Annotated in this window: 67 protein-coding genes, 2 tRNA genes and 2 pseudogenes; 19 read left to right on the forward strand and 52 right to left on the reverse strand. The window is 61.8% G+C overall.

Annotation, left to right across the window (positions count from 1 at the left end; translation table 11 throughout):
* Nucleotides 1-525: 525 nt before the first annotated feature.
* The gene (locus PHE40_RS00575) at nt 526-1,989 is read left to right on the forward strand and encodes a hypothetical protein (protein WP_299956505.1); all 1,464 of its coding nucleotides are present in this window, start codon (nt 526-528) and stop codon (nt 1,987-1,989) included.
* Between the two features lie 84 nt (nt 1,990-2,073).
* Here PHE40_RS00575 and PHE40_RS00580 read toward each other — a convergent pair.
* From PHE40_RS00580 to PHE40_RS00780, 41 genes are all read right to left on the reverse strand, one after another.
* Nucleotides 2,074-2,210 (reverse strand) — tRNA-Leu (locus tag PHE40_RS00580).
* Entirely contained in the window at nt 2,204-2,629 is a 426-nt protein-coding gene (locus PHE40_RS00585; protein WP_299956507.1) for a glycoside hydrolase family protein, read from the reverse strand. Before PHE40_RS00585 ends, PHE40_RS00580 begins: the two co-directional genes overlap by 7 nt.
* 31 nt (nt 2,630-2,660) lie before the next feature.
* Nucleotides 2,661-3,035 (reverse strand): hypothetical protein, encoded by a 375-nt coding sequence (locus PHE40_RS00590; RefSeq protein WP_299956510.1) that lies wholly within the window; start codon nt 3,033-3,035, stop codon nt 2,661-2,663.
* Complete coding sequence (locus PHE40_RS00595) at nt 3,032-3,328, reverse strand: hypothetical protein (protein ID WP_299956513.1); 297 nt, start codon at nt 3,326-3,328, stop codon at nt 3,032-3,034. Before PHE40_RS00595 ends, PHE40_RS00590 begins: the two co-directional genes overlap by 4 nt.
* Before the next feature lie 15 nt (nt 3,329-3,343).
* Nucleotides 3,344-4,003, reverse strand: coding sequence for a hypothetical protein (locus PHE40_RS00600; RefSeq protein ID WP_299956516.1), 660 nt, complete (start codon nt 4,001-4,003; stop codon nt 3,344-3,346).
* 91 nt (nt 4,004-4,094) lie between these two features.
* A complete protein-coding gene (locus PHE40_RS00605) occupies nt 4,095-4,565 on the reverse strand; it encodes a hypothetical protein (protein WP_299956519.1) in 471 nt (156 codons plus the stop codon).
* Nucleotides 4,566-4,576: 11 nt separating this feature from the next.
* The gene (locus PHE40_RS00610) at nt 4,577-4,825 is read right to left on the reverse strand and encodes a hypothetical protein (protein ID WP_299956522.1); all 249 of its coding nucleotides are present in this window, start codon (nt 4,823-4,825) and stop codon (nt 4,577-4,579) included.
* Nucleotides 4,826-4,837: 12 nt separating this feature from the next.
* Nucleotides 4,838-5,446, reverse strand: a complete 609-nt coding sequence (locus PHE40_RS00615) for a lipase family protein (RefSeq protein ID WP_299956525.1) — start codon at nt 5,444-5,446, stop codon at nt 4,838-4,840.
* A complete protein-coding gene (locus tag PHE40_RS00620; protein ID WP_299956528.1) occupies nt 5,443-5,991 on the reverse strand; it encodes a hypothetical protein in 549 nt (182 codons plus the stop codon). The genes PHE40_RS00615 and PHE40_RS00620 overlap by 4 nt, the downstream gene beginning before the upstream one ends.
* A 1-nt stretch (nt 5,992) precedes the next feature.
* On the reverse strand, nt 5,993-7,240 hold the full coding sequence (locus tag PHE40_RS00625; RefSeq protein ID WP_299956531.1) for a hypothetical protein: 1,248 nt from the start codon (nt 7,238-7,240) through the stop codon (nt 5,993-5,995).
* Nucleotides 7,241-7,250: 10 nt separating this feature from the next.
* Nucleotides 7,251-7,859 carry a YmfQ family protein gene (locus tag PHE40_RS00630; RefSeq protein WP_299956534.1) on the reverse strand — a complete coding sequence of 203 codons (609 nt, stop codon included), beginning with the start codon at nt 7,857-7,859 and terminating at the stop codon, nt 7,251-7,253.
* A complete protein-coding gene (locus PHE40_RS00635; RefSeq protein WP_299956537.1) occupies nt 7,856-8,980 on the reverse strand; it encodes a baseplate J/gp47 family protein in 1,125 nt (374 codons plus the stop codon). The genes PHE40_RS00630 and PHE40_RS00635 overlap by 4 nt, the downstream gene beginning before the upstream one ends.
* Nucleotides 8,977-9,420, reverse strand: coding sequence for a phage GP46 family protein (locus PHE40_RS00640; RefSeq protein WP_299956540.1), 444 nt, complete (start codon nt 9,418-9,420; stop codon nt 8,977-8,979). Before PHE40_RS00640 ends, PHE40_RS00635 begins: the two co-directional genes overlap by 4 nt.
* Nucleotides 9,420-10,532: a hypothetical protein gene (locus tag PHE40_RS00645; protein ID WP_299956543.1), complete on the reverse strand. Its 1,113-nt coding sequence runs from the start codon at nt 10,530-10,532 to the stop codon at nt 9,420-9,422. The genes PHE40_RS00640 and PHE40_RS00645 overlap by 1 nt, the downstream gene beginning before the upstream one ends.
* Nucleotides 10,533-10,542: 10 nt before the next feature.
* Nucleotides 10,543-10,965, reverse strand: coding sequence for a phage baseplate assembly protein (locus PHE40_RS00650; RefSeq protein WP_299956546.1), 423 nt, complete (start codon nt 10,963-10,965; stop codon nt 10,543-10,545).
* Nucleotides 10,962-12,137, reverse strand: coding sequence for a phage baseplate assembly protein (locus PHE40_RS00655; RefSeq protein WP_299956549.1), 1,176 nt, complete (start codon nt 12,135-12,137; stop codon nt 10,962-10,964). Before PHE40_RS00655 ends, PHE40_RS00650 begins: the two co-directional genes overlap by 4 nt.
* Complete coding sequence (locus PHE40_RS00660; protein WP_299956552.1) at nt 12,134-13,348, reverse strand: DNA circularization N-terminal domain-containing protein; 1,215 nt, start codon at nt 13,346-13,348, stop codon at nt 12,134-12,136. The genes PHE40_RS00655 and PHE40_RS00660 overlap by 4 nt, the downstream gene beginning before the upstream one ends.
* Complete coding sequence (locus tag PHE40_RS00665; RefSeq protein WP_299956555.1) at nt 13,345-15,036, reverse strand: hypothetical protein; 1,692 nt, start codon at nt 15,034-15,036, stop codon at nt 13,345-13,347. Before PHE40_RS00665 ends, PHE40_RS00660 begins: the two co-directional genes overlap by 4 nt.
* 121 nt (nt 15,037-15,157) lie before the next feature.
* Nucleotides 15,158-15,436 (reverse strand): phage tail assembly protein, encoded by a 279-nt coding sequence (locus PHE40_RS00670; protein WP_299956558.1) that lies wholly within the window; start codon nt 15,434-15,436, stop codon nt 15,158-15,160.
* 3 nt (nt 15,437-15,439) lie between these two features.
* Nucleotides 15,440-15,817, reverse strand: coding sequence for a phage tail tube protein (locus PHE40_RS00675; protein ID WP_299956561.1), 378 nt, complete (start codon nt 15,815-15,817; stop codon nt 15,440-15,442).
* Nucleotides 15,818-15,832: 15 nt separating this feature from the next.
* Entirely contained in the window at nt 15,833-17,344 is a 1,512-nt protein-coding gene (locus PHE40_RS00680; protein WP_299956564.1) for a phage tail sheath subtilisin-like domain-containing protein, read from the reverse strand.
* Nucleotides 17,345-17,355: 11 nt separating this feature from the next.
* Entirely contained in the window at nt 17,356-17,937 is a 582-nt protein-coding gene (locus PHE40_RS00685) for a hypothetical protein (protein ID WP_299956567.1), read from the reverse strand.
* Nucleotides 17,934-18,260, reverse strand: coding sequence for a hypothetical protein (locus PHE40_RS00690; RefSeq protein ID WP_299956570.1), 327 nt, complete (start codon nt 18,258-18,260; stop codon nt 17,934-17,936). Before PHE40_RS00690 ends, PHE40_RS00685 begins: the two co-directional genes overlap by 4 nt.
* A 4-nt stretch (nt 18,261-18,264) precedes the next feature.
* Entirely contained in the window at nt 18,265-18,477 is a 213-nt protein-coding gene (locus PHE40_RS00695; protein WP_299956573.1) for a hypothetical protein, read from the reverse strand.
* A gap of 65 nt (nt 18,478-18,542) precedes the next feature.
* Nucleotides 18,543-18,752: a hypothetical protein gene (locus PHE40_RS00700; RefSeq protein ID WP_299956576.1), complete on the reverse strand. Its 210-nt coding sequence runs from the start codon at nt 18,750-18,752 to the stop codon at nt 18,543-18,545.
* A gap of 21 nt (nt 18,753-18,773) precedes the next feature.
* Nucleotides 18,774-19,844, reverse strand: a complete 1,071-nt coding sequence (locus PHE40_RS00705) for a major capsid protein (RefSeq protein ID WP_299956578.1) — start codon at nt 19,842-19,844, stop codon at nt 18,774-18,776.
* Between the two features lie 12 nt (nt 19,845-19,856).
* Nucleotides 19,857-20,270 carry a head decoration protein gene (locus PHE40_RS00710; RefSeq protein WP_299956580.1) on the reverse strand — a complete coding sequence of 138 codons (414 nt, stop codon included), beginning with the start codon at nt 20,268-20,270 and terminating at the stop codon, nt 19,857-19,859.
* A gap of 15 nt (nt 20,271-20,285) precedes the next feature.
* Nucleotides 20,286-20,942: a hypothetical protein gene (locus PHE40_RS00715; RefSeq protein WP_299956583.1), complete on the reverse strand. Its 657-nt coding sequence runs from the start codon at nt 20,940-20,942 to the stop codon at nt 20,286-20,288.
* Between the two features lie 15 nt (nt 20,943-20,957).
* Entirely contained in the window at nt 20,958-21,833 is an 876-nt protein-coding gene (locus PHE40_RS00720; protein WP_299956585.1) for a S49 family peptidase, read from the reverse strand.
* Entirely contained in the window at nt 21,830-23,443 is a 1,614-nt protein-coding gene (locus tag PHE40_RS00725; RefSeq protein WP_299956588.1) for a phage portal protein, read from the reverse strand. The genes PHE40_RS00720 and PHE40_RS00725 overlap by 4 nt, the downstream gene beginning before the upstream one ends.
* Entirely contained in the window at nt 23,443-23,727 is a 285-nt protein-coding gene (gene gpW / locus PHE40_RS00730) for a gpW family head-tail joining protein (protein ID WP_299956591.1), read from the reverse strand. Before gpW ends, PHE40_RS00725 begins: the two co-directional genes overlap by 1 nt.
* Nucleotides 23,724-25,799 (reverse strand): terminase gpA endonuclease subunit, encoded by a 2,076-nt coding sequence (locus PHE40_RS00735; RefSeq protein WP_299956594.1) that lies wholly within the window; start codon nt 25,797-25,799, stop codon nt 23,724-23,726. The genes gpW and PHE40_RS00735 overlap by 4 nt, the downstream gene beginning before the upstream one ends.
* Nucleotides 25,774-26,346, reverse strand: a complete 573-nt coding sequence (locus PHE40_RS00740) for a hypothetical protein (protein ID WP_408838239.1) — start codon at nt 26,344-26,346, stop codon at nt 25,774-25,776. The genes PHE40_RS00735 and PHE40_RS00740 overlap by 26 nt, the downstream gene beginning before the upstream one ends.
* Before the next feature lie 103 nt (nt 26,347-26,449).
* On the reverse strand, nt 26,450-27,127 hold the full coding sequence (locus tag PHE40_RS00745) for a hypothetical protein (protein WP_299956597.1): 678 nt from the start codon (nt 27,125-27,127) through the stop codon (nt 26,450-26,452).
* Between the two features lie 96 nt (nt 27,128-27,223).
* Nucleotides 27,224-27,685, reverse strand: a complete 462-nt coding sequence (locus tag PHE40_RS00750) for a hypothetical protein (protein WP_299956600.1) — start codon at nt 27,683-27,685, stop codon at nt 27,224-27,226.
* Between the two features lie 260 nt (nt 27,686-27,945).
* On the reverse strand, nt 27,946-29,697 hold the full coding sequence (locus PHE40_RS00755; RefSeq protein WP_299956603.1) for an ATP-binding protein: 1,752 nt from the start codon (nt 29,695-29,697) through the stop codon (nt 27,946-27,948).
* Nucleotides 29,694-30,362, reverse strand: coding sequence for a hypothetical protein (locus PHE40_RS00760; protein ID WP_299956606.1), 669 nt, complete (start codon nt 30,360-30,362; stop codon nt 29,694-29,696). The genes PHE40_RS00755 and PHE40_RS00760 overlap by 4 nt, the downstream gene beginning before the upstream one ends.
* A complete protein-coding gene (locus PHE40_RS00765; RefSeq protein ID WP_299956609.1) occupies nt 30,362-31,129 on the reverse strand; it encodes a hypothetical protein in 768 nt (255 codons plus the stop codon). The genes PHE40_RS00760 and PHE40_RS00765 overlap by 1 nt, the downstream gene beginning before the upstream one ends.
* Entirely contained in the window at nt 31,126-31,557 is a 432-nt protein-coding gene (locus tag PHE40_RS00770; protein WP_299956612.1) for a GcrA family cell cycle regulator, read from the reverse strand. Before PHE40_RS00770 ends, PHE40_RS00765 begins: the two co-directional genes overlap by 4 nt.
* A complete protein-coding gene (locus tag PHE40_RS00775; protein WP_299956614.1) occupies nt 31,554-31,997 on the reverse strand; it encodes a phage regulatory CII family protein in 444 nt (147 codons plus the stop codon). Before PHE40_RS00775 ends, PHE40_RS00770 begins: the two co-directional genes overlap by 4 nt.
* A 20-nt stretch (nt 31,998-32,017) precedes the next feature.
* Nucleotides 32,018-32,287, reverse strand: coding sequence for a hypothetical protein (locus PHE40_RS00780; RefSeq protein ID WP_299956617.1), 270 nt, complete (start codon nt 32,285-32,287; stop codon nt 32,018-32,020).
* A gap of 116 nt (nt 32,288-32,403) precedes the next feature.
* Here PHE40_RS00780 and PHE40_RS00785 point away from each other — a divergent pair, with 116 nt between their 5' ends.
* From PHE40_RS00785 to PHE40_RS00855, 15 genes are all read left to right on the forward strand, one after another.
* Nucleotides 32,404-33,066, forward strand: coding sequence for a hypothetical protein (locus PHE40_RS00785; RefSeq protein WP_299956620.1), 663 nt, complete (start codon nt 32,404-32,406; stop codon nt 33,064-33,066).
* A 398-nt stretch (nt 33,067-33,464) separates the two neighbouring features.
* Nucleotides 33,465-33,884, forward strand: coding sequence for a helix-turn-helix domain-containing protein (locus PHE40_RS00790; protein WP_299956623.1), 420 nt, complete (start codon nt 33,465-33,467; stop codon nt 33,882-33,884).
* A gap of 93 nt (nt 33,885-33,977) precedes the next feature.
* Nucleotides 33,978-34,295 (forward strand): hypothetical protein, encoded by a 318-nt coding sequence (locus PHE40_RS00795; protein WP_299956626.1) that lies wholly within the window; start codon nt 33,978-33,980, stop codon nt 34,293-34,295.
* Nucleotides 34,292-34,504: a hypothetical protein gene (locus PHE40_RS00800; protein WP_299956629.1), complete on the forward strand. Its 213-nt coding sequence runs from the start codon at nt 34,292-34,294 to the stop codon at nt 34,502-34,504. The genes PHE40_RS00795 and PHE40_RS00800 overlap by 4 nt, the downstream gene beginning before the upstream one ends.
* Complete coding sequence (locus PHE40_RS00805; protein WP_299956632.1) at nt 34,504-34,761, forward strand: hypothetical protein; 258 nt, start codon at nt 34,504-34,506, stop codon at nt 34,759-34,761. The genes PHE40_RS00800 and PHE40_RS00805 overlap by 1 nt, the downstream gene beginning before the upstream one ends.
* A complete protein-coding gene (locus PHE40_RS00810; RefSeq protein WP_299956635.1) occupies nt 34,745-34,867 on the forward strand; it encodes a hypothetical protein in 123 nt (40 codons plus the stop codon). The genes PHE40_RS00805 and PHE40_RS00810 overlap by 17 nt, the downstream gene beginning before the upstream one ends.
* Before the next feature lie 135 nt (nt 34,868-35,002).
* Nucleotides 35,003-35,206, forward strand: a complete 204-nt coding sequence (locus tag PHE40_RS00815) for a hypothetical protein (RefSeq protein ID WP_299956638.1) — start codon at nt 35,003-35,005, stop codon at nt 35,204-35,206.
* Between the two features lie 11 nt (nt 35,207-35,217).
* Nucleotides 35,218-36,894, forward strand: a complete 1,677-nt coding sequence (locus tag PHE40_RS00820; RefSeq protein ID WP_299956639.1) for a ParB/RepB/Spo0J family partition protein — start codon at nt 35,218-35,220, stop codon at nt 36,892-36,894.
* Entirely contained in the window at nt 36,894-37,436 is a 543-nt protein-coding gene (locus PHE40_RS00825; RefSeq protein ID WP_299956641.1) for a hypothetical protein, read from the forward strand. Before PHE40_RS00820 ends, PHE40_RS00825 begins: the two co-directional genes overlap by 1 nt.
* Nucleotides 37,433-37,810 carry an ASCH domain-containing protein gene (locus tag PHE40_RS00830; protein WP_299956643.1) on the forward strand — a complete coding sequence of 126 codons (378 nt, stop codon included), beginning with the start codon at nt 37,433-37,435 and terminating at the stop codon, nt 37,808-37,810. Before PHE40_RS00825 ends, PHE40_RS00830 begins: the two co-directional genes overlap by 4 nt.
* Entirely contained in the window at nt 37,807-38,073 is a 267-nt protein-coding gene (locus PHE40_RS00835; RefSeq protein ID WP_299956645.1) for a hypothetical protein, read from the forward strand. Before PHE40_RS00830 ends, PHE40_RS00835 begins: the two co-directional genes overlap by 4 nt.
* Complete coding sequence (locus tag PHE40_RS00840) at nt 38,066-38,398, forward strand: DUF4326 domain-containing protein (protein ID WP_299956648.1); 333 nt, start codon at nt 38,066-38,068, stop codon at nt 38,396-38,398. Before PHE40_RS00835 ends, PHE40_RS00840 begins: the two co-directional genes overlap by 8 nt.
* 156 nt (nt 38,399-38,554) lie before the next feature.
* Complete coding sequence (locus PHE40_RS00845; protein WP_299956651.1) at nt 38,555-39,637, forward strand: site-specific integrase; 1,083 nt, start codon at nt 38,555-38,557, stop codon at nt 39,635-39,637.
* Between the two features lie 105 nt (nt 39,638-39,742).
* Nucleotides 39,743-40,045 (forward strand): hypothetical protein, encoded by a 303-nt coding sequence (locus PHE40_RS00850; protein WP_299956654.1) that lies wholly within the window; start codon nt 39,743-39,745, stop codon nt 40,043-40,045.
* Nucleotides 40,046-40,269: 224 nt separating this feature from the next.
* The gene (locus PHE40_RS00855; protein ID WP_299956656.1) at nt 40,270-40,467 is read left to right on the forward strand and encodes a DNA-binding transcriptional regulator; all 198 of its coding nucleotides are present in this window, start codon (nt 40,270-40,272) and stop codon (nt 40,465-40,467) included.
* 143 nt (nt 40,468-40,610) lie between these two features.
* Here PHE40_RS00855 and PHE40_RS00860 read toward each other — a convergent pair.
* The 5 genes from PHE40_RS00860 to def form a co-directional block, all read right to left on the reverse strand.
* Nucleotides 40,611-40,685 (reverse strand) — tRNA-Val (locus PHE40_RS00860).
* A 206-nt stretch (nt 40,686-40,891) separates the two neighbouring features.
* Nucleotides 40,892-44,305: a DNA polymerase III subunit alpha gene (gene dnaE, locus PHE40_RS00865; protein ID WP_299956658.1), complete on the reverse strand. Its 3,414-nt coding sequence runs from the start codon at nt 44,303-44,305 to the stop codon at nt 40,892-40,894.
* Nucleotides 44,306-44,352: 47 nt separating this feature from the next.
* Entirely contained in the window at nt 44,353-45,111 is a 759-nt protein-coding gene (gene truA, locus PHE40_RS00870) for a tRNA pseudouridine(38-40) synthase TruA (RefSeq protein ID WP_299956660.1), read from the reverse strand.
* Nucleotides 45,108-46,046 (reverse strand): methionyl-tRNA formyltransferase, encoded by a 939-nt coding sequence (fmt, locus tag PHE40_RS00875; protein WP_299956663.1) that lies wholly within the window; start codon nt 46,044-46,046, stop codon nt 45,108-45,110. The genes truA and fmt overlap by 4 nt, the downstream gene beginning before the upstream one ends.
* Entirely contained in the window at nt 46,046-46,618 is a 573-nt protein-coding gene (def, locus tag PHE40_RS00880) for a peptide deformylase (RefSeq protein ID WP_299956666.1), read from the reverse strand. The genes fmt and def overlap by 1 nt, the downstream gene beginning before the upstream one ends.
* A gap of 158 nt (nt 46,619-46,776) precedes the next feature.
* Here def and PHE40_RS00885 point away from each other — a divergent pair, with 158 nt between their 5' ends.
* Both PHE40_RS00885 and PHE40_RS00890 read left to right on the forward strand, forming a co-directional pair.
* On the forward strand, nt 46,777-47,253 hold the full coding sequence (locus PHE40_RS00885; protein WP_299956669.1) for an Hsp20 family protein: 477 nt from the start codon (nt 46,777-46,779) through the stop codon (nt 47,251-47,253).
* 102 nt (nt 47,254-47,355) lie between these two features.
* Complete coding sequence (locus PHE40_RS00890) at nt 47,356-47,610, forward strand: DUF1150 family protein (protein WP_299956672.1); 255 nt, start codon at nt 47,356-47,358, stop codon at nt 47,608-47,610.
* 94 nt (nt 47,611-47,704) lie between these two features.
* Here PHE40_RS00890 and PHE40_RS00895 read toward each other — a convergent pair whose 3' ends face one another.
* Nucleotides 47,705-48,400: an OmpA family protein gene (locus tag PHE40_RS00895; protein WP_299956675.1), complete on the reverse strand. Its 696-nt coding sequence runs from the start codon at nt 48,398-48,400 to the stop codon at nt 47,705-47,707.
* Between the two features lie 380 nt (nt 48,401-48,780).
* Between PHE40_RS00895 and PHE40_RS00900 the strand changes: the two are divergent.
* Nucleotides 48,781-49,028: pseudogene (locus PHE40_RS00900) on the forward strand (transposase); the annotation flags it as partial.
* A 69-nt stretch (nt 49,029-49,097) separates the two neighbouring features.
* Here the strand turns inward: PHE40_RS00900 and PHE40_RS00905 are convergent.
* From PHE40_RS00905 to PHE40_RS00925, 5 genes and pseudogenes are all read right to left on the reverse strand, one after another.
* On the reverse strand, nt 49,098-49,955 hold the full coding sequence (locus tag PHE40_RS00905; RefSeq protein ID WP_299956677.1) for a hypothetical protein: 858 nt from the start codon (nt 49,953-49,955) through the stop codon (nt 49,098-49,100).
* Nucleotides 49,956-49,986: 31 nt separating this feature from the next.
* Nucleotides 49,987-51,267, reverse strand: coding sequence for a glycosyltransferase family 4 protein (locus PHE40_RS00910; RefSeq protein WP_299956680.1), 1,281 nt, complete (start codon nt 51,265-51,267; stop codon nt 49,987-49,989).
* Nucleotides 51,264-52,895 (reverse strand): glycosyltransferase family 2 protein, encoded by a 1,632-nt coding sequence (locus PHE40_RS00915; RefSeq protein ID WP_299956683.1) that lies wholly within the window; start codon nt 52,893-52,895, stop codon nt 51,264-51,266. Before PHE40_RS00915 ends, PHE40_RS00910 begins: the two co-directional genes overlap by 4 nt.
* 167 nt (nt 52,896-53,062) lie before the next feature.
* Nucleotides 53,063-53,444, reverse strand: a pseudogene (locus PHE40_RS00920) (hypothetical protein); the annotation flags it as partial.
* A gap of 92 nt (nt 53,445-53,536) precedes the next feature.
* The coding region (locus tag PHE40_RS00925) for a VOC family protein (RefSeq protein WP_299956687.1) at nt 53,537-54,146 on the reverse strand (610 nt) is incomplete at its 5' end.

The raw sequence follows: 54,146 nt of genomic DNA on the forward strand, positions 1-54,146 counted from the left end.
GAGGTTGCAGCCTGGCCATTGCCGCCGACCAGAGCATTTTTGACGATCGGCACGTCCACTGAGGTGTAAGAGCCCCCGGAGTGCGCAAGCGCCATGCCGGCAGACAGAAGAAATACAGCCGACCCCGAGAGAAGAATGTTACGCATGATAGTCCTCCGTTTTTAATTTGTGAAAGAATAAGTATCTGAACTCTTATGACGGTTGACTGCGCAACTTCGCCATACCCAACAGAGAGCAAATGCCATGCCAAGACATCAGCGGTGTGAGGCGTGTGCTATTTTTTCAAGTGATTCAGTCTATTACAGCAGATGCCTGAAGCGATCTGCGCGGTTTTTTCATGTATCATGCTTTGTAAACACTGTTGCAGGATACTGTATCAGTTACACCGTTCATGAAACGCCCGGCGGCTATGGCGGATGTTGTTTGGACCCCGCATAGAAATGAACGCATGCATTAAAGAAACTATAGTTTACAAACCGTATTCAACAGGCTAATCTTGGATTATAAAATAGAGAGGAGGCTGCAATGGCCGTTAAAGCCTATTACTCTTCTAATAAAATAAAAATTCATCCCTTTGAAACGGGGTTCATCAAGAGGTTGAGGTTTGTCCGCCGTCTTAATTCTATTCTGGCCTATATGGCGGGAGGCGCGCTCACCCCGCTCGCCGCGGTTTGCCTGCCGGCGTCTCTTGTTTTTACGGTTTCGGGCAGCGGCACCGCCGAGGCCGCGCCAAGCCAAGCGGATAGTTTGTCCGCGCTGCAAGCGGCCATTGCCGCGCAAGAAGCCAAGTTGCAGCAGGAAGAGTTGCAACTCGAGCAGCAATCACTTGAATTGGATCAGCAGCAGCGCCTGCTCGATAGCCAAATGGCCAAATTACGCGGGACAGGAACAAGCGCGGCCAGCCCCGCGCCGGTGGCGGCCGATACGACGGCCAACAGCGCCGCCACTGCTGCCGCCCCAGCTACGCAAACAGGGCCTGCCAACGGCACCGTGGGCGAGGAACAGCAGCAGCAACAACAAACAAATCAGCAGGAACAAACAAAAATTATACTTCAGTCATCAACCGTGCTTGCCAACACAGGAGGGGTTTTAACCCCCAAGGGCCAGTTTGTTATCGACCCTTCAATTGAATATGACTACTGGGCACAAAACCAGCTGGCGTTGAATGGATTTACCATTATTCCCGGCATAACCTTCGGCAATATTTTCATTGCGCGTGTCGATCAAAACTTTCTGACCGCATCTGTCACGGCCCGTTATGGTCTTACAGACCGGCTGGAGATAAATGCAAAAATTCCGATGGTCGTAGGTTATGGCACTTTCACCGCCCAGGCAGCCGGACCGAATGCCCAACCGATCAACGCTAGTGCTAACAATATCAATATTGGCGATATCCAATTTGGCGGGTCATACCAATTCAATAGCGGAGACAATGGATGGCCTGTTTTCGTTGGAAACCTGACCTTTAAAACCGCCACCGGCGTTAGCCCCTATTCGGTTCCCATTTACACTGTATATGATAACGGCGGCACTTTTCTTGGGGGCATCCAGAAAAAGCTCCCGACAGGAACAGGGTTTTATTCACTTCAACCCAGTATGACGATATTCTACCCGACGGCACCCGGCGTGTTATTTGGCAATCTCGAATACATTTATAATTTCAGCCGGACATTCAATCTTCTGAGCAGTTCCGGCGGAACGGCACGGGAAAATCTGGAGCCGGGCAGCGCGGTCGCGGCTACATTTGGCATGGGGTTTGCGCTGAATGACAAGGCGTCGATGACCTTAAGCTACCAGCAGGAGCATGTGTTTGGCTCCTCGGTGAACAACCGCTCGATTCCCGGTTCCGCCTATGATTTTGGCACCTTCAATTTTGGCCTGGGTTACGCGATTAACGCGCGGACCAACTTTAACATCGGCGTTGGGATCGGCGCCGGGCCGAATGCGCCGGTCGCTAAAATTCTGTTTGAGATACCTGTGCGGTTTTAGAGCCGCGCTGACATGAGATGGAGGGCATGAGCAAGACGAGCGACGCCCAGGCTGGCATAACTCGTTGATTTATCTTCTGGATAGTGGTGGGCGCGACAGGGATTGAACCTGTGACCCCCACCATGTCAAGGTTGATAAATCGGGGTATAATCTATTGAAATCATTCAAACATTGTTTTTATCTGCCCAGATTTTGCCCATTTGCAAATCCTACCCTACCCCGCGAGGATTCGCTCGGCAATCTCCGGGCCGCGTTTGCCCACCTGTCCCCACCACACCGAATTTTTCAACTCGGCAGCGGCCGAGGTCCAATCTCCGCGCTGCATCGCGCCGAGGAAATTGTGGAACCCGACCAAGCGACCCCAACCCATGTTGAAATCGAGGTTGATCATCTGCGCCTGGCGCACCGGGCTCAGGTTGCGCCACCAGGGGATCTGTAAATCCAGCCGTGCCGCGCAGGCCGCCACATCGTCCTGGCACAGATAAGCAGATTCCGCAGTGCTCAACCCGTTGACCGCCAGGTTGCGGCCGATGCCCACCGTGGGGTTGCCTATGACATGGCTGCCTGCACGAATCGGCAAGCCAGTGGCGTCGTCATACACAAAAAAGCGCTCACCTTCATCACCGATGAGCTGGCGCACCGTGTAATCAAGGTCATATTTTTGGAACATATCAGGGCACCAATGCGGGGTTGACGTAGAATAGCACCTGCGCGGACGGGGCTTTGCCCGAGGCCAGCGTGGCCGAGACCGTGACCACGTAGCCGGTGGCTGCCAGGCCACCCGAGAGCGCGAAACTGGCGGCGAGGCCCGAAATAACCGGCGCGCTTGCCACCAGCGAGCCGCTGGGCGAGATCGCCACCGTTGCAGTAGCCAGCACAATATCCGTGCCGCCCGCCAGCTCGCGGCTGAAATCCACTGTATAATCCAGTGCCTCGCCCACGTTGGCGTTGGGCCACGCCAGCGGGAGCACGCTTGCCGCACGGCCGCGCGGGGCGAGACCAACCGGCGTGCCGGCATAAACAGTGCGCCCTAGCGTGCCGCTCATTTCCGCATTTCCTTAATCGCCGTCATAATGCGCGTCTCCATATTAAGGTGATCGGCCTTGGTAGGCAGGCTGGCGACGGTGCGGATCATATCCTCGCGAAAATCCCGGCTGTTATCGCGCTCGCCATTCAGCGCGGTCCACAAATCCCGGTCACCGGAGGCAGCGGTGGACCTGGCCGATTCGATTTTGGAATAGACATGCAAAAACAAGGCGCCGATTCCGGTCATCATCGTGCCCATCACGCCAATGAACCACTGAATCAGCGATTGGTCCCCGTTGCTCAAATCCTGCATCTGCCCCTCTTTCGTTTAGGCGCGCACGAGATCGAGCGCATAAACGCCCACCACGAACCCGGCCTCGAAATAGCTTCGGTCAATGTAAAAATCCTGGCCCCAGCTGGTCACGTTCGTAATCGCGCCGTCATAGCCGTCCGCCCACACCGCATGGCCGCCCCAGCTACCAGCCGCGCCATCGGGCAGCCATACGCGCTGGTTTTGGTTGGCGGTGGAAAGCTCAACACAGAGCAGCACACCACCCCGCGCGCCAATGGCGGCGCGGATCTCGCCCTCGGCCGTGGGGGCGATCTGGGTAAGTTCGCGCAACCGATACCCGGCCAGCGCGTTTTCTTGCCACCAGGCGAAGCCGGTGTCCGGGTTGGTGCCGTGGTCACTCGCGGGGTGCAGCGGGGTATAGCCCGTCATCCCGGCATAGGCGTTCACGGCCACTGCATCAGAAAGCGCAATAGTGATGCCGGCGCGATAAATCAGCGTCTGCACCGCGTTGGCGCAGGCGGTGGGGAAACAATCAGCAAGCTGGTCATTCCGCCCCGCGACACGCGGCGTGGAAACGATGCGGCTATATGCGGGCGCATAGGCCGGGGCGCTGCCCATGGCGGGCGCGAAAGGCTGGGGGCGCCAGTCACGGCGCACCCCCAGCTTCATGGCGGCAAGTTGCGAGGGAATGAGCATCAAACCTGCGCCATGATGTGCACCAAAAACCAAAGGGCCGCGGCGCCCAAAACCAGCAACGCGGCCACAATGATCAACAGGATTTTGAGCATCAGCTCAGCGGGATCGGGATAGGGCCGGGCACCACGCCAACCGAGGCGCCAACCGTGGCCGGAGCCGTCGCGGGCAGAGGCAATGCCGCCACGAATGCGTCCACAAGCCCAAGCCCGGCCTGGATCGCCATGGAGGTCGCCGCTGGCAGCGGCAGCACGGCCGTTACCTGCTGCGCCGCGATAAGCACCGCCTGCGCGTCCGCCTTGGCGCTGGTGGCCGAAAGCTTGCCGGAGGCCAGCGAGGTAACCGCTGTGTCCAAAGCCTTCACCGCCGTGGCGGCGTTGGCCTGGTAGGCGGCGGGGATGACCTTGATAAGCGCCGGGGCGAGCTGCTGCACGGCGGTGTTGATCGCCTGCGCCTCCGCCTGCACCGTCGCCAGGGCGTTGGAGCCGCCCAGGCCGCTACAGGCCACCAAACCAGACATTAAAATGGCGGCACAAGCCGCCATCGATATACTACGAAACTTCATCGAAAAATCCTTCAGCTTTGAGAAACCGGAACCGCCGGTACGGGTTTGGCAACTTCAGGTGCGGCCGCCGCCGGTGCGGGCAGCACCTTGCGCGCGACCAGAAAATGCACGCCCGCCGCCAGCACGGTGGCCAGAGCGGTCGCGACATCAGCGGGGAGCGAGATGTTTTTGAGCGAGAGCACCCACTGCAAAATAACAATCGCGGCGAGCGAAACAGTGCCGCTCGCCGTGGCGGCGGAGACGGTGGTGGTGTTTGGCATTATAACCTCCAGTTATGAGATCGGAACAGGCACGGGCGCCGCGAGCGATTCGGCATACGCGGCGATGAGATGATCGCTGATCGGGTCCAGCGCCGGGCGGCCGATCTGGCGCAGGGGGCGGTCCTGCTTGCCGCCAGGCGGCAGAAGGGGCACCGGATCATCGCCATTGCGCCAGCGGTTGCCCGGCACACCGGCGAGGACTTTGCCCAGCGTGTTATCAACGCACACGCGGGGCGCGCCGAACGTCTCACAGCGGGCGGCGATAAGGCCGTGATGCACCAGCAACCCGGCCGCCGCGACAGCGAGCGCCCCGCCGAGCGAATGGCCGGTGAGCACGAACGGCGCATCCGCGCGCAACACACCTGCAAGGCGCGTCACCGCCGCCAGCGCGCCGGTTAAAAACCCGCGATAGCAGGGGCCGATATGCGGATTGTTGACGGTCTCAATATCAAAATCCCGTAGCCAATCCTCGATGCAATCCCATTCCGTGCCGCGGAACGTCACCAGAGTGATGCCGCCGGTCATTTCGAGATGCACATGCACATCCCCGGCCACCACAAAGGTGGCCGGAGCGCTGTAAGCCTCGGCCGCCGCCGCGCAGAGCGCAACGGTGGAGATCACCACACCACCGCCAGCACGGCGGCATTGGTGGTGGCTGCGTTTATCGCGGCGGTGAGCGCCTGGCGCTTGCCGATAGCCGCCCCAGAAGCCGCCAGATAGGCGCTGGCCTTGGCGAGCACCCCGGCCGCGAGGCTGGCGACGGTAGCACCCGACGCCGCCGCGATGGCAGAAAGGATCGGCGTGGGCGCGCTGGCCGACGCAGTGACGGCCTGCGCCTCGGCATACTGCTGTGGCCACGTGGCCACCTCAAGGTCCGGGTACGCCGCCACAATCGCCGCCAGCGCGGCCTGGCACGCGGTATTGACGGCGGCGATCTGCGCGGCCTGCACGGCGGCGAGGGTCGGCACAACAACCGGCGCCGCATACGGCACCAGCGCGCCGGCCGAAACAACCCATTGACCGGATGTACGCGCCTCCCACTGAGCCGGAGTGAGCACCAGAAGATCGGTTTGCGGTGGTAAATTTGGATAGTCGAATTCCGCCGTATCGTACCAGCCGATGACTGGCGCGGGCGAAAGGGCCGGGTTGTATTGTGCATATTGCATTTTAATATCCTTTCGCCGTGACCAAGCAAGTTACGAGCGTGCCGGTGGTGCCGGTATTATGCATCGCGATGGTTGCGGCTGTTGTCGTGGGCAGGGGCGAGGCAAGCTCTGGGATTGCCGCTTGCTGCGCCCCCGTTGTCTGGCTGTTAGCGCCGGAGCAATTTTGCCCCGTGACTTCGGTGCAGGCAGTCGGAAACGCAATCGGAAATGTCCAGGTGGTTCCAGCGTTTGACCCAGCCCCAGGATCGGCCAGCTGTATATAAGCCCATTGCTCGATTCGCCCGTCAGGCAGCTTACGATAACCCGATGAGCCAACTGTTCCCGCCGCCGCAGTAGGTGACGGAAGCGTGATCGACGCAGAGCCGCTATGCGTGAATTGCCCCAGTTGCGCCGCGCCCAATACCGGGGCCGAGCCCGCGAGCACCCGCCAATAGGTCAGGCTGTTATCGAGTATCAGCGTTACAAAATCACCTGGCGATGGTAGCGTCAGAATACCTGTGCTCGTGCTGTTCGCGTCGATAATGGAATTGCCGTTCGGATTGATCGAGACGACGCCGGTCTCGTTGACCAGAGAGACGGCATAGCCAGCCGCTATGCCGCTGTTAGGCAGCGTGAACGTAAGCGTGCCATCACCCAGCAGCACTTTACCCGCATCAGACGCCACCAAGGCATAATTGGCGGTTTTTACTTCCACACCGCCCGCACCAGCGGCACTGGCAAGCACGATATCCCAAACACTCACGCCGTCGCCCGAGATCCACAGCGGCGAGCCGGGCGAAACCGTTGCCGAGGTCGCACCGCCGGGGGCATCGGTGTCGCTGCCGGCATCCTGCACCGTTACGGTGTTGGTGCTGGTATCAGTCCGCACAAAAATGAATTCCAGCGGTAATGCGCTGGCCGAGGCCACGGCAGGCAGCGTGAGGGTGATAGGCCCAGCGGCGGCGTTGACCATCACCAGCCCGGCGTTATCAGCCACCAGCGTGGCGTTAGAGGAAATCGCCATGCGGTTAGCGGCGCAGATGCGCTTGATCGCCTGGAGCTGCTGGTTAACCAGCGCTTTGTTCGGCGTGATGCCCGCGCCGACCACCACATTGCGGATTTCCTCCACCAGCGTATGCAAAAACCACGCATCAACCGTGGTAGGCGGTATGCTGGGCGGCGAACCATCAGTATAATACCCTTCGGTGCCGACAGCCGGCATCGGCGGCGGCGTGGCCGAGGCCGACGCGCTGTCTGGTCTAAAAACCATAGAAAACTCCTTAATAATTTATGATGAGGATGGAGTACGCGGGTTTAATCCGGTTCAGCACGCAGCTCAGTTGCGTGCCCGAATAGGCCACCAGAGGGTCACCGCATTGCGATTGCCCAACCAGGAACGGAAACACCGCCAGCCCCGGCGCATTAACCTGCCAGACGAACAGCCACGCCGCGCCGTAAAGCGGTGCGCCGCAGGTGAGCACGCCGCATTGCGCGGGGGCAAAGGTGGTGATGGTGATAGTGTAGCCGAGCGCGGCGGCGACGTTGATAAAATACTCCGCCGTGCTGCCGCCGTTGCTCGCCATGCGCGCCAACACGGCCGCCTGGCGCTGCGGCACGGTGGGGTTAAGCGGCGTGCATGGGTCCGGCAGGCCGTATTCCGCCTCCCAGGCCGCCAGCAGCTCTTCCGAAAGAAACGGCATGGCCTCGCGCTCGCTCAAATCCGCGCAGCGTGCATGCAGCCGCGCCAGGCCAGCGGTGGAAGCGTGCACCAGGCCGGTGAGCATTGCATCCGCCTCGCGCGGCCAGGCATCGCCGGGCGGCAACAGGGCCTGGGCGGCAGCCAGAAAATCACTCTGGCCCGCGAAGGGAATAGTGGCGCTCTGGCTCATGTGAAGGTGGGCGCCGCGAGCTGCACCATCTGGCCGTATGGTGCCGTAACGTCCGCCGCCGGGGCCGTGAGGTCAAACGTGCCCACACCCGGCGCGTTGCCGATGGCGGTGGCGATCTGCTCCAGGTAGATGGTGCCGCCGGTGGCGTAATCCTCCAGCTGCGCATCCCAGCCGTAGCCGCCGGGCGTGGTGGTGTAGTTAAGCGCCGCCACCACCGCCGTGGCGGCCGCCTGGGCCTGGGCCAGCGTGTAGCCGGGCGCAGGCGTTAGCCCGTGGATCGTCACCGCCGTGGCAAGCGCCGCCTGCGCCACGGCGGCATAACTGCCGATGACCGGCGCCGCCGCGTTGATCGCCGCCTGCACATTGGCGATATCCGGCGCGAGCGGAATGGGGTTCGCGCGGCCATCGAGCGCGAACATCACCACCACCGTGCCAGGGCCGTTTTGGGCTGGGTACACCCACACGCGGGTAACGCCCGTCACTGATTTGGCCCAGGCCACGAAATCAGCGTTAGCACCACCCTGCGGCGGGTTACTGAGCCGCGCACCCAGCCGCACCTGCAATTGCGCGTCCGTTTCCGCCGCCACGCCGCCGCTCAGGCCCGGCGCCACCACCACGCCGTTGGCATTGATGCCCGCCACGCCGATGAGCAGCGTCACCGGCGCGTTGGCGGGCAGGTTACCGCCAGAACCGGCGGGCGAGACCACCACCGGCGCGCTTACCGTGCTGCCAGTCCACACACCCGCCGCCGTGGTGGTGAGCGTATAGGTGCCGGTGGAATCCTGCATCTGCACCCCCAAGGGCAGCGGCGTGCCGCTGGTGCCCTGGAACGAGACAGTGCCGGAAGCCGCATAGGCGGGCTCACGCTTCAGGCCCACGCCGCCGGCATAAACATCCAAATACGGCGCCTCGAGCAGTGTGGGCAGCAGGCAGCGGTTGGGGAAGTTGGCGAGGTAGGCATATTGCCCCGCCGCGAGCTTGGCGAGCACCAGGGTGAACACAGGAATCACCCCCACCGGCAGCGTAACATCCGCCCCCGGCAGCGCCGAAAAATCCGCCGCGATCTGCTGCACCAAATCCGCGAAGGCGGGCACGGGAAAGGTGGGAACGGGCGTGCTCATGCCGCCACCGCCTGGCCCTGCCAGAGCACATTAAACACGGCCGAGCCCCCGGTCTGGTTGATCGTCACCGCGAGGTTCATGGTATGCAGCCCGGTTGCCGTGGCCACCACGCTCACGCTGCCCGCTATTCCAAAATCAATCATCCATTGCAGCGCCTCCATCGCGTAATCCTGTGCCAAATTCAGCGTTTTTTGTGTGAGCACGGTCCGGCGCAGCAGCCAGAGGCGCGAGCCGAGCTTGAAGCCGAGATACGCATCACCCCACCAGCCGCGCGGGCCGTTATCATCAGGCAGCACATCGCCCGGCGCTGCCTCACGGTCGCTCAGCAGGCTGATGATGACGGCGGTCTGCAACCCCGCATCGATGGCGATATCGCCCCAGGCCGTAGAGATATCCGCGCATAGGAGCGTGTTGCTCCAGGTGAGGGCGATGCCGGTCATTATCGTTGCACGCTATAAAGGTAGAAATTGCCGCTGAGAGTGCCGCTTGACACATAAATACTCACACCCGTAATCGCGACGGGAGGGCCGTGCTGCCCATTTAACAACGTGTTAAAGTAGGAATCCACCCCCGCAATGCCATGATATTGCACAACACCAGGATCACCCAAAATATCAAATCGCCCCGCAGAACCAGATGGCGATGACGTCGAAGATGTCCACATCGGGAACGCAGTTGCTCCTGTCGCCGCCCCGCTGCTGCCATATGCGCGGAACACATTCCAAAAATAATGGGCTCCTGTGTCAAGTGCCCCAGCCACGTAAAACCCAATAACAGGTACGACACTTGTTGCGGAGAGATTATCCCACTCGACGAAATATCTATACCCAGACACAAGCCCCGAGAAATTCACGGCTGACGCGGCGCTCACAGTCTGCGATGAAACGAGTGCCACCGCACCTCCACCGCCACCACTCGCCGAAACCGTCAGCGCCGAACCGCCTGGCGTGATCGTCACACCGCTGCCCGCGACCAGCGTGGAATACAGTGTGCCGCCGTAATCAATGCCGCCCGGCGCACTAAGCGTATCCCCCGTCAACGTCATTCCCGCGCCGAGTGTGAAAGCCCCTTCGACGCCGTTGATGCTGGTCAGCCCCACCAAATCCAGCGTGGTGCCGGAGAGCGACAGATTCGGCCCCAGCGTCACGGGTTCAGGTGCGCCGCCAAGCGTTGACGGCCCGAACAGAATTTCACCGGATGCCGCCGCGATTTTTGGTTGCGCCGCGCTGGCGAGAGTGCCAACCGTTGCCAGCGAATTTGCCAGCGGCCCGCTGGGCGACATCGCCAGCCCGGAGGTTGAGAGCGTGAAATCGCTAGAGAGCGTAATAACGCCCGCAGCCGTGACAGTGCCCTGTTCAAATTCAGCGCCCGCGCCCGAGGCAATGCTCAACGTCACCGGCAAACCCGCGCCGCCTGTTAAAACGCCGCCGCCTTCCACCACCAGCGTCGGGGCTCCTTGCGCGAATGTGCCCTGCTCCCAAACCACCGCCGCCGCGCCAACTGGCGTGCCGTTGACATAAAAGCCTTCACCGGCATCAATCGTGCCGGTCATCGTGATCCCGCTAACCACCTGATATATTCCCTGTCACATGTAGGTTTCCAGTGATGCTGACATCGCCTTGGAAGTTGACGAGCGGGGCGATAAGAATAATCTCCGCGGGGTCCACGATCGTCACGCTACCCACGCGCAACAGCACCGTTTTGCCATTGCGCGAGAGGCCGATCTCGCCGGGTTGCAGGTCCGCCACCGTGTCCGCCGTGCTGTCGCCGCCCAGGGCCACCACATGGCTGCGCAGGCCGTTGGTCTGCAGCAGCACCACGTCGCCCCCGGTGGGGTTGGCGACGTAGCCAGGCGGCAGCAAAAGCTCCACGTTGGCGAAGGTCTCGCCGTCCAGCCCTGTCACCTGCAACAACGCCCGCGCCGCCATACGCGCCAGCACCACTTTTCCGCGCGTGATGAGCGAGGCGAACCGTTCGTGGTTCATTCGTCCACCCCGTTCCAATCATACGCCACGCGCCCCTTGCGGCCTTTTTTGCGGCGGGTTTTCAGCAGCGCCGGGCTGGGGATCGCACCATCCACCGGGCCAACGGTAATCTTGGTGTGGTGGCCGCCATCGAGCGAATAAGTCCATTCCAGCTTGAGAATGAGCAAATCCTCATCCATGCCCATGCCCGGCGCGCGCACCGGCACCATCTGGTTAATCCGCCAGAGCGTGCCATCAGGCTGCACCCAGCCGGGCACAGTGATCTCGGCGGTCAGGCTATGGCCGTAATGATAGCTGCGTTGCCAGTTGGCGCGCAGCTGCATCTGCGCCTGGGTGAGCTGCCCCTCGGCCATGATGATTTTCGGGCGGTAGATCGGCACGCCAGGGTCCACCGCCACGGCGCGCTGCTGGGTGAGCACCTCGCCGCTGCTGGGGGTGATGAGCGAGGGCGTGGCATCGCTGCCCGGTGCCGCGTCACCAGCGCCCGATGGAAACCCCGAGGCCCCCGCCGCCGCGCAGATACCCGATTGCCCTTTGACGATGTAGATCGAAAAGCGCTCAGCGCAATCATCGGTCACCGTCGCCTCGATGATGCCGCCCGGCACGCCTTCAACCAGCGCCCCGGCGGCGCGGTCCGCGCCCGCGTTGCCCAGCACCAGCGCACCTGTTTCGTCGTCATAGGCCAGCACGCCGCAAATGGTCGCGAGCCTATCGATAAAGCGGAAGGCGGTCTCGCCGCGCTCGAGCGTGGAATCCGCCAGCGCGGTGTTGGCCAGGGTTGTTTGCAGCTTGGCCGTGAGGCCGAAAATCTGGCACACGGCGCGGGCAATGGCGGCGAGCGTGTAGCCCTGATACTGCCCGGCCGGAATGTCCGGCGTGCAGTCCACCAGCTGCGCGGTGGCGGAGCGGCCGGTGATGATCGCCTCATGCTTGCCCACGCCAAAACTGGCGCGGTAGCCAAAAATAAAGCCGGTGAGCAGCGTTTGCCCGGCGTGGCGCAATACCACCGGGGTGAACGGGCGCAGCGGCACCGGGCTGGCGGCGCTGGCGAAGCGTTCCGGGCAGGTGAGCGAGAATGCCGAGGCGCAGGCATCCATGCCGCGCGAAACGCTCACCTGTGTCCATCCGGTGTAGCTCACGCCACCGGCTATCAGCTCGAGATCGGTGTTCATGCCTGCAACCAAACCCCGGCGGTGGGCATGAACAGCGGGTGAATGGCCGCATTGAGCGCGGCCAGCGCGTCACCCTGGGTGCCGTCCTGCATCAGCAGTTGCGCCAGCACCACGTCCGGCAGGCTCACCCGGCGGGAATAGGTGGCGAGGCGCGGCAGGTTCTGCGCGCGGGTGATGATATCGCGGTTGGCCAGCGCGCCCAGCGCCAGCCAGGCGCGGTACATATCCACCTGCCCGGCATTGACAATGGCAGCGCCCACACTGTCCATCACCGCGCCGAGCTGCGCGCGCGCCGCCTGCGCCGCCTGCGCGGTGCTGAAGCTGGTTTGCGCATACAGCGCCGCCAGGGCCACCCCGGCGCTCTGGCGCACCAGCGCCACCACAGCCGCCTGGGCAGTGGCCAGCGTGGCGGGGTAGAGCGCGGGCGCGGGCAGCGTGGCGCCCCATGTGGCGAGCGCCGCCAGCCCCAGGCTCGGGTCCGCCGGGTATGCCTGCGCCGGAGTGATGCCGCTCACCGGCGTGGTCTGCACCAGCGCGGGGTTGATCTGCGCCACCGCGTTGTCACTCACGCTCAGCAGCGCCTGGCTCACCGTGCCGGCGGTCCCGGCGGCATCGCTGGGCGCGGCGGCGAAGGTGGTGGAGACGCCCGAGAGCAGCACCGCGGGCAACGCCGCCACGCTGGCGGCAGCCGATGAGAGCAAGGCTGCGGCATAACCAGCGATGGCGGCCTGCTGCGCGAGCGGCCCCATCACCGCGCTGTAGCTGGCCACAATCTGCGCCGCCACGCCGTTGATGTTGGCCAGCAGGGCGCTGGCTGTATCCGCATTGGCGAAAGGCGCGCTGGCGGCGCCGTCATCCACCGCGAAATTGATCTCGATCTCGCCGTAAGCGCCCAGGGCTTCATCGTCCTGGTAGCTGTAGGTTGAAACGCGGACGTTCAACGGCCCCTTGGTTGGCAGCACCAGCGTCTGCGCGGTGGCGGAACGGTCCAGCAACGCCACGAACGCCTCGCGCTGCGCCAGCCAGCCGTCGCCGATGAAATACGCGGTGACAACGAAGGATTTTGGCAGCGGCCCCTGGTCTTCAAAATAGGCGGAGGCAAGCGGAATTTCCTGCTCGATGAGGCGGCGGCCGCCCTTGGCCTTCTGCACCTTCACATAAAAGCCGACGCCCGCGAACGTGGCGGGGCGGAGCGATAAAATCCAGCTCATTGGTTGCGGTGATTCACGATGGTGCCGTTGGTGCCGGTATGCACCACGGGCTTGCTGGCATTGCCGGCGGTGGTGGTGGTGACGCTGCTGCCCGGTGGCAGACCTTTGATGTTGATCTCCAGCGTATGCCGCCCGCCACCAGCATCATCGCCCAGGCCCTTGTTAAACCCGGCGGCGAGGCCGCCAAAGCGGCCACCGCGATTGGCCGTTGCGGCAGGCGAATCCGGTGCGGCGCCCCCGCCATTGCCGCTACCCTCGGCCCATTGCAGCCCGGCATCGAGCTTATCGATGGTTGCGATGATCGGTCCGAACACTTTATCGAACTCGCTGCCAATGCTGGAAAAAATCACCTGCAGGCCAGCGTCAAACTCTTTCCAATGGTCCCAAAGCTCATACACCGCGGCCCCCGCCGCCACCGCCGTGAGCACCATCACGCCCAGCGGGTTGGCATCCATCACCAAATCAAGCGCCGCCACGGCATCCTTGAACGAGGAAATCTCCGGCACCAGCTCGGCAAAGCCGATTCCCAACTCCGCCACCGGCCCGAGTGTGAGCGCCGCCATTTTGGCCCCCATGCCGCCGAGGGTTAGGCCAATTTCCAAAACCGGCGCCAGAAACGACGCAGCCATCACACCACCAGCGATTTCCAGAACCGTTTTTAATCCCCCAACATCATCAATCAATTTTTCAATATGGTGGATAAAAACTTTAGCTTCGGCATTGATCTTTTTAAAATCAATGTCGTGAATATCATCACCAATCGTGGAGATAACATCCTTGAGATCGAGCGCGATCAAATCCCGGTTGCTCGCGACGAAGCTGGCGAAATCAGTCAGCAGCGGCGCCATCACAGGCGCAAGTTTCGCGCTGATCTCGCTGGTCAATCCACGGATCGCCAGCTCAGCCTCGTTCCATGCCGCTTTAAATTGCTCCAACCCCTCCAGATCACCATCACTGAACGAATAACCAAATTTATCAAATTGCGCCTGCATCTCCGCCATTTTCGCGGGTCCTTCGGTGAGGAAGGGCAGCAAATTAACACCGCTGCGCTCAAACAACTGCATCGCCATCGCGGCGCGCGTGGCAGGGTCTTTTGTATCCGCGAAGGCTTTTTCAAGCTGCGGCATCACATCTGCGGCGGATTTTACATGGCCGGACGCATCTTTCAGCGATATTCCCATTTTTGAAAATAACGATGCGGTTTGTTTATCCAATCCCATCGCGGCGCGCCCCATGCGCACGCTGAGCATTTCAAAGCCCTTGTTGAGATCGTCCACACCCACGCCGGCTTGTTGGCCCGCGTATTGCAAACTTTGCAATTTCGGCACTGCAATGCCGCTGATTTTCGAAATGTTGTCCAGCGCCTCGGCAGCTTCGGATGTGGCGTGCGCCATTTCCAGCAACCCCGCCACGCTGCCCGCGCCGCCAATCGCCCCCAACATCGGCAGCACCTCGGCGAGGCGGCCACCCATCTCCTGAATACTGCCGCCCAGCTCAGCGAATTTTGATTTCGCCTCGCCTACATGCGAGGTCAGCTCATGCCACAGCTTGGCGCTGGGCGACATATTGAGCTTGCGCTGGGTGCTGGCTCCGATATTGCCCAGCTTGCCGAGCTTATCCTCCAACCCCACAATCGGGGCGGAGAACTTATCCAGCACGGAAATAATGGTCTCGTAAGTTTTCGCCACTACCTCCGCCTTTCTGCCACGATCCGGTTTGTTTGCCGCACGTATAAATCAAGCTCTGAGAGGCTCAGAGCCATCACCTCGCGCAAATCCTGCCAGAAATTCGCGAGGTCAAAATAGGTTTCTAGGATGTGCTCGGGGTCTCCGCATCCGTGAAAAAACCCACCACCTCGCCCATGGCGCGGGAGAAATCAATCACGCTCATCTGCGCCACGCTTGAGGGCGGAATGGATGCCATATCCGAAATCATTCCGGCGATGGCGCGCGTGTCGATCACCTTATTGCCGGTGCTCTCGACTTTGTAGATAAACCCGTTGCGCGCCAGATCGCCGCCATTCGGTTCGCGAAAGGTCAATTCCGTCACCGTCTGCCCGTGCGCCTCAATCGGCTTGCTCAGCTTCATGGCTTACGCTCCCGCCGCCAGAATTTCAGCACAACGCATGCCCTCGAACTTCACCGGCAGCGAGCCGGTAACGCCATCGAGGTTCGCCTGACCAGAATACCATGCATTGCTCAGCACGTAGGTTTTGCCGTTCACCAGCTCCAGCGTCACGGTGCTGTTGGTGATGCCGGTAAGCGCCTGGATCGAGAGGCCGCCGGAATCGGAGATGTCGCCCTCGATGCTCGGCACGTTGTATTTTTCGGTGTAGCCATGCGGGCCATCGGCGCCGGCCACGCCGGTGCGCTCGATCGTGTTCGGGTAGACCTTGAAACTGCCGCGCAAGAGAAACTGCTGGCCGTCCACTTTCAAAAAAGCGGTGCCGCCGAGTGCATTGGATGCCATTTGTGTGACCCTTTATTAAACAGCTTGCGCCGGGTTGAGGATGAACTGGTTGATCATCGCCATCATCGAGAGGCCGTTGGCCAACTCAGGCCGCCAGACGATATCAAGCCGGTTCGGGTTGGTTGCGTTGATCGCCACCGTGGTGGCCTGCGCCATCGCCGCGGCGTTCACCACCAGGCCGTTGGCCTCCATAATGTGGTACTGCGCGATGATCTCGGCCAGCGCGACCACGGGCGAGACCACCGGCACATTCTGCCCGGCGCGCGTGCCGTCCGGCACCAGCAGCGAGCGGCCAAACTTGGTGACCAGCGCGGATTTGATCTGGCGGGTGATCGCCATGAGCGTGAATAGCGTGGTGGGGTAGCGGTAGCTGGCATCCGGCTGGCCGAATGCGTTGGTTTTGTAGGTGGTCACGTCCTGGCCGACGGTCACGTTGCCGTAGCTGTCCGAGCGCGGCAGCGCGATGCCGGCGGCGTACAGCGTGTTTTCCTGCGCCAGGGTGAGCCAGTTGGCGCGGGGCGCCGCGGTGACGGTGGAGAGTTTGAGGCTTTGCAGTGGCTGGCTGGGCAAGTTGCGCAGGCTCACCGCCGCCGCACCCATCCAATCCGCCACAAAATCCACCGGGTCCGCCAAATAGCCAATGATGCCGAGGCAGTCAGCATGCTGGTCGTTCAGCGTGCCGCCGTAGGTGAGCAGGCTGCTGATGGTGCCGGGCGTGGCTGTCCACACATGGCCGTAGTCCTGGCGGTTCCAGGCCCAGCGGCCGGTGGTGTCATTCATCGCCGTGGTCATCTCGCCCATCTGGGCGGTCTCGCCGTAAGGGTGGCCGATAAAATCAAACTGCTGATCGCCAATGCTGGCGGCGACGGTGCCCAGATCCGCATCGGTGGCGCCGCCCGCCATGGCGGCGATGGTAACGCCAACGCCCGCCGGCAGCACCTGCCCGGCCACGGGGCCGAGCGGGTTGATGGCGAGGTTGATGTTATTGCCCTGCAACCCTTTGTTAACGGCCGTGAAGGTGACCACACCCGCCACGGCGGCGGCGGTGACAGGGATGAGCACCAGCGCATTGATGGCCGCCGCGATGTTGGCGGCGATCACGGTCGCGGTATCACCCACGCTCACGCCCACCGGCACGGTAAAGCGCCCCACGGCGGCGTAGAACGTGCCCGCCGCCGTGGCTGGGCCGGTGATAGTGAAGGTGCCGGTGGCTGCCGCGCTGCCTGCTGCATCGGCCAGAGGCAACGCGTAGAGCGGCCCCACCGGATCGGAATTGAAATAGGTGGCGCACATGCGCGCGAGCTGCGAATTTTTGCCGAACAGGTTCATCGCGGCGGATTGGGAAGCGATGTAGACCGGCACACCAGCGGTGGCCGTGCCGGATGCCTGCATCTGGCCGATCAACAGCGCGGGCTGTTGCGTGTTGCCCTGCACACCGGCAAGCTGGTTGTTGAACTCAACATAAAACAGCGGCGGAATGAAACCGGCCGGGATATTCTGAAAAGGCACGCCAACAGATTGAGACACGATGAAGCTCCTTATGGGATGATGATGGTGGCGCCGATGAGATTATCCGCGGGCAGCGTACCCGGCGGGACGGTGGCGTTGGGCACCGTGGCGTTCACGGTTGCCAGCGCAGGCGCCGCCGTGAGGTTCGGGGCGAACACGTCTGTGCATTGGCATTCCAGCAGCATGGTCACCTGCGCCTCATGCTGCTCATTGTTGCCCGGAAATTCGATGGTGGTGTCGATGCTGTTGATGCGCTCCATGGGCGCCGCATAAAACGCCGGGCTGCTCAGCAACCCTTGCTCGATCTGTACACGCAACGTATCGGCATCGGTCTCTACCTGCTTAAGGCTCGGCGCCAGCACGCGCGCCACGATCGCCAGGTTGATTTTGGCGGTGAACTGCAACGGCGAATCACCCAGCCATGTCCGCGAAATTTTCGGCGTATAGATGGCGATGGCGAACGGATCATCTCCGGTGAAAGCATCATCGCGCGAGGTCTCCACCTGCGCCAGCGCCAGCGTATTGGCCGCCAGCAGCAGCGTTTGCGCGCGGGCGCGCAGCTGGCTGCACAAATCAGCCCCGGCCCCCACCACGCCGAACGCATCGCTCATTGCGTCACCCGCTTGAGCTTAAGCAGCAACTGGCCGAAATTGTCCGCCACCGGCTCAGCAATCTGCCAGAGCGTGCCGTTTACCTGCACCAGCTCGTTGCGTACCGGCAGCGGCGCACCGGCGGGCAGGTCCGCCGCGTTGATCGCCAGCGTGGGCGTAACGACTTGCACCACCTGGCCGTCACCGCTGATCTTATCCTCAGTGGCCACGGCGTTGAAGATGCCGGTGAGCGCAATGGGCGCGCCTGCCGCCGGTTGATACACCACCGGCTGGCCGAACACCGCGATGCACGGCGCCAGGGTGAGGCTGTTGAAATCGATCAACAGCCTATTCCTCGTCCGCCACGGCCAACGCGCCATCATGCGCCACCAGCGTTTTCTGGCGCAGCATGTGGCGCACATCCGCCTCCGGCAGATCGGCGGAGGCAAACACCGTGCCCGCCGCAATGGCGTTGTAGCGCGGCGGGAAAGTGCCGGGAACGTGATAGCGGATCACTACCGCCGCCCGCACCCGCGCGGGCAGATCGTTGGATTCGTCCATGAAAACCCCCAATAAAAAACCGCGCCCGAAAGCGCGGCTATTTCAGATCAAACGAACGGCGTTCGTTATTTTTTGGTGGCTTCGGTGGGCTGCACCTCGGCCGGGAGCGGCACAGGCTCCGCCCGCTCGCCGGAGATGCTGACCGCGCCGATGAGCATCAGCCGCTCGGCCTCGGCGCTCGGCACCGTGAACGTGCTGCCGCGCGGATAGGTCACGCGGCTATCCTTGGTGCCACCGTGGATGGTCATCAAGGCTTTTACTTTGATATCCGCCATTTTTTATCTCCTGGCTTCGGTTTAAGCGACGGTTGCGCAGAAGCTGGCGTTCGGCCGCTCCGGCACCACCAGAGGGGCAGACTGCATCATCATGTAGCGCTGCGCCGGGTCTTCCTTGATCCAGGACTTCGGCGCGAATGCGAGCGCGCCATAGTCGAACTGCGGGTCCATGATGGCGCCGAACATGCGCGTGCCCTGGATATCTTCAGAGCCCATGATGACCTGGTTGCCCGGCATCATTGGCTGCTGCACGCCGTTCACGTCGATATACCAGTCATTGTAGATCCACAGATCGTAATCGCCCCAGGCGCCTTTGTACTGCACGCCTTTCATTTTCGGCTGGCCACCGATTCCGCCTGTCAGATCCACGTTTTTGGTCGCCTTGCGCTCGAACGCGGTGATAAGCGGCACGGATTTCAACACCGGATCATTCAAAAACAACTGCCAGGCGCCAAGCGAGAACACCACATCGGTGGGCACCGAGCCGGAGAGCTTGAGGATCTGCGCGGCCCAATTATCCAGATCCTGGGTGGGCGAGGCAGTTGGCGTCGCGGGTGCCGCAGGATTAACATTCGCCACGGCCCAGGTGGCCGTGCTGGTGAGCGCCACGGTCAGCGTGGAGTCACGGTTGAAATTCACCACCTGGGTCTCGTATCCGTCGCCGGTCACCGTTACGGTGCCGGTCTGCAACGCGGAGCAGGCCATCCACACCAGGCGGCGGTTGATCATGTCCGTCTGGTCCTGCAGCTCGAACTTGAGGTTCGCCATCATGCGCTCGCGGTTGGACATATCGCCGCCAATCCGCTCGCCGATCATGCGGCGCACCGGGCGTTTGAGGTCCGGGGCGCGCTTGTCTTTGATGTAGGCGGGGCGGAAGGTGTTGGTCTGCACCTGGCGGCTCTCAACGAGCTTGCCTTCCACCAGCGGCGAGACGAAGGGGGCCATGCGGCGCAGGCCGAGGTCCACGTCCACCGAAAGAAATTCCTCCTCGCTCTCGATCGTACCCTTAAAAAAGGTATCGAGCATGAAGGTTGGCGTGGTGATGAGGTTTTTAACCACGCCCACCAGCACGTTCGTGTCAAAAATATCCATAAAATTGTCCCTTTACAGAATCGGCGTGGCCACTTGGCCCTGCTTGATGAAGATGGAGAGAGGGCGGAGCGTGGCCTTGATGGCCGGGTAGGCAAAGCCGGTGCCCAACGTCATCTCGTTGACGTTGAATTCGCCGGTCAGATACACCGGCGCCGGGGTAACGGCGTTAAAGCCGGTCGCGGTGGTGTCGATATTGTCAGCCAGCACGGCGACAGGGTTTTGCGAGCCGTCCGCGGCGGCGGAGAGCGAGAGGATGTAGTTGCCGGAGGCGGTGACCATGCCGAGCAGCGCGCCGCGCGTAAGCTGCTGCCCAGCGGCGATGTTCACCGTATCGGTGACGGTGGGGAATACCCCGGCAATCAGCCGATCCGGCACATAGATTTCATTGGCGCTGGAGGGGCCAAAATTGGAAACGAAAGCGGACATATTGAAATTCTCCTGTTATTTGCGGGCAGATTTGCCAGCGTTCATGATTTGCGCCACCAGCGCATCCGCGCTGCCCGGCGCCGGGCCGGCGGCGGCGCCGGCATTCACCGGCGGCACCACGCCGTGCATCATCTGCCCCAGGCGCCCGCGCGCGGTGCCGGCGCTGCGCAGGGCCGCCACGGCTGCCGAGCGCGAGAGCGAGGTGTTGAAGGCCAGCTCGCAAGCCAGCGCGACGTTGGTGCTGGCGGATTTGTCGCGGAAGATAGCGGCGCAGCGGGCACGCTCGCGCAGGCGGGCGGCGCGGGCCTTGGACTTGGGCTTCATCTCGCGGTTGTCCGAGGTATCGTCGCCCTCGTCGTCATCGCCGGCCTGATCGGGATCGGCGTTAGGGTCCGCATCGGGGTCCGCGTCCGGGTCCGCGTTAGGGTCCGCATCGGGGTCCGCGTTAGGGTCCGCATCGGGGTCCGCGTTAGGGTCCGCATCGGGGTCCGCGTCCGGGTCCGCGTTGGGATCGTTCGGCTTGGTGTCAGGATCATCCTGACCTTCCACCGGCGCGGGCTTGGCCGGTTTGGCCGGTGCCGGAGCGGGCGCGGGTGCGGCGGCGCGGGTGCCGAGGCCCAGGAAATGGGCAAACGGGCTTGTCGCCGCCAGGAGGGCGGTTTTTGTCGTCATCGTAATCTCCAATCGTTAAAGCTGTTGTACCAATTGCCGGAAAGCCGCATCCGGCGGCATCACGGCATCCGCCAGGCCCGCGGCGACACCATCCTGGCCCATGAAACAGGCGGCCTGGGTGGACCTGATCCGCGACACAGACACGTTGCGGTTACGCGCGACCGTGGAGACGAACATCTCGCCCACCTCGTTCACCTCGTTCTGGATCTGCTTTTGCGCAGCGCCGAGCGGCATATATTCGTTGCCGTCGGTTTTATGCTCACCGTACTGAATGAGCGTGACGGTAATGCCCGCCTGCTCGATGGCCTTGGAATAATCGACATGCATGCACACCACGCCGATGGAGCCGGTGCCGCCGGTGCGCGGCACCGTGATCTGGTCGCACGCCGAGGCGATGGCGTAAGCGGCGGAATAGGCGCTCTCATCGAGAATTGCCCATAGCGGCTTGATGCCGCGCGCCGCGAAAATCTCATCGGACAGATCAAACGCACCGGCAACCTCGCCGCCGGGGCTGTCAATATCAAAGGCGATCGCCTTTACCGCAGGATCTGCCAACGCCGCAAAAAACGCCTGGCGGATGCCGTCATAGCCGGTCATCCCTGAATAGCTGCGCAGATACCCCAGGCGATGCACGAGCGTGCCGCGCACCGGAATCACCGCGACGCCGCCCACGGCATCATAACCACGGTCATTCGGGTCACCCTCACCAAAAGCTTGCTCCGATGTCTGCAAATTACCAAAACTCAGCGATTGGAAATCATGGTTGCCGCCCACGATGCGCGAGACGCCCAGCCGGTCGGCAATCGCGGAAACGATGATTTCGGCTTTTTGCGGGTGGATCGCCACCGGGCGATTAAAAACGCGCGCAGCCAAATGCGGAAAATTATTCATTGCGGGCGCTCCGTTTTCGCGGCGATCTCGGCCCCGCCCCAATCGGGCAGCGCCAGTTGAAGTGTCTTGAACATATCGACCTCACGGGCGCGCTGGGCGAGCACTTCTTCCCAATCCAGCCCTTGCTCGGCGCATTCCTGCTCCAGCGTGGTCAAACCCGCGTCCATGCGCAGCACGGCCGCCTGGGCTTCCTTCACCGGGTCCACCCAACCACGGGGCGGACCCATCCAGCGGCAGCGGGAATAGGCGGCGCGGGCCTCCAAAAAGTCCGGCGCATTGGCGGGCAGCGGCAGCTCGCCCCAGTCCATCGCTTCCTCAAGGAATGCGCCGAACACCGGCGAGGCAAACCCGGCCGCGAAGTCCTGGCGGCGGCGCGCCATGGTTTTCCAGCTTTCCAGCAGGGCGGCGCGGGCGGAGGAATAATTTACCTGCGACCAATCCTGCGAGAGCTGCTCATAGGTCATGCCCAGCGAGCTGGCGACGTTGCGCAGCATCGCGGACTCAAAGGCCGGAAAATTCGCGGCGGGCCGCGCGGCGTTGACCATTTGCAGTTTTTCGCCGGGGAACAGCGTGGCGATGCGTGAGCCGTTGAGCTGATATTTCCGATCGTTATGGAAACCGGCGCGCTGCTCCTGATACGAGCCGACATCGCCCACCAGGCCGTCCGCCACCAGCGCCGGGTCCATCGGGCTTTCAACGAAGGCGGCGAACATCGCGTTGATCACGGCGGCCTGCAATTCGGTGTCGTCATACTTCGCCAGCATCTTCATGCGCGCCAGCACGGGGGTGAGAATGCCACCTGCGGCGCGGTGCTGCCCGGCGCGGTCGGCATCGTAATCATGCAGCACGATCGGGCGCCCGAACTCAGATTCGCGGGGTAGCCGGTCCCAAACCAGCGATTTTGCGGCATCGTACCAATCGCCCTCATGCGCGCGGCGCACATGGTAGGCCAGGGCGGCGCCGTAATGGTCAATCTCAACGCCGCCGCGCAGGTTTTCGGTATCGAACATCATGTCCGGATTGCTCAGGCGGTCCGGGTCGATGATCTGCAGGGCGGTGGCGTAGGAGGCGCGGCCAAACCCCATGCGTTCGGGTATCCAAAGCAGCACCGCGAATGCTTCGCCGTCCACCAGCTTATGGCGAAACGCGAGGCGGAAAAGCTGCGGGATGGTGAGGCGGCGCGCCCCGTCGCAAAAGCGGCTGGGGTCATAGGCCCAGGTGCGCCACAGCGCCTCGGCGGCGCGGCCGAATTCCTCGGCCCATACGCTATCGGCCGCACAGCCCATCTGCGCGAGCGCGCGCCAGTCCGGCTGCGAAACCACTTTGAAATCACCGCCGATGGCACTGTCCAACAGCCGCGTAACGCCGCCGCTGGCCCAGCCATCGTTGCGCACCAGGTCGCGGATGCGGCCCACGATGCGGTCTCGCCACGGGTTGATCTCGACATCCGGCGACCATAGGCCGGGATGCCAGTCATCCATCTCGGTGGTGGCGTATTTGCCCGCATCATACGGCACGCCGCCGTTGCGGGCGCCGGTCATCGCCTGGAGCTTGGCGGCACGGATCGTCGCGGGCTGCACAACATCGCCCGCCGCGTCAAAAATCGGCATTAAAATCCAAACCTTATGGGGCGGCGGGCACGGGTGCCCAGGGCATAGGTGAGCTGGGTGATCCACATTTGCAGATCGCTCATTTTGGCGCGCGTGTAGGTAACTTGGCGGTGGCCGGAGCCCTCGGCATATTGCACGTTAACCACCTGCGCCCCGGTCATCAGCACGTTCATGGCGTTCTGCGCGCCGCTCAGCCAGAGCTGGAGCGTGACCTGGGGCACGCCGGCCAAGGCGCTTGGCACCGGCGGCGGAGCCTGCACCCAGACGGTGGTGCAGCCGCTCATGCGAGCCTCTGCGAAAGCGGGATGCGAGACGCCGGCGCCCGTGCCGTCTCAGGCTGCACGGGCGCGCTCGGGCTGCTCTCGGGGGGTGCATCGAGGGAAACCAAGTTAAAATTCTCGGGGCAATCGCGCGCCCATACCGGCAGCGCATCCCAGCGGAAGCGGCTGATGCCGAACAAAAACGCGAGCACATGCGTGCCCACCATCAAATCCAGCGCCTCGTTGGGCTGACCTTCCTGGCGGCGCGCCCAGCGGCCGGATTGTTGACGGTCTTCCGCCACCAGCTGCTCGAACCACGGATGCGGCGGCTTGTCGGCAGCCAAGGCGCGCGGAAAGCGGACAGACCAGGGCACATCCTCGGCCAGGATGAGCTGGCCGTTAAGGTCATCCTTGAAATTGTTGGGGTTGAACACGCCAAGCGGCACTTCACCGCGCGCCTGGGCGAGACGGTCCCCGCGCTGAGCGTTGGGATAGACCACCTGCAGGCGCGGCGCCTGGAGCGTGGATGCGCCCTTCATGGGCAGCACGGACCAAGCGGGGCGGCCATCGATACGGCCGAGCATGCGCAGCCCCCTTGCCGCTTTCAGGCGGCGCCAGGCATCATACGCCTGGGTGGTGACACCCGGCGCACCGGCGGAGTCAAACCCTACCACCAGCGCCTTCATGCCACGCCCAGGCTGCCCGGCGAGCGGCCATGCCGTTGTGGTAGCCAGCTTGAGCATATCGTTCCAATCCGCCGCCGAGGTGCCTGGAGAGGCTTCTATGCGGCGGAAATCAACCACGGTGGAGCGGCCGCCATCGCCCCAGCCGCGCGCCAGCAGCTCAAACCGGCTGCCCTGCACGTCAATAAACACCGTGATGAAGCACACCCAGGCGGGAACCACGCCCAAAACCAGATCCGCCTCGGCGCGGTCGGCCAGCATGGTGGCGTCGATGGTATCGGCATTTTTCTGGCGGGCAAGCGGCATACCCCATTGCTTGGAGATGACCTCCTTGAGCGCCCGGCGATCGTTATCGATCGCATATTTGCGTTCGGCGCGCACGCGGGCCACGGCCAAGCCGCCGATGCCGCCAAAAATGAAGGGCGACATCGCGCCCACAATCCAATGCCCGGCGATATCGCGCTTGACCAGCGCGCCGGTCACGGTGCCATCCTCATCGATCTGCTGGCCCTGGCCGATCCAGCGGCCGGTGAGGTTCATGGCGTAGCGCTGGCTGTCCTCGATGAGGCAGCCATTCACCGGGCAGAGCAACCGCGCCATGTCGCGGATCTCATCATCGGGGGCGCGATCGTTATAATGGATCGTCATCACCCGTGCGGCCGTGGGGTTGGGCGAGCTGTAGCAACCGCATTCCGGGCATTGCCAGACCCAGATGCGGCGGTCGCTGTCGCGGTACAGCTCCATGATGCCAGCATTCCAATCCTGCGGCTCCAGGCCCTCGGCGAGATCAGGATGGGAGAGGCACAGCAGCTTGGAACGCTCACCAAAGGTCTGGCGGCGCACATCGAGCAAGGATTTCGCGTTCGGTACGCCCTTACAAATGGCGTCCCACTCGTCGCCCAAGATACGTGGGGCACTTTTGGCAATAAAATTTGACATGATGCCGGCGAGGAATTGCACGGACATCGAGCCGAAACGTTTAAAAAACAGGCTGTTGTTCGAGAGGATGGCGCGCAGCTCCGGGTGATCCTGGATCATGCGCGTGATGTTGATTTTCGACTCGGTGGTGACCTGCGGCTCAGAGCCGGAATACCAGAGAAAATCCGCTGGGTCCGAGATCACAGAGGCAAATAACCAGTTGCGGCCGATTTCGGATTTGCCGCACTGGCCGGGGCCAGCCACCACCTGGGTGGGGTATGCGGTTTCAGAGAGTAAATCCATCGGCTCCATGAGAAAGGGCGCCTGGTCGTGGTTCCACCGGCCCACGTAGCCGCCGCCTTCGTTGCTCAGCCAGCGGTGCGCCGCCGCGCAGTCCGCCACGTTGACAGGCTCGGCCGGCAGAAACGCCTTGAGCGCCTCGGCGACCAGGTGCGCGCCGGAAGCAAAATTACCCGAAGAGAGAGCGAGGCTCATCGCCATCCTCCTTCGTCGCCAGGGCCGCCGTGGTGTCGCGAACGAACGCCGTTCGCGCTTCTGCAAACTCACGCTCTAGCACGCGCTTGACGGCTTCCGGCAGGTTATGGGCCTTACAGACACGATCGAGCGCGCTGTTCTGCATCTGGCCGTAGCGGCGGAACGCTTTTTCGAGCGCGTCGCGGACCTCATGTGTGGGAACCAGGAAGCGGCTTTCCTTCAGTTCCTCACGCTCAGCGGCGCGCAGTTTGACGGCTTTGAGCTTGTCATCGAGGGAAACCTCGGCGCCGGTCTCATCGCGCCGCGAGATCGGCAGGGTGAGCTGGGCCAGAGCCTCGTTGCGCTGAGCAGCGAGGGCGAGCTCCTCATCGCGCTTGGCCTGCAGAAAGGCGATGACGGCGCCAGCATCAAACCGCCATTGCTTCCCCATGCCGCCGCGCTCGATCACAGGCAGGTCAGGATAGTCCTGGATGAGCTTGCGGGCGGTCGGCAGGGAGCATTGGAGCTGCTGAGAAAGCTGATCCAGGTTCACCTCGACCATCAGCACAAACCACAACAAAAAATGGATTTTTCAATCCGCAAAGCGCGACCAAAACCGGGGTTTGAATTACCCCGGTGGGCGGATTTGGGCAGGAGGGACCCGCGGCTTTTCATAGAAACGAGTACAGTGCGATCTTGAGTTCTTCGGGGAAGATGCGTGCTGCATCTGCCTGCACCAGCGCATCGAACGGGAGCCTCACCCGATACTCGGGAGTTTTCTTCACAAATCGCATCAGGCAGACCACGCCGGTTTCTGTCCTGCGGTAAACTCCCGGCTTGAGATCGTTGACGTTATCGCCAACGCGCACCGCAAAGATTTGCCCCACTTCACTCTTATGCGCCCAGCCTTTTGTGCGGTTGGCTCGATAGCCACGTTCACCAAAAGCCCGCAATACCGAGAGTATTTTCACAACCTCGGCGCTTTGCTGGTTGCCATACTGGTTCATCGCGGCACCTTTACCCGGCACAAGAAACCCGCCGGGTTGCAGATATTGTGCCGAGGCCAACGCCTTTTCCGACCGCTTCTGGCGGCGTGGGCCGCCGTCCACTTCTGGGCCGAGGAAATACTCCGCCGGCGTGCCCTTGCCGCCGAACTCGCGCAGCAGCACGGCGGAGGCCATTGTCTGCTTGGTTGCGGGCACAGCGCGGGCGGCGTTAATGGCGTAGGGGGTTGGCCGGTCGAAGGCTTTTTCGATATGGCCTTTCATCAGGTCGCGGCATTTGTTGGCGGTGCGCGTGAGCGCCACAACGCAGGCAAACGGCATCTTGGTTTGGAACTCCGCCTTCAAATCCTCCCGCAACGCCTCTGCGGTGTCCCTGAACGAAATAAAGGCCACTCAAGCTCCCAACAAAAAACCCGCCGAGCTTTCGCTGGCGGGTTTGGTTCAGTGGCGCATCTCTGCACCAGAGCCGTTTTCATAGCCGTTCGTGAGGCGTTTGAGAAGCCCCTCGTAAATTATTTTTATCCCCTGCGCGTGCCTCCGCTGCACGCCCTTATAATCCATGTGCATCACCTCACCCAGGCGCCGCCAAGGGTACATGTGCACGCCGCTCAGCGGATGCACCATCAACCGGCATTGCACGATCCGGCGCACTTCCACCTTGCTTTCCGGGATCAACAGCACCCAATCGGGCAGCACTTCGTCCATCACGCGAATATCTTCCATCGTGGGGGCGGGTGCGCGCAGAACCGGCGCGTTGGTCCAGCTGAATGCGTCCCAGATGCTGCGCACGATCTCATGCTGCCTTTGTGCCAGCCCTGGCTTGTACCCCTTGTCAGGCATCGCCAGAAGCGTCTTTCCGGCACGTTCCAAACGGGCGATAATGTACTCCTCGCTGGCGGTCACAGAAACACAATCGGTCACAGGGCGGTCACAGCTATTTGTCACAGTTATTACCTTTATATATCAATAGTTTAGTAAAAGCTGTGACCCTGTGACCGCCTTAACCTGCTACAAAGAAAAAAACAGTGGTCGAAAACCGTTTTCTTAGCGCGTTCGTTTTTAGGGGTAACAGGGTCACAGCAGCCAAAATCAAGGCGTTAAGCGGTCACAGCTCCGGTCACAGGGCGGTCACAGCCTCTTTCAAAACGGTCACAGGTCACAGGTTAATCTTCGGAATGGCCATCTATATCGGCCCAGGAAATCCAGATCGCCTTTCCAGGCCCGATTTCACTTACCCTCACGTTCTCACGCGCCTTTTTCGCCGACGGCAATCGCCTCAGCTCCATAATCCAGCGCCCACCGTCATAGGGCGTACCTGCGAAGATCGCTTTCAGGGGTTGCCACCTGTCATCAATCCATAAACCGTCACCCTCGGCCAATCGCGGCACCGCGCGGCCCTGGCGGTCCACCAGGTCGCAGGCGCGCACCGGACGAATCCCCCAGCGCGATAATACCCGCACATACTGCTCGCGCAATGCGGTTTCTTCCGATAGGTCGCCGAAACATAATCGGAGAAGCTTGGCGATTGAATCCTCATCCGTGCTGCGGTCCAGTTTCACCACTTTGGAGAGCAGCATCGCCAGTACGGCGCGCGGCGCGCTATCTTGCCGCATCTCTTCCGCACCCACGATAAAACCAGCGACCATCTTCACCAATTGCATCGCCGTAATGGCATCGGGCAGGCCATTTTCGGCCAGCACCCAATAGCCGGCCAATATCGCGCCGAGCTGGTCCATCTCGCGCGCCACGCAGCCTGCGGCGCCCAAGGCGGTGCGGAATGCGCCCAGCGAATCCTTGTAGCGGTTAAATCCCTGCAACGCCCTGGCAAACAACGCAGGCCCCGCCGCCTTGGCGCGCGCGATGGCGGCATTCATCGGCGCGGTGTTATCCTCGCCCTCATCCGGCCGGAGCAGCTCCACGATAGCAAAGCGCGAGCGATGCTGCGGCTGCATCTCCGGCGGATTGATGCTGGCCATGATCGCGCTGCCGACAACCTCAATCGTCCGCACGCCGCCGTCCACCGTGCCGCGATGGCCTTTTGTGCCCTCGCCGCTGCTTGATGAGAGCACCATATCCAGCAGCACCTGCGCGCCCTGCCCACCGGCACGGTCTGAGCTTTCATCAATGAAAATCGGCAGCGCCCGCCCGGCCACCGCGCCCTCCACGCCGGCCTTGCTGGTCTCGTTGGTATAATGGCTCAGTGGCACCATGCCGTGCAGCAGCTCAAGCAATTTGCTCTTGCCGGAGTTGGAACCGCCGCAGATAAACCCGTTGGCGCGCCAGCTCAGCGCCGCGGCGAGATATCCCTGGCCAACCAGGCCGAGCGCGATGATCTCGCCGCCCTCGATCGCCAGCTTCCAAAAATTGCGGATATCATCGGCGAAATCCCGCGCCACCAGCACGTCCGCCGGTTTTGCCGCTGGATAGGCCATGCGCGGCGCGGTGGCGAAGATCTGCCCGGCCACTTTCTGCCCGGCGGGGAATTTTTCACCCTCGATGAAAAGCGCATCGCCGCAATGGGCCACCGGCACGCCGTTCTCGCCCAACCAAACCCCAGGCCGGCGGATGATCACATGCTCGCCGAACATCCCCGCCTCGCGGCAGGCGGACATCAGATACTCGCATGCTTTCGAGATTTTGAAGCCGTTAGGCTGCCCCTCGGGCGTAAAAGCCTTAAAGCTGCGCTCGAGCCATGCCATATCGCCCAAAAACAGCGCCGCCAGCTCTGCCCGCGCGCCCAGCTGGCGAGCCGACAAATCGCGCTTCTCGCCAACGATGTTGAGGAACCAGAACTTGCCGTTAAAATGCCCCAGCGGCGTTACCGGGCATGCAAGCTCTGTTTCATCTTCTGGCATCTGGTTATCCATGTTGCGCTTGCGCCTTGCCTGGGCGAGCGAAACCGGCGCCGCGCTCATGCCGCCACCAATATCTGCGGGCCGTCATAGGCGCGCTTGAGCTTTTTTTGCAGCGCCTGGCCGTGCGCCACGTCATCGGTGACAATTCCACCCGCGCACTGGCGCAGCCAATGGATATTCTCTTCTTCATCGCCCAGCAGCACCACGCCCGCGCATCCCGCACGAAACCAGGCATCCACCCCGCGAAACACCCGCACCGGCGCACCGGCATCAGCCGGATGCTGCGGCGAGCCGAGCACGCAGGTATTGCGCAGCAGCGTGCCGTAGCATCGCGCGAAATCCAGCGAGTACGCCACCAGATCAATAATATCCGGCCCAAAAACCGCGTTGGCGTAGCATTCCAGCGCCGGGTCATCCTCCACGGCGTTTTTCCACTCCTGCCAGTCGAGCGTGCCGAGCAGCGCCAGCTTGCGGGCGGAATACCCGGCGCGCACCGCCAGCAACCACACCCAGCTTTTCTGGCTCGCTTCATCCGGCCTGGGGTGAAGCTGCCAGATCACCGCGCCATCATCAGCCTTTTCCACCACCACCTGCGCCGCCACGGCGAGCGAGGCGAACGCTAGGGTGGGCGCATACACCGCGCGGCCATGCGGAAAGCGCCCGGCCTGCGCCTGCAGAACAAACCGCCCGCGGCACCACGAGATTATCCGTTCGAGGTCTTCCATCACGCACCCCGCCCGCGTTGCAGCTCGAATAGCGGCAGACCCAAGGCCACGCGCTTGGTGTTAACCACCTTCATGTCCAGATCGCTCTCGAACCCGTTGCAAATCCCGCGTTGCGCCGCCCAGGCGCGCGCTTCGTCAATGGAGACGCGGATTTTATGGCCGCTCAGCGGCTTGGCGGCGGCAGGCGGCGGCGCGGGCGCTGGCGCGGGCGCTACCGGCGGCAGCGGCGCCACAGGTTCCGGCGCTTTGGCAACCACCTCCGGCACGCTCGCCACCACCAGCGGCGGTTCCGCAACCACTTCCGGCACTTTGGCAACCGCCAGCACACGCGGCGGCAGAATTCCTTCAAGGCGGAGCTTGTGGAATTTAACAGATACGGCATTCGCGGTGGTCACCGGCGGCCCCGCCAGGCAATTCACCTCACTCATGATTGTATGCCAGTCATGCCCTTCCGCGCGCATCTCAATCAGCAGCGCCACACGGTCATCAGACCATTTATCGCGCGGATGCTTCGCCCCTGGCTGCGAAAAGACCGCCGGAGCTTTTGGCTCCGGCGGCAAGTTCAGGGAGGAAACGCCAGCAGCGGGCGCGGCGGGAGACTGGCCGTTGGAGGCAACCTCCGCATCCGCGCCGTTCCGTGGCGCTGGCCCCACGGAATTTGGTTGCACCGGAGCCGGACCATGCAGGAGCGACGCCGCCATGGATTTAAAAAGCAATTCCGCCGCCAGCCCAAACTCCAGCCGCACATTAACATTCACCTCGATCATGCCGCACTCCTCACTGTCGCTAATTCTTGATGTTGCCTGCAATACGGTTTGCCGGGCACGCCGGGCGCCTCGCAAAACCTAAACTCCGGCTTGCGCGGGTCGCCAAAGGGCCAGCAGCACGGCCTGGGGCGCATGGTGCTGGCCACAACTTCAACCGGCGGCATGGCGCGCACCGCCTCCACCGGCACGGGGCGGCGAACGCGCTCCACCATTGTGCCAGGAAGCCGCTCGATCTTTTTAACCGGCGCCCGCGCACCATCGCGCTTTATCGGGCTGCACCGCGCGGGCAATTTCAGCCGGTGCGCTTTGCCCAGCACGGAATTCTTGCTGGTCCCCATTTTTTCGGCGATTTCGCTGCCCGTAAGCCCATCAGCCCAAAAAGCGCGCAACCTGCGCACATTGTTTTCATCATCCCAGTTTATGCTCACGGCCGCGCCTCATCCGCGCGGCCCACATATTCCAGCGCCTCGCGGGAGGCATCTATCAGCTCGCGCAGATCATCCTGCAGCTTGCGGCGCTCCCGGTCCGAGATGCGCCGGTGCGAGAGCGCGGTGGAGATATCGCCGAACAACACCCCGGCATCCTGGCCGATCCGAGCCATCAGCACCGCAAGGTCGCTCTTGGCGCGCAACGGTTCCACCACCACCAGCGCACGGCCTTGCATCGCCGCCAGGGCGCTGGTGGCGTGCGGGCGGCCCGAGATCAACTCCAGATCAAGCACCACATCCAGCGGCGGCATCTTGTCAGATTCCACATTGCCGTAATCGGAGAGATGGCTGGGGCTAACGCGCGTGCAGCTCGCCGCGCAGGCGAGGCCGCCGAGGTCCGCCACCACCCGCTTGAACGCCGTTTTCAAACCGTTCCGCATCTGCAAATCGCACTGGCGCGTCATCCCCGCTTCCCTTCACGTTTAATTTCGGCGGCCACGCTCTCCGGCGTGGATACACGCTCCCAAACCGGCCGAGCCTGCGCATATTGCGGGGCATCGGCACCGGGCAGCACAACATAACCGGGCACTTGTGGCATGGTATCCAACCCGGCGCGGAAATCCTCAAGCCAGCGCAACGCCGGGCCGGGATACTCATCCTCAGCCGCCGCCACCACCGCCTCGGCGCACCGCGCCACCACGCCGCGCACAAGCTGGCCGATGGTCTTCATGCCGCCACCACCGGCAACATAGTCACCCCAGCGAAAGCTGGGGTCTCCCCTTGCCAACCCAACCGCAACGCAGGATTGTTGCGCCGCCGGTAATCAGGCCGGGAAGGAGAAAACTCATGAAGGTTATAAAATCGTTTTTTGTTGCCGCCCTGGCCCTTTTGGTTATCGTGTTTGTCGTCAGCGCCATCGGCGGAAACAACCAACCCGCAGCCAACCAACCCAACAACCAAACTGAACCGGCGGGGGCAGCTCAAGCCATTCAGCAAACGGCGGCGCCAGCCGTTCCGGTGCCGCCTATGGAAGCTAAAATTATAAGCATCGTGAATGACTACGCCGCCAAATACGACGCCGCCCCCAACCAAATGGCTCAAGGTGCTCTTCGCCCTGCACGCGCCCGCGAAATCTGCCACGTCATGGCGGCTCTCAATGGCGCCGCAGACCCATTTCAACTGAACAACTGGGTAGGCATAGTGCAAACCCTGAGTTCCAACAATGATGGCAAAGGCGTTTTGGCGATCGCGATCAGCGGCAATACCATCTTCACCACCTGGAACAACGATTTGTCCGATATCGGCGACAACACCCTCATTCAGCCAGGAACCGCCCTGCTCACCAAAGCCTCCGCCCTCAGTGTGGGGCAGCAGGTCTATTTCAGCGGCAGGGTATTTGTAAACAAAAAGGATTGTCTTGAGGAACAAAGCCTTACCATGGACGGTGCCATGAAAAATCCAGCCTTTACCTTCAAATTCACTGACGTTCGTCCGGTCTCGGCCAACTAGCCCCACGCCTGCCCGGCCGGGAGTCTTGCCACTCACCAGCCGGGCGTAACGCATCCGCATGACGGGGTGAGGAAATCCCGTCACGGTGCGTTCCATGTTATTCACAAGGCTGATCCCACTATATCGAGACCGGAGGCGCTCTCCGGTGCCCAGTTCACCCCGAGACGCTTGGCGACGCGCCAGACGGAAATATGGAATGCCGCCGGTATTTCATTTCGCGTGCCCCACATGCTCACGGCCTTGGGAGACGCCCCTATTTCCGCGCCTAATGGCCCCGGACCGCCCAATGCTAGAATGAGGTCTCTGATCTCCATGCCGGTTTTAAACCACATAACGTGGATTCCATGCAACCATTATGTGGAGAGAGTTTTATAAGCATACGGCCCACAATTGGTGGCATGACAAAAGTGAAAAAACCGCAAGACATCATGATGATGGCAGGACTCAGACTCAAAGCCGTGCGCCTCACGCTCGGCTTTGACCGGCAGGACACGTTTGCGGCAAAACTTGGGTGCACGCCCACACGTTACAACAACTGGGAGACTGGAGAACGCTTCCCGGCGCCGGAGGTCATGGTTCGTATTCTCCAATTGTTCGGGATCGGGCCAGATTTCATCTACGGCGGCTCCATGCGGGGCATACCTAACGACTATTCGGATATCCTTGAGCAAAAATGCGCCGAACTTGGCGCGGTCATTCACGCGCCAACCGCCGAATGGCCGATGCAAAAACGTCCTGGGCCCCCTCGGCTGCCAGGCGCAGTGCCCAAGCTGCGTGCAAAACCCCACGGAACCCTGCACGAACCGAGAAAAACTTAGGGCGTTGACCCACTAAACCACATATCGTGGATTTTTCTTGACATGAGTTCCACATAACGTGGATAACGCTTCCATCAACCCGATGGAGGCATCATGCTTACGCAATCTCCCCCCGCCGCGAACGCCGGTCGCCCGCCTTGCACATTCAGCGAGACGATGGAGCCCACCCGCGTCATGGTGGTCAATTTCCACGGCGAGCCGCTGGGCATGGGCCAGTGCCTTGCCCGTCACCTGCACATGGGCGCGCTGCACGGCTATCTGGTGGCGCTGGATGATGGCACGCGCCTTTCGGTAACGCCGCACAACATCCGCGACCCTGAGAACGTGGTGATGCCGCCCATCCAGAGCTGGGCGCTGAACCGCATTGCACGGTCGATCCCCACCGATGACACGCCGCCGAGCGCCGCATGATGCACCAGCCGCCCGATAAAACCGGCCGCCTGCTCAAGGCGATCGAGCAGGCGCTGAAAGCCCGCCATGAGCGCGTTGAGGCGGAGCGCAGCGTCACCAATCTGCGCGTGGCCGAGGGCTTCGCGATGTTTCACCTGGGCCTCGCCTACGCCACTTGCAACGATGAGATGCCGTCCGAGGATCTCCCCGAGCCTGGAGGCGTTGCCTGATGATCTTTGAAACGCCCTTCAGCCGCGTCATAGACCTCTCGAACCTGCCGTGGGGCACCGGCCATCTTATCCTCTGCTCGCTGCGCAACCCGCGCTGTTCGTCCGATCTGGTGCTGGTTCTGGCTGATAGTATCGCCGAGCTGCGCGCCCACCTCACCACCAACCCGGTGTACGCCCAAGCCTGCGCCCGTACCGAGGCCGCGCTGCGCGACCTCGCCCCGCTTTACGCCGGAGGCACCGATGCAGCCGCGCTATAAATCCGTGGCGCTCCTGGGGTTCGTCTTCGGCCTCGCCTTCATGGCGGTGGCCAAATACCTCATCGCCGCCGCGATGGTCTACGATGCGCTGGTGATGGCGCTATGACCCACAACGACAAAACCGCCGCGGCGGCAGCGCTCACGGCGCTGGGCATTCTCGCCCTGAGTATCGCTCTCTTCTGGTAAAACCAGCCGTTTTTTTCAACCGCCGCGAACGCCGTTCGCGTGAAAGCGCCACATAATGGCAACCATATCATTCGATGTTTCCGATTACCTCTACGAGCTGACAACGCAAGAGCTTCTAACGGAACTTACGCGCCGGACCGGCAGAAGCCTGGTAGCTTGCGGCTTCACTTATTCAAAAGCCGACCTGATCGCGGCGATCGACGCCGGCGACGGGACACACATCAACATCGTGATCGATAATCTCGACCTCTCGACCTGAAAGCATCAGCCATGGCCCCCAAACCCAAACTAACGCCTGAGCAAATCGCCGCCATCGCCGCGCGCCTGGAGGCGGACCCGTCGCTCACCGCCGCCGCCGAGGCGCAGGCCGCCGGCGTGCATGAGGCCAGCCTCTCGCGCGCGCTGGCGAAACACCGCGCCACGCTGCCCGGCGCTGCTCCTGGCGCGTCCATCGTGGAGCTGCACCATGCATCTCTCCATCCCTCGGCCTATAACCCGCGCAAAACCTTTGATGACGACAAAATCGAGGAGCTGGCGGCGAGCATCGCCAAAAGCGGGTTATTGCAAAACCTTGTGGCGCGGCCTGCCTTTGCGCCAGGGCAATTCGAGATCATCGATGGAGAACGCCGCTGGCGCGCGATCAAACTGCTGATTGAGCGCAACGGCCATGCCGATCTCATCCCGGTCAAAATCATCGAGACGGATGCCGCAACACACCAGATGCTCAGCCTGCTGGCCAATCTGCAGCGCGAGAACGTGCCGCCGCTGGAAGAGGCGGACGGCATCGCCGCCCTCCACGCCATGGACCCGCAGACATGGACCACGGCCGAGATCGCCGCCAGCATCGGCCGCAGCCAGCGCTATGTGCAGCACCGTCTCGCGATCGCCAACAATCTGGTCGTTCCCGCCAAGGTGCTGCTGCGCCGGGGCTATATCACCATAGAGGCAGCGCGCCTGCTCGCGGCCGAGCCGCACACAACGCAGCTTACCGCGCTGGCGGATTACGATTGCGCCGAGATCACCGAGGCCACCGAGTTTGACGATGCCGAGACTGATTACACCATCACCACCGAGGAAATCGCAGGCGCCATCTCCTGGATACACCGCCAGGCCGAGCAAGAGAAAGCCGACGCCGCCAAAGCCGCGACCCCGCCGCCCGAGGCGCAGATGCGCCTGGATGCCCCCGGCCGCGCCGAGCGCGCCGACGCCGGGGATGCCGGGGATGACGATGCCCCCACCGCCGAACCCGCCGCCACGGCACCCGCCGAGGATGAACCCGCCGCCGAGCTGTTCACCAGGGCGCATATCTACCACGCCCACCAGCGCAAAACCCAGGCGCTGCAACGCGCCGTGGCCGAGGCGCACACCCATGCAATGCGCCTGGTTATCATGGCGCTGCTGGGTCCCCAGAGCGTGGTGCTCCTGAGCCGCAAATACGGATGGAGCGATGACATGCCCGAGGATGACGAGCAGATCGAGAACATCATCACCAGGCATCTCGCGGGCGTGGAGCCACCCGAATATCTGGGTGAGACCAAGCAAGAGCTGGCTTTGTGGAAGCACCTCTGCGGGTTGGAGGTGCTGGCGCTCACCGAGCTGTTCGCCGCCGTGGTGGCGCGCCAGGTGCATACGCCATCCGGCCACCAGGCGTTGCTGGGCGATAACCCCCTGGCCGAGGCCGTGGCCAAAACCCTCGGCGTGGCCGGTGATGAGGCGGACCACGGGCTGACCATCCGTGATGAGCAGGACCTCGCCGGCCTGCGCAAACCCTTGCTGCTGGCCGTGGCCGAGGCCACCCACACCGCCGGCATAACCTCCAGCACCCGCACGGCGGACGTAACCAGCGGCATCCTCGGGCGCCTGCTGAACCACGACTACATCCTCCCCACGCTGAAATTCGCCAGCACCAAGGCGATAGAGAGCGCGATTAAGAAGATGGTGGCGTGATGAATAGCCCGCTCATCAACACAACGCCGGAGCATTGGACGGCTACGGGAATTTTCAGTTTCCGCCGTGGATTATTCGGAGGTGCAGTCCTGTACATTGAAGAGATCAAAAGTGAATTTCGGCCTAAGTTTTCCGGCCATACCCCGGCCAACTGGATTTTGGCCCACCGCTGGCGCCGCGCCAAATTGCATGAGGCGCGGTCCATCCACTCCCGCAAAACCGCTCCATTTTTTCACCACAAAATTCAAGAAATGGTGCCGCGCATGAGCACCCAAATTTTACCAGAGGCGCTATTCTACGCCGCGCTGATAGACGCAAAAATCTGCCCGCAGACGCTCGAAGAATTACGCAGCGTTGTGCCGGGAAGCTGCATGCGGCGTAAGCTGGATGCAGTATTAGCGGCGCACAACCACCTCGTAGCCCAAGCCGTGAAAGCGGCGCGGATTGAGGCGCTGCGGGAGGCTTCTGAAATAGTGGGTATGCCGCTCCCGGAGCGTATTGCAGCGTTTCAACGCCTAATCGACAAGGAGGAAGCGAAATGATCACCTCCGGTTTCCCCATCGCCCTATCCATCCGCCAGCCCTGGGCATGGCTCATCGTCAATGGTCACAAAGACCTGGAAAACCGCGACTGGCCCACCAAATTTCGCGGCCGCGTGCTCATCCATACCGGCAAAAAATATGATGATGGATTTACCACTGACGCAAGAGGCTGGCCATGGGCCTTCATCGATCCGCCGCAACACTTCGATCTGGGCGGCATCATCGGCGAGGCCGAGATCGTGGATTGCATCACCGCCAGCAGTTCGCCTTGGTTCCAAGGTCCATACGCCTTCGTGCTGCGCAACGCCAAACCGCTGCCTTTTGTGCCCTACAGGGGCAAGCTTGGTTTTTTTGAAGTGGAGATGATGTTGTGAACGACGAACAAAAAAAACTTGCGCGCCACGCTTTGGGACTTCGAAACGGGCAAAAAACGTCCTGCCGCAACCATTTTGTGGCAGGTGTCGGCCATACAGATTGGTCGAATCTCATGGAGATGGTAAAATCCGGCGATGCCATCATGCGAAAAGGGTCGGTATTGTCCGGCGATGATCCAGTCTTTTTTATTACCGCTCAAGGTGCAAAAGCCGCGATTTTACCGGGCGAGAAGCTTTGCGCAAAAGACTTTCCCAATGCCTGACCGCCCCCGCCGCATTCGCCTTTCCCGCGCCAAAGGCTGGAAGATGCCAGAGAACACCGTGAAGGTTGACCGCACAACTCCATGGGGCAATCCCTTTGTCGTCGGGGAGTTCAGCGTCGCCGCCGACTGCGTGGAACACTATAAAATGATGCTCGCAGGCTATCTCACCATTAGTTGCAGCGCAGAGGTTTATCACGCACAGCGCGCCGTCCGGGATCATGCCGCCAAACACCTACCCACGCTGCGCGGCAAAAACCTCGCTTGCTGGTGTGCGCTCGGCGCCCCCTGTCATGCCGACGTGCTGCTGGAGATCGCCAATGCCTGACCGCCCCCTAACCCTGGAGCAAGCCGCCGCCTATTTCAGCGTCTCTCCGCGCAAATTGCGCGAGCTGGTGCGCCAGCATCACCCAAGGGTGTTGCGTCCTGGGCGTGATCTGTTGTTCGATGCTCAGGCGATCAACGATCTAACGGAGGCGATGCGATGCCACTCAATTTGCGCAAACGCGGTGAAATCTGGCACGCGCGGGGCACGGTCCGTGTCGGCACGGACTCAATCCACATCGCCGAATTCAGCACAGGAGCGCGTTCGCGAACTGCTGCGGAAGCCATCGCCGGAGAACGAGAAGCCCAGATCCGCCGCGAGGGGCTTGAGGGCGATCGAGGGCGGCAAGCGCGCCTGACTATATCAGACTGTTTTGCCGCCTACCTCACCCGCCCCGGCGGCATCAAATCCTACGACAAATCCCGCATCGATGATTTCAACGAGCACCTCGGCCCCCGCAAGCTGGCCGAGGCATCTGCCGCATGGGCCGAATGGGTCGCCACCCGCGGCGCCAAAATGGCGCCGGCCACCGTCGCACGCTGGCGCGCTATTTTCATGGCAGCCCTGCGCACCGGGACTGAGGCGCTGGATGCCCCGCTGCCCAAAATTCCCGCCGTCACCGGCAAAACCGAGCAGACCCTGCGCACCCTCACAGACCAGGAGCGCACGGCCCTGCTGGCCGCGTACAACCCCGCCGCCGCGCCGGTGTTCCTCACCCTCGCCTACCAGGGCCTGCGCACGCAGGAGGCGCTGCGGCTAGACTGGCGGCATGTGTTCTGGGTCAACGCCGGTAGCCTCTACATTCCCCGCAGCAAATCGGGCAAACCCCGCAGCGTGCCGATGCACGCCAAGGTGCGCGCCAGGCTATACCAAATCTGGGAAGCCGCCGGCAAACCCGAATCCGGCCCCGTGTTCCTCTCCAGCCGCCGCGAAGCCGCCCAAACCCCCGAGCAAGCCACCCGCGCCGGCAGCCAGCAGCGCCCCCGCCTGCCCTATGCCGACACCAAGGGCAAAGGCGGCAACCCGCTTAAACGCGCCCACCAAACCGCATGCAAAGCCGCCGGCGTGCAAAACTTCCGCATCCACGACTGGCGCCACGACTGCGCCGCCCGCATGGTCATGGCCGGGGTGGACATGCTCACCATCATGAAACTCTTCGGCTGGAGCGACCTGCGCATGGTCCAAATTTATGCCAGCATCACCTCAGACCACATGGCCGAAGCCGTGCAGAAAATTGCTTAACTGCCGCAAATAATGCTTGCGCTATGCGCTCATTGAGCGCATACATAATTCACCGAGCCGGTTTGGTTCGGACCGCGCCTCGGGGACCAGGGGCAGAGATGTAAGATGCACATCATTCTTCCCCACGCTCATTTCGACGCTGCCCACCTTGAAGCCGTTAAAGCCGAGATGCTCACGCTGGGCGCTCCCGCCATCCTGGCTATCGACTGCGGCGATCACTACGTTGCCCTGGAGGGTGCCCACCGCATCCGCGCCGCGCACGACCTCGGCCTGACCCCTGTGATTATCGAGGTCGAATACGATGCCGACGCAGAGACGGATGATGTCGCTCCCGGCTCCTACCAGGACAACTACACCCTGGCCGAGATCGTTGGCCGGGCGCACAAGTCCGTCCCAATGGAGTTTTGAGCTATGACAAGTCACCCCAATCGTTCGCGCGGCCCGTACACAGCCGCAATCGGAGGAAGCTCTTGGTCTCACGGGCCAACCGCTGAGTTTTCCACGATCCGTGAGGCCCGTGCCTGGGCCGAGGAGTACGGCAACACCGCCGATTACTGCACCATCACTGACAAAAAAGGCCGCGTTGTTGCCAGCCACCGTCAAGTCAACGGCCACTGGTATCGGGTGGCACCATGACCCCCGCCGAACTCCACGCCGCCCGTACTGCCTTGGGGATGACCCAGGGCGCGCTTGCATCAGCTCTGGGCGTCGGGCGCCGCACAATCCAGCAATACGAGGCCGGTGATCGTGCAATACCCGAGCTGGTGGCGCGAATTGTCCGCGCGGCCATAAAAAACCGAGAAATACTTAACGCGATTGCGGCCGCATAAGCGGAACACCCCATGAACACACTGCCCAGATTTTGCCCAGATGACAGCGTGGAATCATGTTCTGTTCCGCTATTTCGCGTCTTGATTCGCCAGGGAAAGCCCCTGGTATAACGTCATAAACCATTGATTTCTTTAAGAGGATTTGGTGGGCGCGACAGGGATTGAACCTGTGACCCCCACCATGTCAAGGTGGTGCTCTACCGCTGCGCTACGCGCCCATATCCGCCGCGGTGTTTAGCCGTGTTGCGTTTTGGAGGCAAGTGCCCTTGTGACGGATGGTTCAGGATTTCGGATGGAAACGCGGATCGCCGGTGCGCGGGCGCGGGTAAAACGGCGGGCAGGCAGCCGGAAACCTGGGTTGGGCGGTAGGCGAGAACACGCACATGCCCCGCAGGGCCGGGGATGTTGAGGGTCTCAAAATTGTTTACATATCCTCGACACGCTCCACGCCGGGGATAAGTTTCATCGCCTGCGCCAGCCGGGCGGTGACGTTAAAACCGCCGGGGAGGATGACATCGAGATTGCGCTCCAGCCCGGTTTTAGGAACCAGCGTGACGCGGCCTCGGCCTTTGCCCTCACGCTCCAGCAGGGAGCGGATATGCGCCAGGGCCTCGGTGCGGTCCAGCCAGATGCGCAAACTGGCACCAGCCTTGGCGGCGGCATCGTCAAGCGGGGTGACATCCACGGCGGTGATGCGCAGCGATTCGCCTTCGATCTTCACATCGGCGGTGACCAGCAGGGCCGTGCCCTCGACCAGGATTTCGCGCACGCGGCCCAGCACCTCGGAAAACAGAGTGACCTCGAAGCTGCCCTCCATGTCCGAGAGGGTGAGCCAGAGCATACGGCTGCCGGTGCGGGTGATGCGCTCCTTTTTGGCGCCCACGGTGCCCGCGAGTTTAAGCCGCGTGGCCCCCGCCTGTGCCCGGCGCTCGATACTGCCGGAGGCGGCCACGCCGAGGCGCTTGAGCGCGATGGCATACATATCCAGCGGGTGGGCGCTCACATGAAAGCCGATGGCCTCGGCCTCGGCGGCCAGGCGGTCGGTTTCGGGCCAGTCCGGGATGCTGGGCAGGCGGATGCTCTCAGGCTCCACGCCGCCGAACAGGCCGATCTGGCCGGATTGCTTCTCCTCCGCCTGCGCCTGCGCGGTGCGGATGATGGCCTCCGCCGCGCTGAACACCCTGGCGCGGTTGGGCTCAAGGGATTCGAACGCGCCGGCCTTGGCGAGGATTTCGACATGCGCGCGGGTCAGGGATTTGGGGTCGATGCGGGCGGCGAAATCGGAAATGTCCTTGAAGGGCCTGTTGCCGCGCGCCTTGGCGAGATCCGCCATCGCGGCGATGCCGACCCGCTTGATGGCGCCCAGTGCGTAGCGGATGGCGAGGCTGCCATCGGGCAGGGTTTCCGGTTTGAAGTCGGCGCCGGAATAATTGACATCAGGCGGGAGCACCTGGATGCCCATGCGCATTGCGTCGGCGCGCAGGATCGCCAGCTTGTCGGTGTTGGTGATGGATAACGACATGCACGCGGCGAGGAAGGGAACGGGGTGGTTGGCGCGCAGATAGGCGGTTTGGTACGAGACCAGCGCATAGGCCGCCGCGTGGGATTTGTTGAAGCCGTAATCGGCGAATTTCGCCATGAGATCGAAGATCTCGTTGGCTTTTTCCTCGGTGAAGCCCTGCTTCAAGGCGCCTTCGCAGAAGATTTTGCGCTGGGCGTCCATCTCGGCGCGGATTTTCTTGCCCATGGCGCGGCGCAGCAGATCCGCCCCGGCGAGGGAGTATCCCGCCATCACCTGGGCGATTTGCATCACCTGCTCCTGATAGACGATGACGCCGTAGGTCTCGGCCAGGATGTCATGAATCGCGACATCCGGCGCGGTCCAGGCGGCGCCGTGCTTGCGGGCGCAATAGTCGGGGATGTTGGCCATCGGGCCGGGCCGGTTGAGCGCCTGGATGGCGATGAGGTCCTCGAAACGGTCCGGGCGCATCTGTTGCAGGGCGCTGCGGTAACCCTGGGTTTCAAAGGTGAACACGCCGCCGGTGTCGCCGCGCGCGATCATCTCATAGGTTTTCAGATCATCCATCGGGATGGCGGAAAGGTCGATCTCGATGCCCTGCTCGCGCAGGAAGCCGAGCGCGCGGTCCAGCACAGTCAATGTCGTCAGGCCCAAAAAGTCAAACTTCACCAGCCCGGCCTGCTCGACGTATTTCATCGAGAACTGAGTGACCAGCATCTCCGAACGGGGGTCTTTATAGAGCGGGACGAGCTGGTCGAGCGGACGGTCGCCGATGACGACGCCGGCGGCGTGGGTGCTGGCGTGGCGGTAGAGACCTTCGATCTGCAAGGCGATTTCCATAAGCCGGGCCAGGCCTTCGTCAGAATCGCGCAGCTCGCGCAGCTTCACCTCACCGTCGATCGCCTGTTGCAGCGTCACCGGCTTGGCCGGGTTGTTGGGGATGAGCTCGGCCACCTTGTTGACCTGGCCGTAGGGCAGGCCCAGCACGCGGCCAACATCGCGCACCGCCGCGCGGGCTTGCAGCTTGCCGAAGGTGATGATCTGCGCGACGCGCTCGGCGCCGTATTCGCGGGTGACGTAGGCGATCACCTCGTCGCGGCGCTCCTGGCAGAAGTCGATATCGAAATCGGGCATGGAGACGCGCTCAGGGTTGAGGAAGCGCTCGAAGAGGAGGCCATAGCGCAAGGGATCAAGATCGGTGATCAGCAGCGCCCAGGCGACGACGGAACCAGCGCCGGAACCACGGCCGGGGCCGACGGGGATTTTCTGCTCCTTCGCCCATTGGATGAAATCCGCCACGATGAGGAAGTAGCCGGGGAAGCCCATCTGGACGATGGTGCCCAGCTCGAATTCAAGCCGCTTGCGATAGGGTTCACGCGCCTCTTCCGGCAGACCCTGCGCATTCAGCCGGGCTTCCAGCCCTTCCTCGGCCATGGCGCGCACCGTCTGCGCCTCGGTGGTGCCGGGGCGGACTTTTGGGCAGGTGGGCAGCAGGGGCTTGCGCGATTGCGCCATCACCGCGCAGGAACGCGCGATGGCCAGCGTGTTATCGCAGGCTTCGGGCAAGTCCGCGAATAATGCGCGCATGGTGGCGGCGGGCTTGAACCAGTGCTCGGGCGTAACGCGGCGGCGCTCCGGCTCGGCCAGCACCCGGCCCTCGGCGATGCAGAGCAGCGCGTCATGCGCCTGGTGCATCGAGGATTTGGCGAAAAAGCACTCGTTGGTGGCAACCAGCGGCAGGGCGCGCGCATCGGCCAGGGTGATCAGGCCGGGTTCGATGGCCTGTTCCAATTTTTCACCATGGCGTTGCAGCTCCACCGCGATGCGGTTGGGAAAGGCTTCCGCCAGGGCGGCGAGATATGCCTCGGCCGCGGCCATCTGCCCCTCGGCGAGCAACCGGCCGATGGGGCCGTGCGCGCCACCGGTGAGCAGAAACAGGCCCTCGGCATGGGCGAGCAAGGTCTCCAGGGTGATCTGCGGTTTTGGCGCGCCATCAGAGAACAGATAGCTGGCGGAGGAGAGTTTTTGCAGATTGGCGAAGCCGGCCGGGGTTTGCGCCAGCAGCACCACCGGGTCCGGCGCCAGGTTGACGCCGCCGCGCGCCAGGCCAAGCTGGCAGCCGATGATGGGCTGCACCCCGGCGCCAGCGCAGTATTGCGAGAACTCCAGCGCGCCGAACATGTTGGAGCTGTCAGTGATCGCCACCGCGGGCATGGAGAGCTCACGCGCCAGTGCGGCGATCTTGTCCGGTTTGATCGCGCCCTCAGACAGCGAGAAGGCGGAATGGACCCGCAGATGGACGAAAGTCTCGTAAGGCATGGCGACTCCGGTGAAGCGGGTCAGCTTCGGCTAAAACAGCGAGCCGATCAACTTAAACCTAGATCGGACGCATACCCAACGCTGACGAAGTAGAGCCCTTCGGCGGGGGCGGTGGGGCCTGCCACGGCGCGATTTTGCGCGGCCAAAACCTCCGCCACGCGCGATTCCGGCCAGGCCCCCTCCCCCACCATCTTCAAACTGCCCACCATGTTGCGGACCTGATGATGCAGAAAACTGCGGGCCTTGGCGTGGATGATGAGATGCGCCCCCTCGCGCGTCACGCTCAGCTCGTCCAGCGTGCGCAGTGGCGATTTGGCCTGGCAGGCTGAGGCGCGGAAGGAAGAGAAATCATGATGGCCGAGCAGTTGCTGCGCGGCGCGGTGCATGGCGGCCTCGTCAAGCGGCTGGCGCACATGCCACACGCGGTTGAGCTCCAGCGCGGGGAACGCAGGGCGGTTGGAGATGATATAGCGGTAGCTGCGCCAGATGGCGGAAAACCGCGCGCTCCAGCCAGCCGGGGCCGGAGCGGCGCGCAGCACCACCACGGGGTGCGGCTTCATGTGGTAGTTGAGCGCCTCGCGCAGGCGGTGGGGCGAGAAATCCGGCAGCTCCATCTGCACGATCTGGCCCAGGGCGTGCACCCCGGCATCCGTGCGCCCGGAGGCAACCGCGGCGGGGATAACACCGTTGCAGAGTTTGGCGCCGGCTTCCTCCATCACCTGCTGCACCGCCAGCCCGTGCTTCTGGCGCTGCCAGCCCATGAAGCCGGTGCCGTCGTATTCAACTTCCAGCGCCCAGGGGATCAAAAGAAGCGGGCACCTTCGGGCAGGGTGAAGCCGCGCAGAAAATCTGCCGTGGCCATGGCGGCCTTGCCGGGACGCTGGATTTCCAGAGGGCGCAGCGCGGTGCCGCCGCCGCAGGCGATGGTCATGGCGGCATCCAGAATATCACCGGGGCGGGTGTCCTCGGTAAGGCCGGGGGCCGTGACAACCTCGGCGCGGAGGAATTTGAGGACAATTTCCCCCAGCAGCGCCAGCGAGCCCGGCCAGGGGTTGTTGGCGCGTATCTGGCGCTCCAACGCAACGGCGTGCTGGGTGAAATCCAGCCGCGCATCCTCACGGGTGCGCTTGCGGGCGTAGCCGCCATCCTCGTCATTGGCCGGGGCGGGCGGTTGCGTCACCGGTTCACTGGGATCGCTGAGTTCTTCCACGATCAGCGCCGCGCCGATCTGCGCCAGACGGTCGTGCAGATCCCCCGCCGTATCACGCGGGCCGATGGCGGTGGCCTGGTGGCGCAGCATGGCGCCAGTGTCCAGGCCCTCGTCCATCTGCATGATGGTGATGCCGGTGAAGGGGTCGCCAGCCAAAATAGCGGCCTGGATGGGCGCCGCGCCGCGCCAGCGCGGCAGCAGGCTGGCATGAATGTTCAGGCAGCCGCGCAAGGGCGCGTGCAAAATTTCGGGCGGCAGGATGAGCCCGTAGGCGGAGACGATGGCGGCATCGAGGCCAAGGGCCCGGAAAAACGCGGCCTCCTCGGCATTGCCTTTCAGCCGCCTGGGCGTGCGCACCGGCAAGCCAAGCTCCAGCGCCGCCTGATGCACCGGGCAGGGAGTCTCGCGCTGGCCGCGCCCGGCAGGTTTTGGCGGCTGGGCATACACCACGGCCACCTCGTGCCCTGCCTCAACCAGTGCGCGCAGGGCCGGAACCGAGAACGCGGGCGAGCCCATGAAGGCAAGCTTCATTACTTGCGCCCCCGCCGCTCCTTTTGGTCCTTCAGCTCTTTGGCCAGCTTGCGGAGCAGAATATTGCGTTTGAGCGGGGAGAGATAATCCACGAACTGCACGCCGTTGAGATGGTCGATCTCGTGTTGCAGGCAGGTGGCGAGCAGGCCGTCAGCCTCGACCTCCTGTTTGGCGCCGTTTTCGTCCTGGTAGCGCACCTTCACCCATGAGGGGCGCACGACCTCGGCATACTGGTCCGGCAGTGAGAGACAGCCCTCCTCGCGGGAGCATTTGTCCTCCGAGGCGGCGATGACCTCCGGGTTGACCAGGGCAAGCGGCGCCGGGACTTTATCGGGCGCCACATCCACCACGATGACGCGCAGCAGCCGGCCCACCTGCGGGGCGGCAAGGCCAATGCCAGGAGCCGCATACATGGTGGCGAACATGGAGGGGATGAGCGCGCGCACCTCATCGTAATCAGCCGGGGTTACCGCGCGGGCGTGCTTGCGCAGCACCGGGTCGGGCACCACGAGGATGGGCAGCAGCGGCGCGGCGGGGGCGGTGGTTTCAGGGATGGCTTGTGTGACTGACATGCCGAGACACTTAATGCCGCGCCTGCCCCGCTGCAACGCCGGGCTTGCGCCGCTTGCGCATGCGGGACTTGCATCCGGCCAGATTTATGACAACATAAGCCTCGGACGCCTTCGGGGTCTGAATTTTGCTTCGCTCACAACTGGGGGGGCCTGCCTTTATGAGTACCCGCGTTTTCACCTCGCCTTTGTTTCTGGGCTTCGACCATCTGGAACAGATGATCGAACGCGCCGCGAAAAACTCCTCCGACGGCTACCCGCCGTACAACATCGAACAGCTCAGCCCGGTATCGCTGCGCATTACGTTGGCGGTGGCCGGTTTCACCATGGACGACCTGCAAATCACCCTGGAGGATAACCAGTTGGTAATTCGCGGCCGCCAGACTGACGACGGACAAGGGCGCGTGTTCCTCCACAGGGGGATTGCCGCGCGCCAGTTCCAACGGGCGTTCGTCATCGCGGAGGGAATTGAGGTGAAGGGAGCCTGGCTCGACAATGGGCTTTTGCATGTTGACCTGGTGCGCCCGGTGCCGCAGCCGGTGGTGAAAAATATCCCCATTTCGCGCGGGCAGGGCAAAACAAATGTGGCGCCGACTCGGGTGGTGGATGGAGACTCGCGAGATTCTTCCCAGGGCTGAACGGCCTCCAGGCGTCCCTAATTAAAACACAACGCGGCGGTAGACTAACCAGACACAGCTTCGCGCAAGATTAACCTGGCTCATTTGAGAAGGAATTTTTCCATGGACATCAAGACACATGACGGAACAGCGAATTTCGTGCCCGGGACCGTGCTCGACATCCACCACATCACGGCGGCCCAGCTGGCTGGGCTGGGAATGGAGGAAATCGCCTTCGTGAAACCGGTGATGACCGAAAACGGCCCGGCCTTTGCCATCCACGCCGCCGACGGCACGCCAATGGCCATCGCCTCCAACGCGCCGCTGGCCGCCGCCGCCATCATCCAGAACGACATGGTGCCAAGCCTGGTGCATTAGGTAATGCCGTGCTGACAATGCAGCATGAACACCGCCCCCTCTCAGAGCGGGCGGCGTTCTCCAGCCAGAGGCAACCGCCGCGCTTATGCCCCAGTCAGGGCGTCTGCGCGCCTGCCGGTTGCGCCGGGAAGGCCACGTAAATTTCCACACGGCGGTTGGCCGCGCGCCCGGCGGCCGTGGCATTGCTGGCCACCGGGTTCTGCGGCCCCATGCCCTGGATGGTAATCCGCTGGCCATTAACCCCGCGCGAGACGAGATAAGACTGCACGCTTCCCGCCCGGTGGTCGGACAGCGGATAGTTGATGCTGCTGGAGCCTGTGCTGTCTGTGTAGCCAACAATTTGCACCGTCTCGGAAGGGTTCTGCTGCACGCCGGAAGCCAGCTGATCGAGAATTGGATCGATGCGCGGGTTAAGCGTCGCGCTGCCAGTGTCGAAACCGGCGTCGGCTGGAATGTTGACCTTCAGGCGATTATCCGCCGTCTGGGTGACCTGCACGCCGGTCCCCTGCGCGGATTGCTGCAATTGCTGCTTCTGCGCCTGCAGATGCTGGTTCCAGAGATACCCGCCAAGGCCGCCGGCCGCCGCCCCGCCCAGCGCGCCGATAATCGTGCCGCGGGCATGGCCGCCACTGGCCAGCGCGCCGATCAACGCACCACCTACGGCGCCAATTCCCGCCCCCGTGGCGGCACTGGTGGCGCCGGGATTGTTCTGGGCATATTGCTGGCTGCACCCCGCGAGCAGCGTGACGCACATAAAGGCCGCGGCCGTCCGGTGAACGGTTCTGGTCATTTGCATCGGCGTTCTCCTGATGAATTTTCAGTTTCATACGTCTCGCCAGGTAATTGCAAACAGCGTAGGGCATGAATTACCGGGCGCATCGGCTCGTCTGCCGCGCCCAAGTCTAAGCCATTTTTTAGTGGTGGAGCAAGCGGTTGGCCGGGGTGTAAGGGCTGCGCCCGCGCCTGCGGCGCCCCCGCACATTGCGCAAATACAAAAAACAGGGTCGTGCCCCCGTCCGTGGTGTAGCATCTGTGGGTAAGTAGCCTGCCGGAGCGACCGCCACGAGTCTGGCGCAGGCGGGCTACCTACCCACAGCGGTGGTCATCGTCGTTCTTCGGTTAAGGTTGGCATTGCAACCGACCAACCATTGACCAGAGGAGATGACAACGATGACCGACCCTACTATGGCCTGCGCGCGCTGCTGGAAAAGAGTTCCGATACCGAGCTTTTGCGCGAGATGGTGGGCTTTACCGCCCAGCGTCTGATGGAGCTGGAAGCGGAAAGCCTGACCGGCGCGCCCTATGGCAAGCGCAGCGGCGAGCGCGTGAACCAGCGCAAAGGGTATCGCGACCGAACCTGGGAAACCCGCGCCGGCACCATCGAACTGCGCGTGCCGAAACTGCGGCAAGGCGGCTATGTCCGTCATCTGGGGTGGGAAAGGCATGTTGCTGTCTAGCCGTTAGACAATATGATAAGTCTGCCTGCGTTAGAAATCAGCTGCAGGGCTATCGAACTGTTTCTCAAGGGAAAACAAAAAATCCTGAGTGATAAATTCTCCCTGATATATCTGGCTCTCCTGGTGGACACTTACTGAATCAAGAAAACGCTGGTCAAATTCACCTTCTGTCTCTTCTCCCAGCTTCGGTTTATTCGAGAAAAATTTTGCGACACTGATTAAATGCTCCGCGCCAACCGCAAAATATGTATGCTCCGACGTACCCGGCGTGAGACCTGTGAGCATTTTTTCATTCCAAATTATTCGGGCTTTAATATCTGCCCATTTGAGGTGGAAATTATATAAGCATGAAAAGTGAGGGGATACATTCGCACCATGAAACCCAGGAGCCCAACGCAAAGGCACCGTGGTCAGACACGTCTTATTCAAGGCTGCCGAACGTAGGCCATAGTGCCGCTGATTTCCCAAAATAGGCGCATTCGAATCAAGCGGCAGATCATCTTCCAGCTCAATCACATCCACTCCGCGCGCTGTAACATAGGGTTGTTTATTTTTTTCAACAAAATCAGCGAGATTCAAAAATCTAGCCGGGTCAGGGAACAAAAATTCATCAACATCGCAGCGCAGCACTACATCGTAGCTATTTAGCAATATGGCAACAAAATCAGCAATCAAATCAACCCGCAGTTTATCATCGTATGGCCTGTTTACCTCCCAGATATTGCCCACTTGAACGTCACGAAACAACGGCTTCATGCCCGCATATGTGATAACATGCAGATTCTCCGGACCAAACAAACCACCATAGTAACGCTGCCAGCGGGGGAAAAAAAACGCCGGCGAAATTGCGTCCGTGATTACCGCAACCTTTTTTACAAGTAGGCCCATTTCTCGCCAGCATTGACTCGATAACATCCTCTTACGCCGCCGCCGCGCTTACGTTCACGCCCTCATAGACCTCCAAAAATCCCGCCACCATATCCGCACGGCTGGCAGGCGGCGTAATCCCGGCTGCCAGGGCGTCCCACAAGCCCTTCTCAGTGCAGGCGCGGCGGATGGTTTCCGCCAGGGCGCGGGCATCGCCCATCTCGAACAACAAGCCGTCCACACCATCGGTAATGCGCTCGGCCGGGCCGCCGGCGTTAGAGGCGATCACCGGCCGCCCAAAGCTCCAGGCTTCCGAGATCACCAGGCAAAAAATTTCCCACCATACTGAAGGCACCACGACCCAGTCCACCCGCGCCATGCGCCCAGGCAATTGGTCATGATGGTAGGAGCCATTAAAAATTACATTACGATCCGCCAGCGGCAACGCCTCTTCAGCGGCAAGAAAATCCTCAATCTCCTGGCGCCGTGCCGGAGTTGCAAACTGGATGTTATCGCCATTGATCTCAACGATAAAATCATTAAATCCGCTGGCGCGAAGCAATGTCACCGCTTGCATCAAAACATGCAGCCCCTTGGCGTCTACCAGCTGCGCAAAAAAACCAAAGCGGTTGCGCCGCCCCCCGGCTGAGGCCGCCGGGGGCCGCACGCCACGTGGTAACAGCCCGTTGGTAACATGCACAAACTTCGAACGCTCCAGGCCCCAGTTCTCAAACTGGTCGATCATGAACCGGCTGGGCGTGGTAAAAATATCAACCACGTCCAGATGCCGCTTCATCCACATTTCGCGCATAAAATAATGTTCCGGCGCGCGGTCCGGCAAACATTGGTGGCAGCGCACAGCAGAGGCGCGCGAACAAAGCGAGGAGTCGGTACGCCGCACCATATGCCCGTTGGCGGGGCAGATGGTCAGGAACTCATGCGCGGTGAATACAATTTTCACCTCTGGCAACACACGGCGCGTTAGGGTCAAAAAATCAATACCGATGGTAAGAAAATGATGAAAATGCACCACATCGGGCTTAATCAGCAGCAAAAACTCTGCATAGGCTTCCGCCAGCAGGACACTGCCGCTCTTCTCCCAAACATAATCATATTCCTGGGTGAGCATGAGATACTCATCCGGCCTGCCATCAAATCCCGTTATGCGCGCGCCACTTTTATAAAGTGCTGGCGAGGAATGGTCGATGGACGCCAGCAATACCGGCTCCACATCTGGCCTTTCGCGCAAACCCTGGAACAATTCATAAGCCACCGTCTGCGCACCGCCCCGCACCAGCTCGGGATGATAGAGGCTAACCAGCAAAACCCTCATGGCGCTGCCTCTCCACCCAGACCAGCATAACTAGGCTGTGGCCCCAGCAGGCCATTATGCACCATTTCGCCCCAGCTACGGCTGAACAGCCAGCGATTAACGACTGATCCACCTTCATGCTGCGGGAGGCGCGCGGAGCCCTTGCCCTCCAAATGCCAGAGGCGGATATCATGCAACCACGGCAGGCACCCGGCCTCAATGCTTTTCAGGCACAAATCCGCATCCTCATAATGGCCAAACACATAATCCTGAGTGAAGCCGCCAAGCTGCTCAAACCAGGCCCGCTGCACAGACATAAACGCGCCCGTGACCGCGGGAACAGGCCGGGGTTTTAAAAACGCCGCCGTCTCCGGCGGGGCGCCCTTGCCGTAATGTTCCACGCGCAAAATACTGGTCTCGCGCTTACGGTGCCCGGCAAAATCAGGCATCGTATCTTCACAAAAATACATGCCCGCATGCATCAACGATCCATCATCATAATACAGCGGCGCGCCAAACAGCGCGGTCTGTTCATGCGGCAGGGCCTCGATCAGCATAGTGTGTTTTTCCGCCCAGTCATTATCGTAGGGGAACACGTCCGGGTTCATGATCAACAGCCGGTCAGAGCTTGCAAATTGGGCGGCGGCATTATTGGCGGCGCCGAATCCAGCGTTGCTGTTAAGGATCACGACACTCATATCCAATCCATAGATCAACGCGCAGCGTTTTGCCTCACGCAACGTCTGCTCGGCAATCCAGGGGCTGTTGAGCACGTAGATGAATTCATAATCCTGAATGCCCGGAATTTTCGAGAACAGCGCTTGTTGCAGGAACATATATTCCGCTTTGCCGTAAAGGCACACGATAATCGAGCCTTTATAGCTCCGCCCTGTCGCGCCAAAGCGCTCGGCATATGGCGCGTTTACCGCGCGGCGGCTAAGCATCTTGTTAAAGTCAATCATCTGTTCGCCGATGGCGGCATCAATCGCCGCCACAGCATCAAAATACGGGTTGCCAAAATATTTCGCTTGCACAAGATGCGTCAGCGTGACCTTGCGCATCTCCTGGTCCTCCACCAGCTCGGCGGTGACCATGAAGCTGAGTTCTGCGCCGGATTTAAGCCGCAGCACCACGCTGCACACCCCGGCCGGCAGCCTTCTGGCCGCGAACATGAAGCCCCACCATCCGTAAGGGTGCCGCCCCCCATTGGCCAAGGCAATCTCTGCGTCCTCCCGGCGTTCACGTGCCAGGCTGTTGCCCTCGAGGGAAACCGACCAGTTGGAAAAATACAGGTCCAGACTGTCCAGCCGATCGCTGGCATCGTTAATCCATCCGACAACATAAATGCCGCCGGAACGAGATACCTGGACCGCATCAACCGCCGCGGCCGGAAGTTTCACTTTTTCGCGACGGGCATCCGGCGAGGCCGTCATCACGATGCGCCCACGCACACCGCCTTGCGGCATTATGAAGGGCCTCCCCTCTGCGCGGCCGTATCTGTCATAATGGTCACGCCCTGAATGGAAGCTCCCACTGGCCACAGCCAAACGAACATCCGGGTTCAGGCGCAGGTAGGTTTCCTCATCAAACGCCACGCCCACGCTGGCTTCTCCTGCCGCCATCACTGCCGGATCATCGATATCTGCCATCTAAGCCCCACCTTTACGCCACCATACCGAGCAGAAGCATAACACCCAAATTACCTATACGGCTAACCATACAAGAATTAAACCGCCTAACGCCCATTGCGCTGGCCTGCCGGACGTTTGGGGTGAGTGACACCTGTTATCGCTATACGCCGAAGCTTGTTGGCGAAACTGAGAAAGCGAATATAATCCTGATGCCGGTGCTTTTGCTTGCACCGGCCGACTACTTTACCATCCAGCACGTTGAGGGCGGCAAACAGCGTGGTCGTGCCATGCCGGCGCCAAATCCGCTGCACCGAACTCATGCTGATACCTTGAAGTTTGGCCATGGCGGGCGAAGCCCCCGGTCATGAAGCGTTCCTGCCAGCGCCAGACAGACGTTTTGCTGGTGCCGCTGCCGCGCATGACCGCGGCCGTGCCGCACCCGTCGACGGTCAGCAGGATGATCTGCGACCGCCAGACGTGTTTTTGCGGGCTGTTCCGATCCGCGACAACCGCTTCCAACTTGGCGTGGTCCTGGGCGGTTACTGTCACTGTGATACCATTCAGCATGCCGCAGATTCGCATCTTGGCATGCTGATTAGAATCCTAAATCGGGCTCAAACGTCGGATTTTATCCCCCAGGTTGGGTTGGGTTGGCGCAATCAAGTATTCACAGTCATGAAGCGATCATTTAGCTCTTTCTCATAGTAAAAGATTGCCTTTCCGGCATTTTCAGCTTGCCAGACCCGACGCGGATTATCGGGATAATAGGAGTAGCCGCCGCTGAACGTTTCGTTCCGGTTTCCAGATGGATCAAAGAAATAGATCGTTTGTCCGCGGGTAATACCATGGCGTGTCGGCCCGATATCCAATGGAATATCATACCGGCTGATGATATCCGCGGCATGACCAACATCGTGCCAGGATTCAAGGTTGAATGAGGTATGATGGATCTTTCCGTTCCCTGGATAAGCAAGAAAAGCTACATCATGAGCCTTGTTGCTGCAGCTCAAGAAAATGCCAAGCCGTGTACCGTTGCTTTCGTCCACCAATTCTTCTGTAACTGAAAAATCAAGCGCTTCAATAAATATCTTGGCCGATCCAGAAATATCCACACCATTGAGCGCACAATGGTCAAACCGTACGGCCCGCATACCACGAGGCTCGACATCCCAAAGATCAGGATTTTTTATTGCAGGTCCATGATCCGACAAATCCATTTCCGCATAAAGTTCGAATACATGTTCTGTAGGCGTATTAAAACGAACCTTG

This window comes from Acidocella sp., assembly GCF_028687955.1.
Lineage (GTDB): Bacteria > Pseudomonadota > Alphaproteobacteria > Acetobacterales > Acetobacteraceae > Acidocella.

Bases quoted from the DNA above. Each gene is read 5' to 3' on its own strand.
- PHE40_RS00815 (WP_299956638.1), top strand. From the start codon at position 35,003: ATGGCAACCATATCATTCGATGTTTCCGATTACCTCTACGAGCTGACA.
- PHE40_RS00590 (WP_299956510.1), bottom strand. From the start codon at position 3,035: ATGAGCGGCACGCTAGGGCGCACTGTTTATGCCGGCACGCCGGTTGGT.
- PHE40_RS00725 (WP_299956588.1), bottom strand. From the start codon at position 23,443: ATGCCGATTTTTGACGCGGCGGGCGATGTTGTGCAGCCCGCGACGATC.
- PHE40_RS00845 (WP_299956651.1), top strand. From the start codon at position 38,555: ATGCCACTCAATTTGCGCAAACGCGGTGAAATCTGGCACGCGCGGGGC.
- PHE40_RS00600 (WP_299956516.1), bottom strand. From the start codon at position 4,003: ATGCTCATTCCCTCGCAACTTGCCGCCATGAAGCTGGGGGTGCGCCGT.
- PHE40_RS00610 (WP_299956522.1), bottom strand. From the start codon at position 4,825: ATGCCAAACACCACCACCGTCTCCGCCGCCACGGCGAGCGGCACTGTT.
- PHE40_RS00575 (WP_299956505.1), top strand. From the start codon at position 526: ATGGCCGTTAAAGCCTATTACTCTTCTAATAAAATAAAAATTCATCCC.
- PHE40_RS00605 (WP_299956519.1), bottom strand. From the start codon at position 4,565: ATGAAGTTTCGTAGTATATCGATGGCGGCTTGTGCCGCCATTTTAATG.
- PHE40_RS00780 (WP_299956617.1), bottom strand. From the start codon at position 32,287: ATGAAGACCATCGGCCAGCTTGTGCGCGGCGTGGTGGCGCGGTGCGCC.
- PHE40_RS00895 (WP_299956675.1), bottom strand. From the start codon at position 48,400: ATGACCAGAACCGTTCACCGGACGGCCGCGGCCTTTATGTGCGTCACG.
- PHE40_RS00650 (WP_299956546.1), bottom strand. From the start codon at position 10,965: ATGAACCACGAACGGTTCGCCTCGCTCATCACGCGCGGAAAAGTGGTG.
- PHE40_RS00810 (WP_299956635.1), top strand. From the start codon at position 34,745: ATGCAGCCGCGCTATAAATCCGTGGCGCTCCTGGGGTTCGTCTTCGGC.
- PHE40_RS00885 (WP_299956669.1), top strand. From the start codon at position 46,777: ATGAGTACCCGCGTTTTCACCTCGCCTTTGTTTCTGGGCTTCGACCAT.
- PHE40_RS00830 (WP_299956643.1), top strand. From the start codon at position 37,433: ATGATCACCTCCGGTTTCCCCATCGCCCTATCCATCCGCCAGCCCTGG.
- PHE40_RS00915 (WP_299956683.1), bottom strand. From the start codon at position 52,895: ATGGCAGATATCGATGATCCGGCAGTGATGGCGGCAGGAGAAGCCAGC.
- PHE40_RS00625 (WP_299956531.1), bottom strand. From the start codon at position 7,240: ATGGTTTTTAGACCAGACAGCGCGTCGGCCTCGGCCACGCCGCCGCCG.
- PHE40_RS00855 (WP_299956656.1), top strand. From the start codon at position 40,270: ATGACCCCCGCCGAACTCCACGCCGCCCGTACTGCCTTGGGGATGACC.
- PHE40_RS00910 (WP_299956680.1), bottom strand. From the start codon at position 51,267: ATGAGGGTTTTGCTGGTTAGCCTCTATCATCCCGAGCTGGTGCGGGGC.
- dnaE (WP_299956658.1), bottom strand. From the start codon at position 44,305: ATGCCTTACGAGACTTTCGTCCATCTGCGGGTCCATTCCGCCTTCTCG.
- PHE40_RS00675 (WP_299956561.1), bottom strand. From the start codon at position 15,817: ATGGCATCCAATGCACTCGGCGGCACCGCTTTTTTGAAAGTGGACGGC.
- PHE40_RS00905 (WP_299956677.1), bottom strand. From the start codon at position 49,955: ATGGGCCTACTTGTAAAAAAGGTTGCGGTAATCACGGACGCAATTTCG.
- PHE40_RS00710 (WP_299956580.1), bottom strand. From the start codon at position 20,270: ATGTCCGCTTTCGTTTCCAATTTTGGCCCCTCCAGCGCCAATGAAATC.
- PHE40_RS00790 (WP_299956623.1), top strand. From the start codon at position 33,465: ATGACAAAAGTGAAAAAACCGCAAGACATCATGATGATGGCAGGACTC.
- PHE40_RS00695 (WP_299956573.1), bottom strand. From the start codon at position 18,477: ATGGACGAATCCAACGATCTGCCCGCGCGGGTGCGGGCGGCGGTAGTG.
- PHE40_RS00620 (WP_299956528.1), bottom strand. From the start codon at position 5,991: ATGCAATATGCACAATACAACCCGGCCCTTTCGCCCGCGCCAGTCATC.
- fmt (WP_299956663.1), bottom strand. From the start codon at position 46,046: ATGAAGCTTGCCTTCATGGGCTCGCCCGCGTTCTCGGTTCCGGCCCTG.
- PHE40_RS00765 (WP_299956609.1), bottom strand. From the start codon at position 31,129: ATGATCGAGGTGAATGTTAATGTGCGGCTGGAGTTTGGGCTGGCGGCG.
- PHE40_RS00760 (WP_299956606.1), bottom strand. From the start codon at position 30,362: ATGGAAGACCTCGAACGGATAATCTCGTGGTGCCGCGGGCGGTTTGTT.
- PHE40_RS00800 (WP_299956629.1), top strand. From the start codon at position 34,292: ATGATGCACCAGCCGCCCGATAAAACCGGCCGCCTGCTCAAGGCGATC.
- PHE40_RS00850 (WP_299956654.1), top strand. From the start codon at position 39,743: ATGCACATCATTCTTCCCCACGCTCATTTCGACGCTGCCCACCTTGAA.
- PHE40_RS00805 (WP_299956632.1), top strand. From the start codon at position 34,504: ATGATCTTTGAAACGCCCTTCAGCCGCGTCATAGACCTCTCGAACCTG.
- PHE40_RS00720 (WP_299956585.1), bottom strand. From the start codon at position 21,833: ATGAATAATTTTCCGCATTTGGCTGCGCGCGTTTTTAATCGCCCGGTG.
- PHE40_RS00825 (WP_299956641.1), top strand. From the start codon at position 36,894: ATGAATAGCCCGCTCATCAACACAACGCCGGAGCATTGGACGGCTACG.
- gpW (WP_299956591.1), bottom strand. From the start codon at position 23,727: ATGAGCGGCTGCACCACCGTCTGGGTGCAGGCTCCGCCGCCGGTGCCA.
- PHE40_RS00755 (WP_299956603.1), bottom strand. From the start codon at position 29,697: ATGAGCGCGGCGCCGGTTTCGCTCGCCCAGGCAAGGCGCAAGCGCAAC.
- PHE40_RS00840 (WP_299956648.1), top strand. From the start codon at position 38,066: ATGCCTGACCGCCCCCGCCGCATTCGCCTTTCCCGCGCCAAAGGCTGG.
- PHE40_RS00715 (WP_299956583.1), bottom strand. From the start codon at position 20,942: ATGACGACAAAAACCGCCCTCCTGGCGGCGACAAGCCCGTTTGCCCAT.
- PHE40_RS00670 (WP_299956558.1), bottom strand. From the start codon at position 15,436: ATGAAGCTGAGCAAGCCGATTGAGGCGCACGGGCAGACGGTGACGGAA.
- PHE40_RS00630 (WP_299956534.1), bottom strand. From the start codon at position 7,859: ATGAGCCAGAGCGCCACTATTCCCTTCGCGGGCCAGAGTGATTTTCTG.
- PHE40_RS00660 (WP_299956552.1), bottom strand. From the start codon at position 13,348: ATGAGCTGGATTTTATCGCTCCGCCCCGCCACGTTCGCGGGCGTCGGC.
- PHE40_RS00655 (WP_299956549.1), bottom strand. From the start codon at position 12,137: ATGAACACCGATCTCGAGCTGATAGCCGGTGGCGTGAGCTACACCGGA.
- PHE40_RS00890 (WP_299956672.1), top strand. From the start codon at position 47,356: ATGGACATCAAGACACATGACGGAACAGCGAATTTCGTGCCCGGGACC.
- PHE40_RS00635 (WP_299956537.1), bottom strand. From the start codon at position 8,980: ATGAGCACGCCCGTTCCCACCTTTCCCGTGCCCGCCTTCGCGGATTTG.
- PHE40_RS00795 (WP_299956626.1), top strand. From the start codon at position 33,978: ATGCTTACGCAATCTCCCCCCGCCGCGAACGCCGGTCGCCCGCCTTGC.
- PHE40_RS00640 (WP_299956540.1), bottom strand. From the start codon at position 9,420: ATGACCGGCATCGCCCTCACCTGGAGCAACACGCTCCTATGCGCGGAT.
- PHE40_RS00700 (WP_299956576.1), bottom strand. From the start codon at position 18,752: ATGGCGGATATCAAAGTAAAAGCCTTGATGACCATCCACGGTGGCACC.
- PHE40_RS00775 (WP_299956614.1), bottom strand. From the start codon at position 31,997: ATGCGGAACGGTTTGAAAACGGCGTTCAAGCGGGTGGTGGCGGACCTC.
- PHE40_RS00735 (WP_299956594.1), bottom strand. From the start codon at position 25,799: ATGAGCCTCGCTCTCTCTTCGGGTAATTTTGCTTCCGGCGCGCACCTG.
- def (WP_299956666.1), bottom strand. From the start codon at position 46,618: ATGTCAGTCACACAAGCCATCCCTGAAACCACCGCCCCCGCCGCGCCG.
- PHE40_RS00645 (WP_299956543.1), bottom strand. From the start codon at position 10,532: ATGACCGGCACGATTGATGCCGGTGAAGGCTTTTATGTCAACGGCACG.
- PHE40_RS00785 (WP_299956620.1), top strand. From the start codon at position 32,404: ATGAAGGTTATAAAATCGTTTTTTGTTGCCGCCCTGGCCCTTTTGGTT.
- PHE40_RS00705 (WP_299956578.1), bottom strand. From the start codon at position 19,844: ATGGATATTTTTGACACGAACGTGCTGGTGGGCGTGGTTAAAAACCTC.
- PHE40_RS00685 (WP_299956567.1), bottom strand. From the start codon at position 17,937: ATGAGCGATGCGTTCGGCGTGGTGGGGGCCGGGGCTGATTTGTGCAGC.
- PHE40_RS00595 (WP_299956513.1), bottom strand. From the start codon at position 3,328: ATGCAGGATTTGAGCAACGGGGACCAATCGCTGATTCAGTGGTTCATT.
- PHE40_RS00820 (WP_299956639.1), top strand. From the start codon at position 35,218: ATGGCCCCCAAACCCAAACTAACGCCTGAGCAAATCGCCGCCATCGCC.